The sequence below is a fragment of the Roseibium denhamense genome, assembly GCF_009711415.1.
GTDB lineage: Bacteria > Pseudomonadota > Alphaproteobacteria > Rhizobiales > Stappiaceae > Roseibium > Roseibium denhamense.
Map to the genome: position 1 here is coordinate 26445 of NZ_SMLZ01000106.1, position 57671 is coordinate 84115.

Annotated in this window: 51 protein-coding genes and 1 pseudogene; 20 read left to right on the forward strand and 32 right to left on the reverse strand. The window is 56.5% G+C overall.

Going from position 1 to position 57671, the window contains the following annotated elements; all coding sequences use genetic code 11:
- The 5 genes from E1180_RS22765 to E1180_RS09935 all read right to left on the reverse strand — a co-directional run.
- Positions 1-165, reverse strand: a 165-nt coding sequence (locus E1180_RS22765; protein WP_425280910.1) for a phage integrase central domain-containing protein, incomplete at its 3' end; no start/stop codon positions are given.
- Positions 166-186: 21 nt separating this feature from the next.
- Complete coding sequence (locus E1180_RS22440; protein ID WP_244314026.1) at positions 187-567, reverse strand: Arm DNA-binding domain-containing protein; 381 nt, start codon at positions 565-567, stop codon at positions 187-189.
- Positions 568-1151: 584 nt separating this feature from the next.
- Positions 1152-2522: an aspartate aminotransferase family protein gene (locus E1180_RS09925; RefSeq protein WP_155191027.1), complete on the reverse strand. Its 1371-nt coding sequence runs from the start codon at positions 2520-2522 to the stop codon at positions 1152-1154.
- 23 nt (positions 2523-2545) lie between these two features.
- Positions 2546-4027, reverse strand: coding sequence for an NAD-dependent succinate-semialdehyde dehydrogenase (locus E1180_RS09930; protein WP_208997053.1), 1482 nt, complete (start codon positions 4025-4027; stop codon positions 2546-2548).
- A gap of 90 nt (positions 4028-4117) precedes the next feature.
- Positions 4118-4681, reverse strand: a complete 564-nt coding sequence (locus tag E1180_RS09935; RefSeq protein ID WP_244314027.1) for an Lrp/AsnC family transcriptional regulator — start codon at positions 4679-4681, stop codon at positions 4118-4120.
- A gap of 21 nt (positions 4682-4702) precedes the next feature.
- Here E1180_RS09935 and ehuR point away from each other — a divergent pair, with 21 nt between their 5' ends.
- The 5 genes and pseudogenes from ehuR to doeB all read left to right on the forward strand — a co-directional run bounded on the left by ehuR (position 4703) and on the right by doeB (position 10431).
- Positions 4703-6088: a MocR-like ectoine utilization transcription factor EhuR gene (gene ehuR, locus E1180_RS09940; RefSeq protein WP_155191028.1), complete on the forward strand. Its 1386-nt coding sequence runs from the start codon at positions 4703-4705 to the stop codon at positions 6086-6088.
- A 150-nt stretch (positions 6089-6238) separates the two neighbouring features.
- A pseudogene (gene eutB / locus E1180_RS09945) lies at positions 6239-7239 on the forward strand (hydroxyectoine utilization dehydratase EutB).
- A 3-nt stretch (positions 7240-7242) separates the two neighbouring features.
- Positions 7243-8235 carry a cyclodeaminase gene (locus E1180_RS09950; protein WP_155191029.1) on the forward strand — a complete coding sequence of 331 codons (993 nt, stop codon included), beginning with the start codon at positions 7243-7245 and terminating at the stop codon, positions 8233-8235.
- A 16-nt stretch (positions 8236-8251) separates the two neighbouring features.
- Positions 8252-9439 carry an ectoine hydrolase DoeA gene (doeA, locus tag E1180_RS09955; RefSeq protein ID WP_155191030.1) on the forward strand — a complete coding sequence of 396 codons (1188 nt, stop codon included), beginning with the start codon at positions 8252-8254 and terminating at the stop codon, positions 9437-9439.
- A 2-nt stretch (positions 9440-9441) separates the two neighbouring features.
- The gene (gene doeB, locus E1180_RS09960) at positions 9442-10431 is read left to right on the forward strand and encodes a N(2)-acetyl-L-2,4-diaminobutanoate deacetylase DoeB (protein ID WP_155191031.1); all 990 of its coding nucleotides are present in this window, start codon (positions 9442-9444) and stop codon (positions 10429-10431) included.
- 140 nt (positions 10432-10571) lie between these two features.
- Here doeB and E1180_RS09965 read toward each other — a convergent pair whose 3' ends face one another.
- Both E1180_RS09965 and E1180_RS09970 read right to left on the reverse strand, forming a co-directional pair.
- Complete coding sequence (locus E1180_RS09965) at positions 10572-12827, reverse strand: hypothetical protein (RefSeq protein ID WP_155191032.1); 2256 nt, start codon at positions 12825-12827, stop codon at positions 10572-10574.
- Between the two features lie 354 nt (positions 12828-13181).
- The gene (locus tag E1180_RS09970; protein ID WP_244314028.1) at positions 13182-13592 is read right to left on the reverse strand and encodes a putative quinol monooxygenase; all 411 of its coding nucleotides are present in this window, start codon (positions 13590-13592) and stop codon (positions 13182-13184) included.
- Between E1180_RS09970 and E1180_RS09975 the strand changes: the two genes are divergently transcribed.
- Positions 13576-14463, forward strand: a complete 888-nt coding sequence (locus E1180_RS09975; protein WP_155191033.1) for a LysR family transcriptional regulator — start codon at positions 13576-13578, stop codon at positions 14461-14463. The genes E1180_RS09970 and E1180_RS09975 overlap by 17 nt on opposite strands.
- A gap of 590 nt (positions 14464-15053) precedes the next feature.
- Positions 15054-16616, forward strand: a complete 1563-nt coding sequence (locus E1180_RS09980) for a cation:proton antiporter domain-containing protein (RefSeq protein WP_155191034.1) — start codon at positions 15054-15056, stop codon at positions 16614-16616.
- Positions 16617-16725: 109 nt separating this feature from the next.
- On the opposite strand, the gene E1180_RS09985 is transcribed toward E1180_RS09980, so the two are convergent.
- The 8 genes from E1180_RS09985 to E1180_RS10020 all read right to left on the reverse strand — a co-directional run bounded on the left by E1180_RS09985 (position 16726) and on the right by E1180_RS10020 (position 23721).
- The gene (locus E1180_RS09985; protein ID WP_155191035.1) at positions 16726-17832 is read right to left on the reverse strand and encodes an isocitrate/isopropylmalate dehydrogenase family protein; all 1107 of its coding nucleotides are present in this window, start codon (positions 17830-17832) and stop codon (positions 16726-16728) included.
- Between the two features lie 12 nt (positions 17833-17844).
- On the reverse strand, positions 17845-18492 hold the full coding sequence (otnC, locus tag E1180_RS09990) for a 3-oxo-tetronate 4-phosphate decarboxylase (RefSeq protein ID WP_155191036.1): 648 nt from the start codon (positions 18490-18492) through the stop codon (positions 17845-17847).
- Positions 18489-19721: a 3-oxo-tetronate kinase gene (otnK, locus tag E1180_RS09995; protein WP_155191037.1), complete on the reverse strand. Its 1233-nt coding sequence runs from the start codon at positions 19719-19721 to the stop codon at positions 18489-18491. The genes otnC and otnK overlap by 4 nt, the downstream gene beginning before the upstream one ends.
- On the reverse strand, positions 19718-20515 hold the full coding sequence (locus tag E1180_RS10000) for an N-acyl homoserine lactonase family protein (RefSeq protein WP_155191038.1): 798 nt from the start codon (positions 20513-20515) through the stop codon (positions 19718-19720). The genes otnK and E1180_RS10000 overlap by 4 nt, the downstream gene beginning before the upstream one ends.
- A complete protein-coding gene (locus tag E1180_RS10005) occupies positions 20512-20802 on the reverse strand; it encodes a putative quinol monooxygenase (RefSeq protein ID WP_283404634.1) in 291 nt (96 codons plus the stop codon). The genes E1180_RS10000 and E1180_RS10005 overlap by 4 nt, the downstream gene beginning before the upstream one ends.
- Before the next feature lie 15 nt (positions 20803-20817).
- Positions 20818-22101 carry a TRAP transporter large permease gene (locus tag E1180_RS10010; protein ID WP_155191039.1) on the reverse strand — a complete coding sequence of 428 codons (1284 nt, stop codon included), beginning with the start codon at positions 22099-22101 and terminating at the stop codon, positions 20818-20820.
- Positions 22098-22628 (reverse strand): TRAP transporter small permease, encoded by a 531-nt coding sequence (locus E1180_RS10015; protein WP_155191040.1) that lies wholly within the window; start codon positions 22626-22628, stop codon positions 22098-22100. Before E1180_RS10015 ends, E1180_RS10010 begins: the two co-directional genes overlap by 4 nt.
- Positions 22629-22707: 79 nt before the next feature.
- Positions 22708-23721: a TRAP transporter substrate-binding protein gene (locus E1180_RS10020; RefSeq protein WP_155191041.1), complete on the reverse strand. Its 1014-nt coding sequence runs from the start codon at positions 23719-23721 to the stop codon at positions 22708-22710.
- 183 nt (positions 23722-23904) lie between these two features.
- Here E1180_RS10020 and E1180_RS10025 point away from each other — a divergent pair, with 183 nt between their 5' ends.
- The 3 genes from E1180_RS10025 to E1180_RS10035 all read left to right on the forward strand — a co-directional run bounded on the left by E1180_RS10025 (position 23905) and on the right by E1180_RS10035 (position 27256).
- On the forward strand, positions 23905-24942 hold the full coding sequence (locus E1180_RS10025) for a Gfo/Idh/MocA family protein (protein WP_155191042.1): 1038 nt from the start codon (positions 23905-23907) through the stop codon (positions 24940-24942).
- Positions 24935-25609: a GntR family transcriptional regulator gene (locus E1180_RS10030; protein WP_155191043.1), complete on the forward strand. Its 675-nt coding sequence runs from the start codon at positions 24935-24937 to the stop codon at positions 25607-25609. Before E1180_RS10025 ends, E1180_RS10030 begins: the two co-directional genes overlap by 8 nt.
- Before the next feature lie 309 nt (positions 25610-25918).
- Positions 25919-27256: a S8 family serine peptidase gene (locus E1180_RS10035; protein ID WP_155191044.1), complete on the forward strand. Its 1338-nt coding sequence runs from the start codon at positions 25919-25921 to the stop codon at positions 27254-27256.
- Positions 27257-27259: 3 nt separating this feature from the next.
- Here E1180_RS10035 and E1180_RS10040 read toward each other — a convergent pair whose 3' ends face one another.
- The 5 genes from E1180_RS10040 to E1180_RS10060 form a co-directional block, all read right to left on the reverse strand.
- On the reverse strand, positions 27260-29488 hold the full coding sequence (locus E1180_RS10040; protein ID WP_155191045.1) for a trypsin-like peptidase domain-containing protein: 2229 nt from the start codon (positions 29486-29488) through the stop codon (positions 27260-27262).
- Positions 29463-29876, reverse strand: coding sequence for a DUF1499 domain-containing protein (locus tag E1180_RS10045; RefSeq protein WP_155191046.1), 414 nt, complete (start codon positions 29874-29876; stop codon positions 29463-29465). The genes E1180_RS10040 and E1180_RS10045 overlap by 26 nt, the downstream gene beginning before the upstream one ends.
- A gap of 127 nt (positions 29877-30003) precedes the next feature.
- Entirely contained in the window at positions 30004-30363 is a 360-nt protein-coding gene (locus E1180_RS10050; RefSeq protein WP_155191047.1) for a DUF2237 family protein, read from the reverse strand.
- Positions 30364-30524: 161 nt separating this feature from the next.
- Positions 30525-31538 (reverse strand): AbrB family transcriptional regulator, encoded by a 1014-nt coding sequence (locus E1180_RS10055; protein ID WP_155191048.1) that lies wholly within the window; start codon positions 31536-31538, stop codon positions 30525-30527.
- 2 nt (positions 31539-31540) lie between these two features.
- Positions 31541-32041 (reverse strand): tripartite tricarboxylate transporter permease, encoded by a 501-nt coding sequence (locus E1180_RS10060; protein WP_208997054.1) that lies wholly within the window; start codon positions 32039-32041, stop codon positions 31541-31543.
- Positions 32042-33505: 1464 nt separating this feature from the next.
- Here E1180_RS10060 and E1180_RS10065 point away from each other — a divergent pair.
- Both E1180_RS10065 and E1180_RS10070 read left to right on the forward strand, forming a co-directional pair.
- The gene (locus E1180_RS10065) at positions 33506-34000 is read left to right on the forward strand and encodes a pseudoazurin (RefSeq protein ID WP_155191049.1); all 495 of its coding nucleotides are present in this window, start codon (positions 33506-33508) and stop codon (positions 33998-34000) included.
- 45 nt (positions 34001-34045) lie between these two features.
- On the forward strand, positions 34046-34702 hold the full coding sequence (locus tag E1180_RS10070) for a hypothetical protein (protein WP_155191050.1): 657 nt from the start codon (positions 34046-34048) through the stop codon (positions 34700-34702).
- A gap of 152 nt (positions 34703-34854) precedes the next feature.
- Here the strand turns inward: E1180_RS10070 and fumC are convergent, their stop codons facing one another.
- The gene (gene fumC / locus E1180_RS10075; RefSeq protein WP_155191051.1) at positions 34855-36252 is read right to left on the reverse strand and encodes a class II fumarate hydratase; all 1398 of its coding nucleotides are present in this window, start codon (positions 36250-36252) and stop codon (positions 34855-34857) included.
- 393 nt (positions 36253-36645) lie between these two features.
- Here fumC and E1180_RS10080 point away from each other — a divergent pair, with 393 nt between their 5' ends.
- The 7 genes from E1180_RS10080 (at position 36646) to E1180_RS10110 (ending at position 44212) form a co-directional block, all read left to right on the forward strand.
- Positions 36646-37677, forward strand: coding sequence for a LacI family DNA-binding transcriptional regulator (locus E1180_RS10080; protein ID WP_155191052.1), 1032 nt, complete (start codon positions 36646-36648; stop codon positions 37675-37677).
- An 89-nt stretch (positions 37678-37766) separates the two neighbouring features.
- Entirely contained in the window at positions 37767-39071 is a 1305-nt protein-coding gene (locus E1180_RS10085; protein ID WP_155191053.1) for an ABC transporter substrate-binding protein, read from the forward strand.
- A gap of 120 nt (positions 39072-39191) precedes the next feature.
- Positions 39192-40070 carry a carbohydrate ABC transporter permease gene (locus tag E1180_RS10090; protein WP_155191054.1) on the forward strand — a complete coding sequence of 293 codons (879 nt, stop codon included), beginning with the start codon at positions 39192-39194 and terminating at the stop codon, positions 40068-40070.
- An 11-nt stretch (positions 40071-40081) separates the two neighbouring features.
- Positions 40082-40912 carry a carbohydrate ABC transporter permease gene (locus tag E1180_RS10095; protein ID WP_155191055.1) on the forward strand — a complete coding sequence of 277 codons (831 nt, stop codon included), beginning with the start codon at positions 40082-40084 and terminating at the stop codon, positions 40910-40912.
- Positions 40913-40923: 11 nt separating this feature from the next.
- Complete coding sequence (locus E1180_RS10100) at positions 40924-41928, forward strand: ABC transporter ATP-binding protein (RefSeq protein WP_155191056.1); 1005 nt, start codon at positions 40924-40926, stop codon at positions 41926-41928.
- Positions 41925-42698, forward strand: a complete 774-nt coding sequence (locus E1180_RS10105; protein WP_155191057.1) for an L-iditol 2-dehydrogenase — start codon at positions 41925-41927, stop codon at positions 42696-42698. The genes E1180_RS10100 and E1180_RS10105 overlap by 4 nt, the downstream gene beginning before the upstream one ends.
- Complete coding sequence (locus tag E1180_RS10110; protein ID WP_155191058.1) at positions 42686-44212, forward strand: mannitol dehydrogenase family protein; 1527 nt, start codon at positions 42686-42688, stop codon at positions 44210-44212. The genes E1180_RS10105 and E1180_RS10110 overlap by 13 nt, the downstream gene beginning before the upstream one ends.
- A 274-nt stretch (positions 44213-44486) precedes the next feature.
- Here E1180_RS10110 and E1180_RS10115 read toward each other — a convergent pair whose 3' ends face one another.
- The 9 genes from E1180_RS10115 to E1180_RS10155 all read right to left on the reverse strand — a co-directional run bounded on the left by E1180_RS10115 (position 44487) and on the right by E1180_RS10155 (position 54004).
- Positions 44487-45545 carry a bifunctional transcriptional activator/DNA repair enzyme AdaA gene (locus tag E1180_RS10115; protein WP_155191059.1) on the reverse strand — a complete coding sequence of 353 codons (1059 nt, stop codon included), beginning with the start codon at positions 45543-45545 and terminating at the stop codon, positions 44487-44489.
- A gap of 97 nt (positions 45546-45642) precedes the next feature.
- Positions 45643-46398, reverse strand: a complete 756-nt coding sequence (locus E1180_RS10120) for a substrate-binding periplasmic protein (RefSeq protein WP_155191060.1) — start codon at positions 46396-46398, stop codon at positions 45643-45645.
- A 73-nt stretch (positions 46399-46471) separates the two neighbouring features.
- Positions 46472-47215: a substrate-binding periplasmic protein gene (locus E1180_RS10125; RefSeq protein WP_208997055.1), complete on the reverse strand. Its 744-nt coding sequence runs from the start codon at positions 47213-47215 to the stop codon at positions 46472-46474.
- Positions 47216-47439: 224 nt separating this feature from the next.
- Positions 47440-48249, reverse strand: a complete 810-nt coding sequence (panB, locus tag E1180_RS10130) for a 3-methyl-2-oxobutanoate hydroxymethyltransferase (RefSeq protein WP_155191061.1) — start codon at positions 48247-48249, stop codon at positions 47440-47442.
- Between the two features lie 30 nt (positions 48250-48279).
- Entirely contained in the window at positions 48280-49131 is an 852-nt protein-coding gene (gene panC, locus E1180_RS10135; protein WP_155191062.1) for a pantoate--beta-alanine ligase, read from the reverse strand.
- A 92-nt stretch (positions 49132-49223) separates the two neighbouring features.
- Positions 49224-50840 carry a thiamine pyrophosphate-binding protein gene (locus E1180_RS10140; RefSeq protein ID WP_155191063.1) on the reverse strand — a complete coding sequence of 539 codons (1617 nt, stop codon included), beginning with the start codon at positions 50838-50840 and terminating at the stop codon, positions 49224-49226.
- A 4-nt stretch (positions 50841-50844) separates the two neighbouring features.
- A complete protein-coding gene (locus E1180_RS10145) occupies positions 50845-52113 on the reverse strand; it encodes a CaiB/BaiF CoA transferase family protein (RefSeq protein WP_155191064.1) in 1269 nt (422 codons plus the stop codon).
- 120 nt (positions 52114-52233) lie between these two features.
- The gene (locus tag E1180_RS10150; protein ID WP_155191065.1) at positions 52234-53100 is read right to left on the reverse strand and encodes a CE1 family esterase; all 867 of its coding nucleotides are present in this window, start codon (positions 53098-53100) and stop codon (positions 52234-52236) included.
- Positions 53101-53200: 100 nt separating this feature from the next.
- Positions 53201-54004, reverse strand: coding sequence for an ion transporter (locus E1180_RS10155; RefSeq protein WP_244314029.1), 804 nt, complete (start codon positions 54002-54004; stop codon positions 53201-53203).
- Positions 54005-54359: 355 nt separating this feature from the next.
- Between E1180_RS10155 and E1180_RS10160 the strand changes: the two genes are divergently transcribed.
- Complete coding sequence (locus tag E1180_RS10160) at positions 54360-55121, forward strand: SDR family oxidoreductase (protein WP_155191066.1); 762 nt, start codon at positions 54360-54362, stop codon at positions 55119-55121.
- A 439-nt stretch (positions 55122-55560) separates the two neighbouring features.
- Here the strand turns inward: E1180_RS10160 and E1180_RS10165 are convergent, their stop codons facing one another.
- Both E1180_RS10165 and E1180_RS10170 read right to left on the reverse strand, forming a co-directional pair.
- Entirely contained in the window at positions 55561-56040 is a 480-nt protein-coding gene (locus tag E1180_RS10165) for a DUF302 domain-containing protein (protein WP_155191067.1), read from the reverse strand.
- 84 nt (positions 56041-56124) lie between these two features.
- Entirely contained in the window at positions 56125-57276 is a 1152-nt protein-coding gene (locus tag E1180_RS10170; protein ID WP_155191068.1) for a YeeE/YedE family protein, read from the reverse strand.
- Between the last annotated feature and the right edge of the window lie 395 nt (positions 57277-57671).

A 57671-nucleotide genomic window follows, 5' to 3' on the forward strand; every position in this document is an offset into this window, starting at 1 on the left:
TGCCATGATGTAACCATGCGCAGCACACCAGTTCATCACGGCATCGCACCGCTGTTTGACACGTGAGGCCGTTTCCGGCTTTTCCAGCCAGATCGGTTTCAGCGCGCCGGCGAAATCCGCAGGAGACAGGTTGGATACCTGAATACTGCCGATCGACGGAAACACGTATTGCTCCAGCGTGTTAATTCACTGGTTGGAGTGTTTTTCATTTCGAAATCCCGCCTTCAGGTCCTCGTGAACCTTGCGCGCTGCCTCTGCAAATGTCGGCAAAGACATCTTGCGCTGCTCGGTTTCCAAAAGCCTATCTCGTTCATTCAGTGGGTCCTTGCCGTTCTCCAACAACCGCCGCGCCTGAAGGCCTTTGTCTCGAGCTTCCTTCAGCAGGACGGCCGGATAGCTCCCAAGCCCCATGTCGCGACGCTTGCCGGTTTCAGGCGACACAAACCGGAATACCCACTTTGCCTTGCCGACTGACTTTCCGGGAAAGAGATAGAGCCCTTGAACAACCCCATCAGAGACCGGCTTGTCGCCAGGCTTGATCTTCCTGGCCTTGGCATCTGTCAGCAATCGCCTGTCTCCCAACGCGTCGTGGCCGAAACAATTTAGCCCATCATCCAGACCATCACACGGCGCGATATTTGCTGCCTCATGATGATAGAGATAGAAACGAAAAGGAAACGCGGAAGGTCAATTAGTTGTTGAATTATAATGCTATAACCATAGTGCGTGAAATCGATTGATCGAGATTGAGACTCAAATATAAGCGGACTTTCTCTCCGCCATATTTGCTAACTACGAATCTGCAGGATGTGGCGCTTCGCTTCTTGATCACTAGACCTTTCGGCCGGATCACACCGAGCAAGCCGCGTTTCCGGTTTAAAGCTGTGTTTTCAACACCAGGCAACGACCACTCAGACCCAAAACATCTCGCTGGCCGTGAAAGCGCTTTTTTCTCCAATCACAAACTGAGTTTCGTTGACATTCGAGCGCATACGCACGGCAATTACCCCGGGAAAGACTGTTTGAGCCTTCAGCACAGGCCGGCCTCTTGTCAACCGTTGCATATGGGAAGTGACAGCCTCTACTTGGAATGTGGGGTGCCGGTTGGCAGGCCGGGGCGGGAGCCGGAGGTCCAGCTCCCGCCAAAGGCCTTAGCCGAGCACGGTCGTGACCGCATTTTTGACGGCTGCGGCGATGATGTCGGCTTCTTCCTTGGTCAGGCAAAGCGGGGGTGCGAAGCCAAGAATGTCTCCCTGGGGCATGGCGCGAGCAATCACCCCGTTTTGAATGAGAGCTGTGGCAAGGGCCGGTCCGATCTTGCGGGACGGATCGAAGAAAGTTCTGGTCTCCCGGTCTTCAACAAACTCGGCCGCGATCAGCAGGCCTTCGCCGCGGATTTCACCGACACTCGGATGATCGCCAATTGCCTCAGTCAGTGCCTGCTTGAGGTATGCGCCGGTCTCTCCGGCATTCGACACCAGCCCCAGGCTGTCTACGAGCTTCAGATTGGCAATGGCGGCCGCCGCGCCAATCGGGTGCGCGGAGTAGGTCCAGCCATGGCCAATCGGGCCCGTTTCATCGGTTCCCTTCATTAGCACGTCCCAGACCCGGTTTGAAATGATCGATCCGGACAGCGGCGCGTACGCCGAGGTAAGCCCCTTGGCGATCGTGATGATATCGGCCTCGATCCCATAATGACCGGATCCGAACATGGATCCCAGGCGGCCAAAGCCTGTCACGACCTCGTCCGCGATCAGCAGAATATCGTGCTTTTTCAAGATGGGCTGGATGGCGTCCCAGTAACCGGCCGACGGCGGCACGAGACCACCGGTGCCCATAGCCGGCTCACCGATAAAGGCTGCAATCGTATCGGCGCCCTCTCGCGCGATCAGGGCTTCCAGTTCCGCAGCACAATGGGCAACGAAATCGGCTTCGCTCATGTTCACGTCCGGACGCCGGAAGTAATAGGGCGCTTCGGTGTGCAGCACATTGTCGAAGGGAAGGTCGAACTTCTTGTGAAACAGCTCCAGCCCGGTGAGCGAGCCGGTCATCAGGCCGGAGCCATGATAACCGCGCCAGCGGGAGATGATTTTCTTCTTCTGCGGACGGCCAAGAATGTTGTTGTAGTACCAGACCAGTTTGATGTTCGTTTCGTTCGCATCGGACCCGCCGAGACCGAAATAGACCTTGGACATGTTGTCCGGTGCGCGGTCGAGGATCATTTTCGACAGGGTGATCGAAGCTTCCGTGCCGTGGCCGACATAGGCGTGATAATAAGCGAGCTTCTTCGCCTGCTCGGCAATGGCGTCTGCGATCTCCTGCCGCCCATAGCCCACGTTGACGCAGTAAAGACCTGCGAACGCATCCAGCAGTTTGTTGCCATCCCGGTCCTCGATGTGAACACCGGACGCGGTCTCGATGATCCTGTTCGGGGCCTCGCCCCTCGCATGCTGGGCAAGATGTGTCGAGGGGTGAAAGAAGTTTTCGCGATCCCACTGATCAAGCTTGTCGTTTCGGAGCATATCCGGTCCTCTTTGTGTGTTTGTTATGCCCAATCCCGGCAGACATATTTGACGTCCATAAAATCGGACATTCCCATGCGGGCACCTTCCCGGCCGAGGCCGGATTGCTTCATGCCGCCAAAGGGAATGGGCGCGCCTGTGACCTTGGTCCTGTTCACGGCGACCATGCCGAAGCGCAAGGTGCGGCTGGCCCGGTAGATCCGGCGCGGATCGCTGGTATGCACATAGGCAACCAGTCCGTATTCGGTCTCATTGGCGCGGCTCAGGGCTTCATCTTCACTGTCGAACGGGGCGATGGCCGCCACCGGCCCGAAGGTTTCCTCCCGCATGATCCGGGCTGTGCCGGGAACATCGCTCAACACTGTCGGTTCATAGAAAAGCGGACCTGCATCATGCCCTTTCCCGCCGCTGAGCAGTTTTGCTCCGGCCTCAAGCGCATCAGCTACATGGTCGTCCTGCTTGCGGATGGCCCGGCTGTTCATCAGCGGGCCAATATCGGGGTCATCCAGCCCCGGTCCGACGGTCAGCTGCCGGGTACGGGCGGCGAAGCGGTCGCAAAAAGCCTCATAGACCGGCCGTTCCACCAAAAACCGGTTCGCGCCGAGGCAATCCTGGCCGGAGGTGGCGAATTTGGCCTTGATGGCCTCCTCCACGGCAAGGTCCAGATCGCAGTCGGCAAAAACGATAAACGGCGCATGCCCGCCCAGTTCCAGCACCATGCGTTTCACCGTATCCGCGCTCTGCCGGTAGAGCAGCTTGCCGATGTCGGTTGAGCCGGTGAAGGACAGGGCCCGAACGCGGACATCTTTCATCCAGGGGCCAACGACCGCCTCCGGCGCGCCTGTTACGACATTGAAAACGCCGGCGGGGACCCCTGCCCGTTCGGCGAGTTCCGCAAGCGCCAGGCACGAAAAAGGTGTTTCGGCGGAAGGATGGATGACGACCGTGCACCCGGCGGCAAGCGCCGCCGCAGCCTTGCGCGTGACCATGGCGCTTGGGAAGTTCCAGGGGGTTATCAGCGCGGCGACCCCGAGCGGTTCCAGCCAGACTTCCACTTCCGCATCGGGCAGATGGGACGTCACGCCTTCCACATTGGGGCGTTTGGCTTCTTCTGCATAAAACTCCACGAAGGACGCGCCGTAGTCGATTTCCCCGCGCGCTTCGGAAATCGGCTTGCCCTGTTCATGGGTCATGATCTGGGCCAGATCTTCGCGGTGTTCCGTGATCAATTCGAACCAGCGCCGGAGGATCGCGGCCCGCTTCTGCGGCAGTAATGCGGCCCAGTCCGCAAAGCTCTTGTCGGCTGCCTCAACAGCGCGCGTGCTCTCGCTTGCCGAAAGGCTTGCAACCTCCCCGATCACATCCCCGGTCGCCGGATCGGTCACGGCGATCGTGCCGCCGGCTGCATTCGCGATCCATTTCCCGTCGATATAGGCAAAGGGACGAAAAAGGCGTTTGTCGTCCAAGCGAAGTGTTGCCGCAGTTTGGCGAACAGGCATTTCCATCGATCCGGTCTCCCATTTCATGACCGGATCGTATGGGCGATGGTGCGGAGGAAACGACCAAACATCGCCCGCCGAGCAGACGATTATGTGCTAATCGCCGCTGCCGTCAGCAGGTCCGTCTGGTCTTGCTCCGTCAAGCAGGAATTCTAGTGGCGGCGCACCGCGCAGTTTGACCGGTTTTGTAACCACATAGGTATAATACCGGGCGAGGCCGACCTTTCCGTCGAGCAGCGTGTCGATCAGCCTCTGATAGCTGTCGATGTCCCGTGTGATGATCTGGAGCACGTAGTCAAAGCCGCCTCCAATCGCCCAGCACGCAACAATCTCGTCATGCCGGCCCATTGACTGTTCGAAGGCCTGGAAACTCTCGGCTCTGTGGTTTTCCAGTTCGAGGGTCACGAAAACCTCGATATGCGGCGCGACGCCTTTCAAGGAGATGTCTGCGCTGTACCCGCGGATCACTCCGGCTTTTTCAAGTCGCTTGAGCCGCTCCCAAAGCGGTGTCGGAGAAAGATTGACGCGCTTTGCAAGATCCGCCTTTGACAGCCTGCCCTCACGGGACAGAATGGACAGGATTTTCAAATCGCGGTCGTCGAGTTTAAGCCCAATCATGGCGGGACCATGGGCAACAACAGGCCCCTTGTCAATTGTCATGAAAGTACGGCATGATAAACCATGACAATTTGGAACTCCGCACCGGAGAAGTTTGACCGCCCGGCTTACCGGTCCTTGGCGGATTTCATGACGGCCGCCATTAAAAGAGAAGAGCTTGCCACCGGAGACAAGCTGCCGCCGCACAGGGATCTTGCGCATATGCTTGGCTTGAGCGTGCAAACGGTCAGCCGGGCGTATGACTTGCTGATCCAGCGGGGGATGGCGAGCGGCCATGTCGGGCGCGGCACCTATGTGAGTGCCAAGCGGCTCGAGACCCAGCCGCCCTATATCCAGGCCGCTCAGGGCGATCAGCTGATTGATTTTTCGAACCTGAAGCCGGTCGGTGGCCAAATCCATGTGGACCGCATGCGCGCAACGCTCTCGGCGTTGTCGCAAGACATGACACCGTCAGCCCTGTTTTCGTTCCGGCCGGCAAACGCTCTGCGGCCCTATCTTGCGCCTGCGATTTCCTGGCTTGAAACCTGCGGACTGTCCTGCTCTCAAGAGCAAATCGTGATGACCAATGGCAGCAGCTCGGCCATGACAACAGCGCTGCTGACCGTTGCCGGGGGCGGGTTGGTGGTTTCTGACCAGACGTGCCATCACCCGCTTCTGCGTCAGTCCCAGTATCTGGGTTTCAGGCTTATGGGTCTCAACACCGATCAGGAGGGTATAACACCGGATGGACTGGAGGCCGCTTGCCGGAAGACGCAGGTCAAGGCGTTGTTCGTGCTGCCGAACGGATTGAACCCAATGGCGTTGACTATGGGCCTGGAGCGGCGCAGCCAACTTGTTGAAATTGCCCGCCGCTACGATATCGCAATCATCGAGAATGATGCCTGGGGCCCGGTGCAGGAGCACCGACTCCCGCCAATTGCTTCCCTGGCGCCGGAGCGGACTGCCTATTTCACCAGCTTCACCAAATGCCTGCTTCCCGGATTGCGCCACGGGTATCTGGTCATGCCGGACACACAGGCACAGGCGGCGGCGAACCGTCATCTGGCAACGGACTGGACCGCAACACCATTGATGGCGGATATCGCTGCGCGCTGGATTGAGGACGGGACGGCGGCCGAACTGCTGTCCTGGCAGCAGAAGACACTTGACCGGCGCAACCAGCTCGTGCGGGAGATTTTGTCTCCCATTCCGTTCAACAGCAGTTCAAACGGCCTGCATATCTGGTTGCCCCTCCCCGGTGAATGGACTGAGGATGCGTTTATCGAAACAGCGCGCCAAAAGGGGATCGTTGTCGCGCCCGGTTCTGCCTTCGCGCTTCCCGAGGCGCAAACAAAGCCTGGCATCCGGGTGTGCCTTGGAACTGCGGATGAAGACCATCTTGTGTTTGGCCTGGAGCAGCTCGCGCTGATCTGGCACAGTCGGCCGGAGCCGGGTTTCCCCGTTTTTTGATCGTTGGGTGAAACGTTCAAATTGTCATGATTTAATATTCTGATTGACCTGTAATTGTGCTTTCTTCAGTGTCGGCGAAACACGTCAGCTGGAGCGCGGCATGCTGTTACTCTTCAAATTTGAAATTACCTTTGACTTCGGGCCGCAGTGATGCCGGGGCAACAGTTTCAGCTGACCCAGTTTTCAGCGGCCAGGGAACGGATTGGAAGCGCGGTTTTGCGGACCCCAATGGTCCCCTCGCCCAGTTTGTCTGAACGGACGGGTGTGCCTGTTTTTCTGAAGATGGAGCACCACCAAACGACAGGGAGCTTCAAGCTGCGCGGGGCAACCAACGCTCTTTTGCAGCTGGATGAGGACACCCGGCGGCGCGGCGTTGTCTGTGTGTCGACCGGAAATCATGGCCGTGCTCTGGCGTTTGCCTCCAAACGATTGGGCGTTGATTGCACGATTTGCATGTCAAAGCTCGTACCGCAGAACAAGGTTGAGGCGATCAGGGAGCTTGGGGCGCAGATCGTCATTACCGGTGCCTCCCAGGATGAGGCGCAATTGGAGGCAGACCGTCTGGTCGCCGAAAACGGACTGACGCTTGTCCCGCCATTCGATCATCACGATGTCATCTGCGGTCAGGGAACGCTTGGTCTTGAAATCATGGAAGACGTTCCGGATGCGCATACAATCCTGGTTCCCTTGTCCGGCGGGGGCCTGATCGCAGGCGTTGCTGCTGCGGCCAAAGAAACAAATCCGGCAGTCAAAATCATCGGTCTGTCCATGGAGCGGGGCGCGGCCATGGCCGCGTCGCTGAAGGCGGGCCGCCCGGTCCAGGTCACCGAAGAACCGAGCCTTGCGGACTCGCTCGGCGGCGGAATTGCCTCCAAAACCAATACACCTTTCAAATTGCTCGGGACCTTGTCGACCAGGTCATTCTGTTGCCGGAGACCGAGATCGCAGAGGGCATCCGCCATGCCTATTGGCAGGAGCGGCAGGTCATCGAAGGCGGCGCCGCTGTCGGCATCGCAGCACTTTTAAATGGTGACTTGAAACCGGAGGGACCGGTTGTGATGCTTCTGTCCGGGTGCAACATCGACATGAGCCTGCATCATCGGATCATCGGCGGGGAAAACGTGGATCTGGCCGAAGAAACAAAAGGATAACAGATGCCCGAGATATCCATTTTGACAGAGACCGAGCTGCGCAAGGCGGTCCCGCTGAACATTGAAGCGATTGAGCAGATCGAACGGGCGTTTGCGGCCCTGGCAAGCGGGCAGGTCGTCATGCCGCCGATTCTCTCCATGGAGATTGCGGACTTCAACGGCGAGGTGGATGCCAAGACAGCCTATGTGCCCGGGCTTGAGAGCTTTGCGTTCAAAGTATCTCCAGGCTTTTTCGACAACCCGAAGATCGGTCTGCCAAGCAATTCGGGTTTGATGATCCTTTTTTCTGCCAAGACCGGCTTCGTCGAAGCCGTGATGCTCGACAATGGCTACCTGACGGAGGTCCGGACAGCCGCCGCAGGGGCCGTTGCCGCCAAACACCTTGCAGTAAAAGAGGCATCGCGGGCTTGCATTGTCGGGGCCGGTCTCCAGGCAAGACTGCAATTGCAGGCCCTGTGCCTCGTTCGTCCGATCACGCATGCGCAGATTTGGGCGCGTGTTGGCGGAAAGGGAACTGCGGCCGCAGCAGAACTGTCCGCGCTTCTGGGGATAGAGGTCACAGCTGCGGACGATCTGTCACAGGCGGTCCGTGAAGCCGATGTCATCGTCACCACGACGCCAAGCACACAGCCCTTGATTTCAGCGGACTGGCTACGCCCCGGCCAGCATGTCACTGCCATGGGGTCGGACCAGCACACCAAAAACGAACTGGACCCTGAATGCCTCAAGCGGGCCGATCTTTATGTTCCCGACCGGCAATCGCAGACCGAATTGATGGGAGAGCTGCGGGCGGCTCTGGCGGCCGGCGCTGTCCCATCCGGGACGGTCTTTAGTGAACTCGGAGACATCGTTTCGGGCAAGGCCAAGGGCCGCACGTCGGATGCCGAGATTACGATCTGTGACCTGACCGGCACGGGTGTTCAGGACACAGCAATTGCGACCTTCGCGCGGGCGCAAGCGCTGAAGGTCAACGCCGGCACAAAAATCAACGCCTGACGAGAGGACGGCCAGCATGCATGACGTGACCCTTCGATTTTCAAGAGATGAATATGACCAGCGGGTCGCCAAAACGCGGAAGGCGATGGACGCGGCAGGCCTGGATCTGCTGATCGTTTCCGACCCTTCCAACATGAACTGGCTGACCGGCTATGACGGATGGTCGTTTTACGTGCACCAGGCGGTTCTTGTTGGGCTGGATGGAGACCCCATCTGGTTTGGCCGCGGACAGGATGCAAATGGCGCGCTGCGCACGTGTTTCATGCATCCGGACAATATTATCGGCTATCCCGATCACTATGTTCAGTCATTCGAACGACACCCCATGGAAGTCCTCTCCGCCCTGATCGAAGAAAGGGGTGTGGGTGCGGTACGCATCGGCGTGGAGATGGACAATTATTACTTCTCGGCGGCCGCTTTCGCGTGTTTGCAGAAGCATCTGCCCAATGCCCGTTTCCAGGATGCTACTGCGCTGGTGAACTGGCAGCGGGCCGTCAAGTCATCACGTGAGTTGGACTATATGCGCCTTGCCGGTCGCAAGGTGGAAAAAATCCACCAGCGGATCCTGGAAAAGGCCGAGCCGGGCCTGCGCAAAAGCGATCTTGTGTCTGAAATCTATGATGCCACTTTGAGGTATAATCCGGATATCGGCGCTGGCGGTGACTATCCCGCGATTGTCCCGCTGGTACCCTCCGGCAGCGATGCGGCTGCCCCGCACTTAACCTGGGACGACCAGCCTATGCGGGTTGACGAGGGAACGTTCTTCGAAGTCGCCGGTGTGCACAACCGGTATCACTGCCCGCTCTCTCGCACGCTGTATCTTGGCACGCCTCCGCAAAAGTTTCTGGATGCGGAACAGGCCGTGCTGGAAGGCCTGGAAGCCGGTCTGGAAGTCGCCAAGGCGGGGAACCTTTGCGAGGACATTGCCCATGCCTTTTTCAAGGTTTTGAAGCGCCATGGCATCACGAAAGACAACCGGACCGGATACCCAATCGGCCTGTCTTATCCGCCGGACTGGGGGGAGCGGACCATGTCCTTGCGCAGCGGTGATACGACCGTGCTTGAGGAGAACATGACCTTTCACTTCATGACCGGGCTCTGGATGGACGACTGGGGCTTTGAAATCACCGAAAGCATCGTGATCGGCCAGACCGGTCCGGAATGTCTTGCCAATGTTCCACGCAAACTTTTTGTGAAGGACTAGCAATGGCGGAGAACCCGATCAGCCCCACCGTTCCGTTTGACCGGGACGGGACGCATCATGGTTTCCTGCGCCTTCCCTATAGCCGGGATGATTCCGCCTGGGGCTCGGTGATGATCCCGATCACTGTCATCCGCAACGGGGACGGCCCGACCGCGCTATTGACCGGCGGTAACCACGGCGACGAATATGAAGGCCCGGTTGCCCTGCAGAACCTGGCGCTGACCCTAACGCCAGAAGACATCAGAGGGCGGGTCATCATCGTGCCCGCGTTCAACTATCCGGCTTTCGAAGCCGGGACGCGCACCTCACCGATCGACAAGGGAAACTTGAACCGGTCGTTTCCCGGGAGGCCGGACGGCACGGTCACGCAAAAGATCGCCCATTATTTCGACAGTGTTCTCATTCCGATGGCCGATATCGTTCTGGATTTTCATTCCGGCGGCAAAACCCTCGATTTCGTTCCTTTTGCCTCGGCCCATGTTCTGGAGAACAAGGCCCAGCAGGCGGCCTGCGTAGCCGCAGTTGAAGCGTTCAACGCACCCTATACGGCGATCATGCTCGAGATTGACAATGCCGGCATGTATGACACCGCCGTTGAAACCAAGGGCAAGGTATTCGTGACAACCGAACTTGGCGGCGGGGGCACGGCAACGGCCCGCTCAATCGCCATTGCCAAAAAGGGCGTCCACAATGTCCTGTGTCATGCCGGTATCTTGCAGGGTGAGTTGGAGCGCCATCCGACGGTCATGCTCGACATGCCGGACGAGCGCTGTTTCGTGTTCTGCGAAACCGGCGGCATGATCGAACCGGTCGTTGACCTTGGCGAAGACATCATCGAAGGCGACCTGCTCGCAAAGGTCTGGCCTATGGGGAGCACGGGCCGTAAGCCATCCGAATACCGGGCCAAGCGCCCCGGTATTTTGATGGCCCGGCATCTTCCAGGATTGATCAAACCGGGGGACTGCCTCGCCGTAGTTGCAACCGTTGTTTAGCCGTCTTAATAGATAGAAATCTAAATGGCCTACTGGTTTTGTAAACGGCGCCTCGGACTACCATTCTAACCAGACGGGCGTGCCGTGCGGGTTCGAGCGCTGACAGGGTTTGTTCCACCCCGTCAGCGCCACGCTCCGCATCAAAAAATGAACGGGTCTTCAGCTACGAACTGTTCGGATGTTTCGATAGTGTCATCGACATTCACCAGGAACGCGTCCTTGGTTTCCTTCACTCTCACGGACACGTAGGTGTCTCCATCAAAGTCATGAACCTTGATTTTCAGCTGGCTCATGCTGTCAATACCGAGAGAAGACCCGAATTTAATTGTATCAACGCCAAGCTGAAAGTCTTCGATCACATCGAGGGCTCTGACATCCCACCCGACATCCCGCAGGTTGATCAGGTCCGGCCCATAGAAGACGAACTGATCCTTGCCCCAGCCGCCGTAGAGCGTGTCAGCGCCAGGTCCCCCGACAAGGGTGTCTGCCCCCTGATCGCCGTAGAGCGTGTCATCCCCAATATGTCCGCGCAAGATGTCCTTTCCGCGCCCGCCGGTCAGCACATCCGCGCCGTTCCAGCCGGACAGATCGTCATTGCCGTCCAGACCGTTCATGATGTCGGGATCATCGGTCCCATAGAGCTTATCGTCGTTCTCTGTCCCATCGATGATGTAGGTCGACGGGTCGAACTCGCCCTCATTCAGGTGAATGCGGTCAATGCCGGCCTGCCGCGACCGGCCCGAGAGTTCAAGGATATAGGTTTCGCCTGCGACCAGATCGTCGAACCGGGCCGGGGCAAAGCTGTGGTTGGATTCGAACGTCGTGCCCCAAAGGAACTGCTCTGAGTTGCCGGAGAAGAAAACCTTGGTGTGATCCTGCAGGACCTCGCCGTCCGCGGTTTTTAAACGGAAGAAGAAGTCGTTGTTCCGGTCATGGTTTTCGCCGGTGTCTGGCTTCCAGCCCCGGTAGGACATGTAATAGTCGCCGTCCACATCAACGGTGAACTTGAACGAAACGGTATCCTGCGGCTGATTGAAGGAATCTGTCGGGCTGTCCCAGATCAACAGTCCGTCCCCTGTGGATCCGTCCACGTCACTGAGCGCCCAATTGCCCGTCAGCTCGGCCGTTTCCGCCTCGATCACGACGTTCCCGTTCTTGCCGATGCTGACGCCATCGAGGATGGGCGATGCGATTTCGTCATTGGGCGTGTAGGCAGCGGGATCTGACAGGTACTCCTCAACATCGGCCGGTGTGCCGTCATCTTCGCCGGTGAGTGCATAAAACAGCATGCCCGCGTCCGAAGGGTCGTTCGGCTTTCCGGCATCCACCCCTTCATCGGCCAGATACATGATGGCACGGGCATCCTGGTAGAGTGGTTCGCCGGTCTCATCGAGCCAGGACCAGCTTTGATTGTAAAAACCGCGGAAGTTGTTGTTACCGCCATTCTGGTCGGCAATCTCAATGAAGTTCACTTCCGGAAATTCAATGCGGATGTCCGCCCAGGAATGGGTTTCCGTCAGACCCGGATAGCTGGGATTGTCGATATCAGTGGCGTCCTGGTTCCAGGTGGAATGGGACAGCAGCGTGACATTGGCAAGGTTCGCCGGATCCGCTTGCTCCAGCGCCCGGTAGGTGGCGTCCATCGGCCCGCCTTCAAGGATCAGGACGGACTGGCCGGAATTGATCATTGAAACGAGGCGTGCCGTCGTTCCGTCGATGTCCTCCTGATAGTTGTAGGAGCTGATGCCGAGGGAGCGTGCGAAAGCGCCGCCGGCGTCAAGAGCCTCAAGACGGCCGTCTTCATTCGCCTGGCTCAGGTTGTTGCCGTAAAAAAAGCTGGTCTTGTCCTCGATACCGGCGGCATCCGCGAGCAGGGCCGCAATTGGCAGCGCTGCGATGTCGTCCGGATCGTTGTTGTTGCCGTCGAAGTGGAAGACGATTTGATCAAACTGGCTGGCCAAAACGTCGGCGGCGAGCGGCGGTGCTGGCTGCTCCGGGTCCTGCCGGATCGCGAGTTCAACGTGGAATGTGTCGAGAACGGCGCCGGTCTTGTTCCGGCCCTCGTAAATCGTCACGCTCATATCCTGAAGCGCGGCGGACAGGTCCAGGACCCCTTCGCCATAATCGCCCAGCATGTTGTCGCCGAAGAGCATGAAAGGCGGATAGTTTTCCACGCGGGTGGTGTCCCCAAGCGTGAGCTCGACACTGCCGACCGACCCTTCAGGATCTGTCAGTTGGGCGCCGATCGTGATGCTGCGTCCGGCGAGATCTGCGTGCGGGATGACATCACCCGGTCCGAAATAGGTGATGATCTCATCAGTTTGAGCGTCAGCGATGAAAAACGTCAGCAGGCCAAGACCTGGTTTGGTGACGGTGGAGGCGGTCAGGAAATCCATGGCGGTCTTGCCTTTTGACGGAGTAAGTACCCCGCTATTTCACCGGGTTCCCGCTTGTGTGGGCCTGACCTATGTGACCGCCTGTGGATGACCGCAAGCGCGCCGGTATGATGTCAAGCGTGCAAAATCTGCCATCTTTGCATCGCTGGCTGCAGAAAACGGTCGCTGTAGCTTCTCAGGCTCGCCGATCTCGCACAGTTCGAACCCACGCGAGCAGGACCTGCGCGTTGATTAAGCGCACCGAATTCGTCAGCACAAACCCGGTTTCCTGATCACGTGAGGGTCAGTCATTGGCACCGCCATGGCTGCCCCCTGGGAGAAAACGTGTGCTGTCCTGCGCGCTAGATCTACGTGTTATTCGATCTCCGTCATCTCGTTTAGGGTGAACTGCGCAACCGCCCCATCGGTTGCCAACATGTAGGCCGAAAGATGCGGAGCGTTCATGTGGTCTTGCCACAATGCGCGGCTCTCCCAGTTTTCGTAGAACATGAAATGCGCCGGGTTTTCGTTGTCTTGGTGAAGATCATAATTGATACAGCCTTTTTCCGCGCGCGTGATAGAGAGCAATTTCAGCAGTTCAGCTTTGACAAGGTCGATCTTGTCCTCTTTAGCGTGGATATTGGCGACAATGGTTAGCTTGGTCATGGTGGCATCTTTCGGTGTTTGAAGTTGATGAGTGAGAACTAACCACTTGCTGTGACCGGATAAACGGCGCATCATCGAAAATATAATCCGGAAAAAACGTTTAATGCTGATCGATAACATTCGGCTTTTCCAGACCATCGCCCAGAAAGGCAGTCTTGTTGCCGCTGCGCGAGAAGTTGGGCTTTCGGCCACGACCGTGTCGGAACGGCTTGCAGCTTTGGAAGCGTATTATGGAGTCGTCCTCCTTAATCGTACGACACGAACACTCAGCCTGACGGATGAGGGACGGACCTTGCTCGACGGAGCAAAGTCGGTTCTGGCCGAGATCGAAGACCTCGATACACGCATCCGGCATGGTGCTGGTATGCTAACAGGGCCTATCCGCATCAGCGCTCCCATGGACCTCGGACGCGGCCTCGTCTCTGACATTATTGAACGCTTCGGCCAAGATCATCCAGAAATTTCGGTCGAACTGGCCTTGTCGGACGCCTATGTCGATATCGTCGGCCTTGGATTTGATCTTGCCCTTAGGTTCGGTGAGATCACCGATAGCTCCCTTCGCACGCGAACGGTCGGCCGCTATCGACGAATCGTTTGTGCGGCTCCCTCCTACTTGAACGAACACGGGACGCCGCGCGTGCCGGAAGATCTGGCAAACCACAACTGTCTGATCATGCGGTTCGGGTCGAGCCTTGACAATGTCTGGCTTTTTGGAACCGGGGCATCCACGCAAAAGATCACGGTGCGCGGCGATAGAGTGGTCAACGATGGCCACCTTGTGCGGCGCTGGGCCCTGGCGGGGCACGGCATTACGCAAAAATCCGAAATTGATGTTGGTCCAGACTTGCGGGCAGGCCGGCTGGTGGCCGTGCTCGAAGACTATTCTGCACCACCGACCCCATTGCAGATCATGTTCCCACCCGGTCGTGCGCAGCCCCGCCGAGTTGGCGCCTTTGCAAATGCTCTTCGGGCTGGATTCAGGAGTTCTTAAAATCAGGATACTTACTAAAAAGCGTAGAGGCGGCTGGCCCAGGATAACATCAAGTGTTGCCCTAACACTCTCCCCCTATGGTGCTGCGCGCCTTCCGCAAATGGAACACCATTGGGAAACATCCGACCTTAGTCCCGTCCGCCACTCCATTTTCTGACGTCTACATCGCGGCATACATTGGCCCAATGGTGTGATTGAATACTGACGGTTTCGCTCATTGCCCTTCCAGGTATAAATTGAAGCCAATGCTCCCATGGCTTCAATTTTTTCGAGTTCCGGGATGACTGTGTTTCCCGTGATCCCAAACATAGATGACTATAAATCTCATTTGAAATTCACCTAATACGGTGCTCAGAAATGTGAACCTCTATCGAGATGAGAATTCCTCAAGATGTCTGGCAACCTTGGCCGGCTACGAGGTACACGCCAACGAGCCGCCTCCGCCGCAGCACATCCCATCACGTTATTCAAAATTTGGTTTTGAACACACCGGCGGTGTGCAGATAAAGTTTTAGGAAAATTCAAGCATACCAAGAGACAACTCTGGGACAGCAGCCCGCCCGGGCGGGAAAACAGCATGTGAGACAAAAATGCATTTTGAAGTCTTCGCAATCGGAACTGCCTTCTTGTTCGGACTTGCAGTACGGCAGGTCGGTCTGCCGCCTCTGGTGGGTTTCCTGGCTGCGGGATTTTTCATCAACATAATCGGCCCAAGATTCGGATTGCCCGCCGAGACAGGCCCGATCCTGGAATACATTGCAAATCTCGGTGTCCTGATGTTGTTGTTCACCATCGGGCTCAAGCTGAAGCTTCGGCAAATTGCCGAACCGCAGGTCATCGGCGGCGCTTTGATCCATTTTGGCGTATCGATTGTGTTGTTCACGCCGATTATCAGGCTGCTCTTTACGTCCGACTGGATGAGCGCCTTGCTGGTCGGGATCGCCCTCGGGTTTTCTTCAACGGTCTTGTCGGCAAAAATTCTGGAAGCCAAACGCGAACTCGGCACGTTCCATGGCCGGACGGCCATCGGCATTCTCATTGTGCAGGATATCATTGCCCTTGTTGTCCTGGCGATTTTTGCCGGCAAACTGCCCGGCCCGTGGGCCCTTTTGATCTTTGCAACACCTTTGCTCAGACCTGTTCTTTTCAAGCTGCTCGATCTGGCCGGTCACGACGAAGTTTTGCTGTTAACCGGTATGATGCTGAGCCTGGTCATTGGCGGTGTCGGGTTTGAGATCATCGGCTTGAAAGGTGAAATTGGCGCCCTGGTGATGGGCCTACTGCTGTCGAGCCACCCACGTGCAGGCGAGTTGTCGAACTCCCTATGGGCGCTCAAGGAAGTGTTCCTGATCGGCTTTTTTCTCTCAATCGGCATGTCGGGACTGCCCGACTGGAATTCGATCGGCTTCGCGCTGGTTCTCGGCGTCCTGTTGCCGCTCAAAGGCGTATTGTTTTTCTTCATCCTGCTTGCGTTCAAGCTCCGCGCGCGTACGTCGTTTGTCACCGCGTTGTCGCTCACCGCGTATAGCGAGTTCGGCTTGATCGTTGCCGCGGGCATTCCCGCAGCACAGGACTATCTCGTGCCTCTGGCAATTGCGGTGTCTGTTTCGTTTCTCATTGCAGCACCGCTTAACAGGTTCGCTCATCCGATTTTCGAACGGTACGAAAAACAACTGCAGCGGTTCGAACTGTCGACCCGTCATCCGGACGAGCAACCAACAGACCTTGGCGATGCCAATGTCCTGGTGTTTGGGATGGGCCGGACCGGAACAGCCGCCTATAAAGCTTTGGTGCAAAGGGGTCGCCGGCCTATTGGCCTGGACGCTGATGTCTACAAGGTCGAGGCACACACCAAGGCCGGGCGGAACGTGATCTTCGCCGATGCGGAGGACAGCAACTTTTGGAACAGCGTGGATTTGACGGGCATTTCGGCCGCGGTTCTTGCCATGGACGATCTCGAAGCCAAGCTGATTGCTGCGCGAAGACTAAGGGGCGGTGGCTTTTCGGGTACGATTGTCAGCCATGCGCTGCACGCCAATCACGTCGAGCAAATAACTGAAGCCGGCGCTGATCAAACCTACCTGACCATGCAGGAAGCCGGTCAGAGCCTTGCCATCCATGCAATTGAATCCACACACTTTGAGAAAGCATGACTCTCAAGCCTTACCGATCATGACGCGCTGGCGATGGCCGGTTTCACGGCCTATCAGTTGAGGGTGTACAGGCACCTTCGAAACTAACAGCCCTGTATAGACCGGCGGGCTATTGCGCCGCGACCTGGCTGCGCTGGGCGACTCTTTCGGCAACGGTCCGGGCAATCGCTTTTGTTCCCATATCTCCGCCAAACTCAAACGGCCGCAAGAGATTTTCCTGAAAACCGGTTTCAACGGATTGGTTGATCAGATCGGCGGCATCGGAAAGCGCAGGCTGCCCGAGTTTGCTGGCAAGATAATCCAGCATCAAGGCCCCACTCAGGATCGCTGCCAGCGGATTTGCCTTGTCTTGCCCCATGATATCCGGGGCGCTGCCGTGCGCCGGTTGGAACAGGCCGGTGTCATCTCCAATCTCGGCGCAGGCCGCCATGCCCATACCGCCCACAAGACCGCCTGCCAGGTCGGACAAGATGTCCCCGAACATGTTTTCAGTCACCAGGACATCAAACTCCCAGGGTTTGCGCACGAGATCGAGCGCCTGAGCGTCCACATAGTTGTAGCTGACAGGTACATCAGTGTTGTCTGCCCTGACCTCATCGAAAATCTGACGGAAGAAGGCTAGCGAGGTGAACACATTGGCCTTGTCAACGCATGTCAATTTGCCCGATGTGCCCTTGTTCCGGCGCTTGCGGGCCAGATCAAACGCGAACTGGTGGAGTTTGGTGGTGGTCTTTCGGGTAATGCGGAGTATGTCCTGCACCTCGTCGTCGTTGACGACCAGCGAGCGTTTATGGGCAGCAGCCGAGTAAAAAAGCCCTTCCGTGGACTCCCGCAAGATAATGAGGTCGATCCCAGCCGCTCTTGGATCGGCCAGCCGCTGGGGCGCATTGGGATAGGCTTTGACCGGGCGAACCCCGGCGTATAGACCAAAGCGGTCCCGCAATCTTAAGTGCGGGGAGATTTCCGTTCCGTCTTCATGGCGTATCGAGGGCAGACCGATTGCGCCCAGGAATATCGCATCGGCGGTTTCAGCGCGCTCCTCACCACCTGGCTCGATATCGCGTCCCGTCTCGTGAAAATAACCGGCACCTGCTTGGATCTCATCATAATGAGGCATCGATTGCCCCGTTTTATGAAGCGCCGCCTCAATCACCTTGAGAGCTGCGTCTGCGACATCAACGCCAATACCGTCCCCTTTGATGAGCGCAATTTTCATGAGTGCAGTTCCTTAGGTCCAATCAACATCAAATCTCGTGACAATTTGGGCTATCTGATCCGTGTTCAGAGCGTTCGCAGCCACGCCGCGCAGCAGGAGCGCGAGCCGGGCGGTTGCCTCCAGCTCTTCCATTGCATATACGGCCGCTTCAAGATCCTTTCCCGCAACGACCGGCCCATGATTGGCGAGCAGCACCGCAGACCGTTTGCCCGCCAGACCACGGACAGCGTTGCCCATCGCCGGATCGCCGGGCACGAAGAACGGCAGCAGCTGAACCTTGCCGAGTTGCATGATCCCGTAAGCCGTCAACGGCGGCAAAACATTGTCAGGATCAATGTCAGGGAACAGCGACAAGGCGACTGAATGACATGCATGCAAGTGAACAACCGCCCCTGTCGCTGCGCGGGTCTCGTAGAATGCAGCATGCAAAGGCATTTCCTTGGTCGGGTTGTCACCGGACAGCAGCTCGCCCGTCCCCGACAAATGACTGATCCGGCCCGGATCCAGAAACCCCATGGAAGACCCGGTCGGCGTCACCAAGAGAGTTCCGTCATCCAGCCGCATGGAGATGTTTCCGGTCGATCCATGCGTGAGACCGCGATCAAAGATCGATTTGGCCATCATGGCTATCTGTTCACGGGCCTTGGAAACGTTCGTCATGCGCCAGTCTCCAAAACCGACAGCGCTTTTTCGAAGAAGTCGGGACCACCGAAATTTCCTGACTTGAGTGCCAGGGCAAGCGGCCGGCCACCGACCTTCAATGCCGGAACGCCGGCTGCGATGCGAGGTCCAACTTCCAAGGTCGTTGCCGCGACGCCGGAGACAACGGCTCCAGACGTCTCCCCGCCGGCAACTACAATACGTTCAACACCGGTATTGGAAAGAGCCGCCGCCAGGTTGGCAAAAAGTGTTTCAATCGCCTCCGAACTCACCTCTTTGCCAAATGCCTCTTGAGAGGCTTTGACGGAGCTCGGATCAGCCGATGAGTAGATGAGAGGCGCCACGTCCTGTTTGACAGTCCATTCCACCAGCTCTTGCAGCGACAATCTTTTTTCAACAACGTCTTCGATCTTGATTTCCCGGCTTGGCGCAACCTGCCTATAGCGTTCCACTTGCCCACGCGTTGCAACAGAACAGGACCCTGAAAGCACAACGGCTTTCCCTCCGGCACCGGCCCATTCCTGGCTCTGCGGTGTGAACCCGAAATTCTGAGGCAGCCCAAGCGCTATTCCAGATCCGCCGGTCACGAGACGCCGCCCCTTTGCGGCCGCTCCAATGGCGATGAGATCGCCGTAGTCAATCGCGTCGATCACAACCATACGGTCAGACGCAGTTTCGATATGACTGGCAATGGCGGCGGCGCCCCTTGATACGGTTTGGTGGGGCACATGCGCGATTTGCCAGGATGTTTGCCGTGCCAGCACGCGCCGGATATCCGGATCCTTCATGGGCGTGAGCGGGTGGTTTTGCATACCGCTTTCGTTCAAAAGCCGGTCGCCGACGAAAAGATGTCCCTGAAACACCATCCGCCCGTTTTCGGGGAAGGCAGGGCAGACAATGACCGAACGCTCGCCAAGCCGCTTGGCCAGTGCAGCCGTGACCGGCCCGATGTTTCCGTCATCAGTGGAATCGAATGTCGAACAAATCTTGAAGACAATCTGCGAGCAGCCTTGGGCCAACAGCCAGTCGCAGGCTGCCAAGGACTGCTGCACTGCGTCGTCAACTGCCACCGTTCGTGTCTTCAGGCTGACAACACCGGCTTCGCTTCTATCCGCAATAGTGGTTTCGGGAACGCCAACAAATTGCTTGGTCGGCATGCCCGCTTCCGACAAAGTCAGTGCGATGTCTGAGGCACCGGTAAAGTCGTCTGCAACGACACCGAGCTTCATGTGCCGATCTCCTGCAAAGGCCCGTGATCCAGGCGGACAACATGGTCCGGGCCGGAGACCGGAAAATAGGTCCGGACCAGCGGGTCATGACCCGGCACGACCAGATTGTCAGAGCTTGCCAGCCAACGGATCCGCTGGAAACCGTCGAGCATATCCTCCAGATCAACAACAATCGGAAAGGGTTTTGCGCGGAGAAAATTCTCGTAGTAATGCGACGCGTCGGAGGCAAGGCATAACCAGCCCGCGCTCGTGAGCACCCGCACGGCTTGCAGTCCTTTACTATGCCCGCCGATCCGGTGAACAGTCACACCCTCTGCAACTTGGCCATCTCCGTTGTGAAACACGACGCGGCCGGAATAGAGCCGCTGAACAGCTTCGCAGATATGATCTCCCGTGAACGGGGCCTGCAGAACCGGATGGCACATGCAAGGGCCGGTTGCATAGGCCATTTCAGCGGCCTGCAAGTGGATCGTTGCGGCGGGAAAATGCTTTAGCCCACCGGCATGGTCATAGTGAAGATGCGTGACGATAATCGTCGATATGCCGTCAGGCGAAATCCCGAGCGGCGCCAATGCGTCCCGCGGATCCTGGAGAACGGGCCGTCCACGTCTTTGCCCTTCATCATGATCGTAACCGGTGTCGACAAGAATGGTCTCGCTTCCGCGGCGAAGGACCCACACGAAGTAGTCCATGTGATGCGGCTGGTCGTGATTGTCGTCGAACAGGAAGCTGTCCCGGCGTGTCCGGGTGTTTCGCTCCGCGTATTTGATCGCAAAGACTTCCCACGGCGTCATTGAGCGACCTTCCTGTATGTTTTCACGGACTTGTCTGCGACCATGCCTGCAATCTTGCGATCAAAGGCTAGAAAATGCTCCGTCTCCAGATGCACCTGGAACGCGGCTGCATCGTCATAGATCTCATAAAGGAACACCTCCTCCGGCCGGTCCGGGTCGGTGCAGACATCAAACTGCCTGCAACCTGGCTCTTCCCTGAGCGAAGCCTCGGCGTTTTCGGTCATCAGAGGCAAAAACACCTTTTTCTGTCCCGGCTTTAACTGGAACGTGACAGTCACCACAAACACAACACCCTCCCCAACCTACCTGAACAGCCCGACCATACCCATCGTGAAGATCGGGAAGTAGGTCACGAGCATGAGCGCGAATAGAGCTGCAATATATAGATGCAACATTCGGCGGGCGATCGAAAGGACGCCAACTCCGGAGATACGGGAAGCGACGTAGAGCGTTGCTCCAACCGGAGGTGTGAACAAGCCCACCGCAACATTGCAGGTCATGATCACGCCAAGATGGACTGGGTCGACACCAAAAATCTTGGCGGTCGGCAAGAACAACGGAGCGGTCAGGAGGATCGCAGGTACCGGATCCAGGACCAGACCGAGGACAAGCAAGACAATATTGACCAGGAGCAGGAACATCCACGGTCCGGTTGAAAACTCCTGCACGAACCCAACCAGGATTTGTGGCATCTGTTCGAGTGTAATCAGCCAGCCAAGAACCGTCGTTGCCCCGATCACCACCATCACGACAGAGCTGGTCACGAAGGAATCAATGAGAAGGCGCGGCAGGTCCCGGATATGGAAATCGCGATAGACAAGTGTCGTGACCAGAAGACCGTAAATTACCGCCAGCGCCGCAGATTCCGTGGGTGTGACCCAGCCCGTAAAAATGCCTCCAAGGATCAGGATCGGCATCAACAAGGCGGGCGCCGTGCCGATAAACGAGGATGTCAGCTCCTTGAATGTTGTCGTTCTACCGCCCGGGTCGCAATTGGTGGTCTTGCCCACATAGTAGCAAACACCCATGAAAAACGCGCCAAACAGGATACCTGGTACCATGCCGCCAATAAACAGGTCGGCCACGGAGACGTTGCCAACAAAGCCGTAAATCAGCATGGGAATAGAAGGGGGAATGATAATCCCGATCGTACCGGCTGCTGCGACCAGTCCGGCGGCAAAGGCCTTGTTGTAGCCTTCACGGGACATGTTCTTGATCATGACGGAACCGATGGCCGCAGAATCTGCAATCGCAGATCCTGAAATTCCTCCGAAGATCATCGATGCTCCGACAACAACCATGCCCAGACCGCCAGCCATGAAGCCGAAGGCGGCCCTTGCAAAACCTATGATCCGGAGGCCGACGCCGCCCCGGCTCATCATTTCGCCCGCGACGATGAACAGCGGGATCGCAAGAAAGTGGTTTGGCTCGACGCCCCCGATGAAGTTCAGGAACAAGGCTTGAAGCGGGTATCCGAGATCAAACACAAAAATCGGAAGGACTGCTGTGATCAGAATCGCCCAGACGAGCGGAATTCCCAAGAAGACGGTCGTGAGGAAAACCGCGACAACAAAAAGCAAGATCATAGGAGCGCCTCACCACCGTCGGAGTGAGTAGACTTCGGAATGACCGGGTTCCGGATATCGAACACCATGTTGAACAGGTGGAAAATCAGGCTCAGGGTCATGCCGACCGGCATGGAGGCGTAAAGGAGCCCCACAGGCCAGTACAGAACGGTCGTCTTTTGCGCCCAGGTATGGAGCGAGATGTTGAAGCCCGTGTAGATGAGGCTGATCAGCAGCGCCGCGATGATGGCGTCAATGATAATCGACAGGCCGCGTTGCACCAGGCGCGGCAGCAGGCTTTCGACGATTTCCGTCACCCGCATATGCGCCCCGCGGGCAATCGCCGCCGCGCAACCGATAAATGTGCTCCACAACAAGAGGAAACTGGTCACTTCAAGCGACCAGGCGAGGTCAAATCCTGCAAAGCCACGCAGGAATGCATTGCAAAAGACAAGCGAAACGATTGCCAGACCGGCAAGAGCAAGACACACGTCAACGAGATGGCTGAGCAACCGCAGTGCCGCCGGATAATGATCACGGTAATCCAAGGCTTTAACTTTCGAAAAAGTGCCGGAACCTCCACCGGTGAGATGTCAGGCTCCGGCTCAGTAACGCCCAAATGCTCGATCAGTTTTGGGCTGGGAGGGCCTCGCGGATCGCCGCCGCGTCGGCGAGGATCTTGTCGACGGCTTCGTCGCCGTAAACATCTTTGGCCTTGGCATAGACGGACTGGACAGCCTCACGGAACGGGCCGATCTTCGGAACACTGACAACAGCGCCTTCTTCCTGCATTTCCAACAACTGGCTGTCGACGGAACTTTGAACCAGGTTACGGCTGAAAGCCGCGGATTCGGCGGCTGCTTTCAAAACGGCAGCCTGATCTTCTTCCGAAAAGGATTGCCAGGTCTTTTCCGCGATCGTCAGCGGAAGCGGGCTGTAAACATGACGCGTCAACGTGATGTTGGGCGCGACTTCGTAGAAACGAAGGGATCTGATGGTGTCGACCGGATTTTCTTGCCCGTTGACGATGCCTTGCTGGATCGCAAGGTAAACATCCGTGATTGGCATGACGACGGTTTGGAAACCGATTGCTTCCATGGACCACCGGATCATGTCGTTCGGGAAAACCCGCATTTTCATTGATTTTGCATCCTCAGGGGATCTCAGCGGTTCGTTGGTTGTGAAACTGCGGAAACCGGCTTCCCAGGTCGACAACACCCGGAAACCTTTTTCCGGCAGTTCTTCGAATTCGCCTTGGAGCCATTCCGAATTGTCATAGAGTTCCCAGCCCTGCTCATACGTGTCTACGAGGAAGGGCATGGCGGTGAGGTTCAATGACGGAAGGTGCGTTGCATAGCTTCCAGTGGCCGACACCGTAAAATCGATCCCCCCCAATTGCAGAAGCTCAATCGCCTTAGGGTCATTCGCCAACTGACCTGATGGGAATACCTGCACTTCGTAGCGGCCATCAGTGTATTCGGCGACCTTTTCGGCAAACAGTTCAGCCGCCGCCTGGCGGGATCCCCCCGGGTTGTCTGTGTGGCTGAAACGGAGCGTTTCCGCGGCAAACGCCCCGCTTACTCCAACTGCAAGAAAAGCAACGCCCGCAAAGAGGCGTCCTAGAAGTTTTTTGTCCAGCATTTCGGTTTCCTCCCACGGCCCCTCCACAGGCCGTATTGGTTTGCACATTGATTTGCGTATACGCTATTCAATCCCTTGTCAACGCTGCTCGTGTGCACTATCAAAAATCCATGCAATCGGATCGGGATGCGGCCATTGCGGGAAACCAATCCGATGCTGGCGTCAGATCGCGAGGGAGATAGAATGAAAAACGGAGCGCAGACCTTGCGGGTTGCTTGCCTGGGCGCAGGCTATTTTGCGCAGTTTCACTATGATGCCTGGCGCCGGAATGACCGTATTAAGCTGGTGGGCGCCTGTGATCGGGATCAGGAAAAAGCAAAGGCAACGGGGCTTGCAGCATTTTCCTCATTGGACACCATGTTGAAAATGGCTCGTCCGGATCTTCTGGATGTGATTACACCGCCACATACGCATCTTGAAGCGATCACACTGGCCATTGCCAATGGTGTCCGCATCATCATCTGTCAGAAACCGTTTTGCGGCTCACTCGCCGAGGCCAAAGAAGCGGTGAAAAGGACCGACGAGGCTGGCGCTACACTTGTCATCCATGAAAATTTCCGGTTCCAGCCATGGTACCGAACATTCAAGCAAGCGATTGACAGCGGACTGTTGGGCAATGTCCTGCAACTCACGTTCCGTCTTCGGACGGGAGACGGTCAAGGCCCGGACGCATATTTGGACCGTCAGCCCTACTTCCAGACAATGCCCAAATTGCTCATTCACGAAACTGGAGTTCACTGGATTGACACCTTCCGGTACCTGCTGGGTGACCCCGAAGCCGTCTATGCTGACCTTCGCCGCCTCAATCCGGTGATAGAAGGTGAAGATGCGGGCTATTTCGTATTTGATTACAAAAACGGTGTCAGGGCTCTCTTTGACGGGAACAGGTTGCTCGATCACGCCGCAGACAACTGCCGGACAACCCTTGGCGAAGCAATCGTTGAAGGCACCGAGGGGACATTGACACTCTGCGGGGACGGAAGCGTACGGCTACGCAATTTCGGCAGCCTGAAGGAGAGCACTCTTTTGGAAGCAAAGACCTGGCAAGGGTTTGGCGGCGATTGCGTGAAAGCGCTGATAGATCACGTCGTGGACGGGGTCCTTGATGGCAAACCCTTGGAAAACCGGGCTAGGGACTACCTGCGGGTGATTGCGATCGAGCGCGCGATTTACGAATCTGATCGGGTGGGGCGGAAAATTTGGGAATTTGCCGATGCTTGACCCGTCAAAACCGAAGACAATCACAACGCAGGCCATGGAAAAAATCCGGCAACTGATTTTTGACGGCGAGCTTGCAGCCGGATCGGATCATCTGGAAAGCGAATTGGCAGGCCTCCTCGGCATGTCACGGACCCCTGTGCGGGAGGCCACGCTGCTGCTGGCCCAGCAGGGCCTTCTGGAAGTGCGGCCACGCAAAGGCGTCCGCATTGCCTCGCTTTCCTTAACGGATATGGAGGAAATCTATGCGGTTCTGACCGAACTTGAGAGCCTGGCCGCAGAAGAAGCCGCCCGGAAGGGATACTCCGAAAAGGATCTTGCCGCGCTAAAGTCTTCAATTGAGGCGATGGACACGGCACTGGAGCGTGAGGACAGGGACGCCTGGGCGAAGGCAGATGATGCATTCCACACCGAGCTTGTTCGCCTTGGTGGGAACTCGAGAATTCAAAACATCGTCGCCATGATGGCGAACCAGGTCCGCCGGGCCAGGGCCATGACCCTTTACATCCGTCCGCTGCCAATCAAGTCGAACCAGGACCATAGAGTGGTTTACGAAGCAATCCGGACCGGCGACTGCACCCATGCGCGCGAGCAGCACCGCACGCACAGGCAACATGCCCGCGAGGTTCTGATTGAGCTTTTGAAGAAACATCGCCTCTTTCAGCTCTAGGGAATTTGTGGGGCTCTAAATATTGACCTGATGACCTGGGCACCTAAGCTTTAGAAGCAGTGAAAATTGGAAGTCCCTAACTCTGCTGGCCGGGATCAAGGCATGTTCGGACTATCAATACCTGAGATCGCACATCTGCTTTTGGCGGCGCTTTTTGTAGCGTTTGCCTTTGCCGCATGGCGAAGCGTCAGCAAGAAGTGATTGCGCAGACCGCGCCAGGAACCGGACCGTACGAGCTTGCCTGACAGATCAAGGTTTCTTTTCTGCTTATGGCCGCTTTCATTTGATAGGGTTTTGGATCAGCGAGGATTGAGTTTGCGAACCCATGTGACGACCTTGACCGCCAAGAGCATTCTGCATCGCAGTACCAAGGTTCTGGTCGCTGCGCTCGCAAGTGTTTTGTCCGTTCTAGTGTTGAACGCCGCTTCTGCCCAATCTGCATCCGAGAAAAAAGACAGTTTGGCGGCCGCCATTGCTGCCGTATGCGCGCGCAGAACCATCAACGGACTTTCAATCCAGAACGCAGTACCGGGAAGCTGGCTATTGGAAGATACCGTTTCGACGTCGGACGGGGCACCGCTCCGCCAGGACATTCGTTTGGCACTGCCTGAGGGCAGCGAGCTGACGCTCGAAATCCGTTTTGCGGGCGGTGCTCCGCGCCAAGTCAGAGCCTCTTATTTTACCCTAACCGATCAGCAGCTGGTTCCGGATCTGCTCGCAATTGCAGACGGCGGCTGCACAATACGTTCCGCGCGCTCAATCCGGCGAGGTCAGACCCCATGGGTGTATCTGGATCAGCTTGACGGCGACATGGAAACACTCCGCTGGACAGAAATCCTGCAAGCGCCCTGGCCGCCCGGCGTCGTCACTCAGGGCGTACCGGTCGCACTGGTGGACTCCGGTCTTGCGTATGACCTGCCTCTGTTCCGCGACCGTCTGGCCCGTGATGCCGAAGGCGAACCGATTGGTTATGATTTCTGGGACATGGACCCCTGGCCCTATGACGGCGACACATCCAGAGGGGCGTTTCTACCAGTCCGGCATGGGACCGCGGTCGCGTCCATCTTGGCCCGGGAAGCACCCAATGCGGTTCTTGCCCCCATGCGTTACCCGCGCCCGGACATGAACCGGATGGCCGACATTGTCGCCCAGTCTATCGAGCATGGTGTCAAAATCCTTGCCATGCCGCTGGGAAGCAACGCTCCGGACGATTGGACAGCCTTTGCCGATGCAATAAAGGATCAAGATATTCTGGCCATCGTTTCTGCAGGCAACAATGGCCGGGATATCGACCGGGAGCCGGTGTATCCAGCCAGTCTCACACTTGAGAACATCCTGACCGTGACCTCGGCCGATGGCTTCGGCCGTTTGGCACCCGGATCAAACTGGGGCCAAGAGTCCGTCGACCTGATGGTGCCAGCAGAGAACATCGCTGTCACCGATTTCCGCGGGGCCGCCGGTGTCACCTCGGGGTCAAGCTATGCGGTGCCCCGTGTTGCAGCGCTCGCGGCCCGGATCCTCGAAAATCAGCCTCACCTGTCCGCACGCGAGCTGAAAACACAAATCCTTGCTCGTGCTGCGCCCTCGCCGTTCGAAAAGGAACGCCTTGTCGCGGCAGGCTGGATCCCCGATCCTGACAAGGATTGACCGTCAACGCCTTGGAGGGGCAGGGGGAGCTGCATCAATAAACCTGCGTGCTGCCTGAGCTTGTCTGGGGTCAGCCTTGAGAAGAGCTGCATAGCCCTCCTCAGCGAGCGCGGCGTCGCCGCCCCACACACCCGATTGGATCGAAAACCGGAGTGCTTGCGGGTCCCCCTGCGCAAGCTCCATCAGCTGCCGGGCATGGCTGGTCATTTCGGGAAACCGTCCACCCAGCTGAAGGGAAACCAGAAGGGACATTCGGGCGTTTATGGAGTTCGGCACCTGCTGAACAGCCACTCCATGAAGGCTGATCGCCTCTTCGAAGTGTCCGGCTTTGGCCAGCATACGCCCCGCTTTGAGCAATTGTCCGTGATTTTCCGCCGAACGGCAGACCTCGCTGAGACCAGCCGCCTCGGTATCAGAAATTCCGGCCGTTTCGGAAGATTCGAGGGTTTCAGCGCAGGCTTCAAATCCAGCGCCAAGACGTTCCGTGATAGCTACAGCATCCGCGTGGGAACGCAGGTCGAGAAGCGCCTTTATGTCTTTGATCGGGATGGCTTCGAACCGGCCATCCCCTCCGCCAACTGCAATTCCGGTCAATTGGCCGGCCCCGTCAATAAGCCCGCCCCCGCTGACACCCGGCTGCATATGCGCACCGACATGCAGCCGTCCAAACTCGGCTGTCTCCGCTGGCAGGGCAATGAGCGGTCCTGGGTCAAACACCCGGATTTCCTTGCGCGCTACATCGGCACCAACAGTGTAGAAAACGCTTTGATCCCCGGACACGATTTCCATATCCGCGATCCGGCCACCGTCCGGCAGACCGTCCACCTGCAAGAGAATGAGGTCACCACGATAAGCGGAAGGAATGACCCTGGCCTCCCTCGGGCCGCCGGGTGCGTGCACGGTCGCAGTTCCGGTGTTTCCAACCACATGGCGATTGGTTACTAGCAGATCTCCGCCAATCCGCGTTGCACTTCCAACCGGATCAAAACTGGAAATCGGGAAAACCGCCTGGCGCATGTCACATACCACAGCTGGGTGCGGGCAATCCGGATCGGCCAGACCGTCTGTCACGGCTGTTTCATTGGCCGCCGTCAATGCGAAGGAGAGGTTTACCGATTGACTGGTGCCATTTCGGCGAATGCTGACATCTGTTTTCTCAGTATCGCCAGGCAGAAGCGCGATTGCGGTGTTCGCCGACCTGGGATCTTTTACGCGCCGCCCACCAATGGCGACAATCCGGTCCCCGGCCTGAATGCCCGCCCGTTCAGCAGGACCGCCGCTGTCAACCGTTTTAACAACAGGCGCGGCGATCTCAGCCAACTGGCTTCGGTCTGCCCTTTCAAGCTGCCATCCGGGCTGCAGGTAACGTACCTCGCCCTCACCGATCAACGCATCGGCCACCCGGACCAAAAGATCGGTCGAGACGGCGAAATTGATCCCGATATTGGTGTCGCCACTTGAGGCGAAGATAGCGGAAATCATTCCCACCAACCGGCCCTCACCGTCAACCAGCGCACCGCCAGACGACCCGGGATTGGCAGCTGCATCCGTTTGGATGAAATCCTCGATGTCGTTGAAACCTGCGTCCGTAACACTGGTGGCCGACACGATCCCACACGTCACTGAAAGATCGAGGCCAAAAGCGTTTCCAATCGCACAAACCCGTTGGGCGAGTTCGACATCCGGCGCGATGGCAATCGGTGCCACGTCTGCATCGACCGAAAGCAGGGCGATGTCTGTTGCGGCATCCCCGGCCAGCAAACGTGCTGGTAGAACGCGGCCATCGGACAACCGCACATCAATGCGGTTTGCCGGTTCAATGACATGCCACGCGGTCACAATTACCCCATTGCGAAGAAAAATTCCGCTTCCTTCCGGAGCCTGCCCCGGCGTACCTCCGGAACCTCCTTGCTGGTGGCCGGGCCACATGGGAAGCACCGACACAACATGTTCAAGGGCCTTTGCGGGTGATGCATTTGCGGCGGACGCTATTGAGAAAACCGCCACGACGCACACGAAGACACTCCAGCTCAAGCGGCCTGCCATATCCCCCTCCAGAACCTCAGGGCACGAAACCCGTTTTTTCAACGAAGCGCTCGAAATTGCGTTCCCAAGACTAGTTGCCTTCAAAACAACAGCAAATGATGCAGGCAAACCAACAATCGCGAAACGCATCGCCTGGCCACGGTCGAGCCCACAGGCAAAGTCACCGGCCTTGCAACCAACCTTCAACGCGCCTCCGGTTTACGCCGAGGTCAGATCCACCGAATACGAGATGCGAATAGATGTGCACCAAATCATTTTCGACCCAGACCTGTGACACGTCCGGAAACCCCCATATGCGTGACCGGTGAACAAAGACCATTGGAAGTTTGTCTGAAGACCCCGCCACCCGGCGGGTGCGGGGTGTCGCAGCAATCAGCTGTTCAAGTTCGTCTAGGCGAAGCGTATCTGCCGGACGGGCGGCATAGAAGCCACCGGGCAGCGCTTCGTCACCTGGTTCAGACTGCGCATTTTTTTCGGGAACGCTGGCACTGCCAACCGGCACAAGACGAAAGAAAGCTGCGGCTCCAACAACGCATAAAAGCAAGGCGATCGCGCCGAGCATAACCCATTTCATGACGTATTCCCTCTGCGGCCAAGTCAGCCGAATTTCTATTCCAACAGGGGTCCGCGCCCTTCAGTTCCAAACCATTTCGCGTCAAAAGGCTACTAGTCAAGGCAGGTGCGGGCATCGCCGCTCCCCGTTAATCGATCCTGTAAGACAAGAGATCGTCCTTCGAGACAATAGACAGGGCACGCTCGTGGGTGGACCGCGCCTTGATTTTCGGCGCAACGCCAGCCTCAAAAGCCTCCTTCCAGCGCAAGGCGCATAAACACCAGCCATCGCCATCCTTGAGCCCGGGAAATGCGTAGGCCGGAATGGGCGTGCTGAGGTCATTGCCACGCGACCGGGTGAAAGCCAAAAAAGCGTCTGTCACAACGGCGCAGATAACATGTGGTCCGCGGTCCTGATCATGCGTCCTACAAAAGCCGTCCCGCAGGAAACCCGTCATGGGATCAGTGCAGCACGCCTCCAGCGGACCACCAAGGATGTTCTTCGCCATTGAGCAACTGACCTCAAACTGGAAACGGATTAATCGGATTATTCTTCAAACTAGAGCTGGGGCGGTTTCAAGACCAGAGCAGTCTTCTTCATCTTGAGGCTGGGAATGTAGGGATCCCCTGACTGAACTGCGCAGGGCATTCAGCATGCAAAATTCATAATCTAGAACCTGAGAACGGCCGGTACGATGAGGATTAATGCGAAGATGCGGGCGAAGTGATGAACCGCGACATAAGCAGGATCGTGACCGAGCGCGAGGCCAATCGCCGCCATGGCTTCCACCCCGCCCGGCGCATAAGCGATCCAGATTTGCCCGAATGGAAGCCCTGTTACTGACTGCGCAATCACCGCAAAGGCGAGAGACACCACGATTGCCGTTCCGACTGTCGCAAGACCTGCAACAGCATATTTTCGGACCTGTTTTAGGGTAATGCGGCTCATTCTGGCGCCTAGAACGGACCCGGTTGCCGCAAACGCCACAAAAATCAACCAGCCTGGCGAAGCACCTTGAACAATGCCGATCGCATGACCGCCGGCGCTCAGCACCATTCCGGCCAGCAGACTTGCAGCGGGCAATCCGAGCCTTGTTCCGGCCATGCCCGCCACTACGGCAAGAACAACAAGGGCAGCAAGAACCGGAAGGCTAATAACATCGGCGGCCTGTCCCGCACCGATCACCGGACTGTCCAAGGTAATCGCCAAAGGGGGAACCAGGACCACAAGGGCCAACAACCGCATGACTTGCAAAAACATGACGGCGGTTGCGTCGCCCCGCCCCTCACTTGCAATCGCAATGGCATTCGACATGGTTCCGGGCGCACTGGCAAGCGTCGCGGTCTCCGCGTCCAGACCAAAGACCCGCATGAGGAAAAAGCGGCCGGTCACGACGGTCACCACCAAGGACACCACAAGAATTGTCAGGCTGATCCCCCAGGCGCCGAGCTGTTCAAATAACCGCTCGTCTATGCCCGACCCAAGCGATATGCCGATTGTGGCAAACGCAAAATCACGCAGCCTTGTCGGCAATCCGGTTTGGACCCCAGTTGTCGCGAGCACCGCGACCCCCAGTGTGCTGCCGATCAAGGCTCCAGCCGGAACGCCGAAAAGGGCGGCAATAGCCGCCCCCAACAGGCCTGCCGCAAGCGTGATTGCGGTCGTTTGCAGAGGTTTGTTCATCGCTAGCCGTTTGTCGTGACACGATCACTTTCCATGCGCCGCGCCCGGCGGGCCAGCCAGATTGGCGCAAGCACCACCACCACGGAAAGGACATAGAGCACAATGCTTTTGTAGTCCGCGACCAGAATCGACCAGTCGCCACCCGAGATCGACAGGGCGCGCCGAAGGTTGTTTTCGAACAAACTGCCCAGCACGAAGCCCAAAATAACCGGAGCCAGCGAGAAATCCAGTTTGCGGAGAAACCAGCCGAAGACGCCCAGCGCCGTGATCAGCAACAGATCAAACGGATTACCGACGATCGTATAAATCCCGATAAAGGCAAGGATCGCGATCGACGGTGTCAGGTAATGCTGCGGGATGGTCAACATGCGTGCGAACAAGCCAACCATCGGAAGGTTGATCAATAAAAGCGCGACATTGCCAATATACATCGAGGCGATCAGGTCCCAGGCGACCTCGGGCTTTTGCGAAAACAGCGTGGGACCCGGCTGGATATTGAACATCAACTTTTTTGGGGCCTCATATACGCTGTCCCCGCGCATCACAACAACGCCCAAACCAGCTCCAGTGGAGGTCGTCCAGCGGACGTCCTTTTCGGAAAGCTCGACCTACTTCTCCGTTACAATGTTCAAAAACGACCCTGTCGAGAAGGCAACAATCGCAGTGCCATCATCGGCCCGGCTCACGTTAACCAGATTGCAGGCAATCTCTCGGATTCCCCCCAACAGATGCGTCTGGATCAATCAGATGTTTTTTAACACGGAGTAATGTTCCGTTTTCTCCTATCGGATGAGGGGCAGCGCATCAGCGCGGAAGAAACGCCGCTGCTCCCACTCGTTCCAACCCAAGAGCCAGCGTCTGACATAGAGAGGATGATCCGGGACCAAAGGGGCTCGTTCCTGCCAATCCGATTGACGCTTGGGCTCCTGACATTCCTGGATGTTTTGAAAAAACAACAGTTTTGTCCACTTGGGACACTTCCCTTGGCCGCACTCCCCGGCCCGAGAGGTAAGCGGGCCCGCTTAGTTGCAGGGAACAGGCAGGTTCCGGCAACACAGATTGGCACAGTCAATCGCCTGTCCGGGGCGGGCGGAAAACAGTTTACCCGGACGCAGCCGCGCCTGCCTGGGTCTCTGAAGATGCTAGAGTGCCTAGCTCCTCTGGCAAGTGATCTATTTCCGCAAGAAACACGGAAGTTGGGCCGCAATTCTTGCAATCGCCATTGCAGGCCTTTTTGCTCTGGCTGGACGGCACAGATTTCCCGGTATCGCTGCAGGCCATGACGGATCCTCTAAGTTCGATAAAAACTTTTCCCCTCGCTATGCCTGAATGAAAGCAGCTCTAGTTTTTCAAAACAATACTGAACAATACTTACGTTTACGCGCTTACATTTTAATTGTTCTAATTAAAAACTTGGGCGCACCGCTTAGCTGTCTACACATAGGCCGGCGGTTTCTTTTCAAAATCAACCCCAGCCAGCGCCAGTGCCCACACGCCAAAATGGTGCGCGGAAACGGTCGCCGGGAGAGCCGTTGAGCCAGGATGGTAAGCCGGGTCTGCAAACGATGTCTAAAGGCAAGTGGGGCTCAAGTGTCTGGGATCGAAGCCCCATAGACGTCAACAAAGGCGCATGTTTTCCAGGGCCCATACCGCAGACACGCCCTACCGTCCGATGTTCATCTCAGAATGAACGATCTGCAAATGTAATATTCCTGTAAGGCAGACGGCATTTTTTTGTCTAAATTATAAGGTCCACTTGGCAGCATCGGTCGTAACAACAGGTAACGGTAGCACCGTTGAAATTGGATCACGAGAAACAAACACCCGCGTGCTCAGACCCGGGTGCGTCGTCTCGTTGTCGCGACACGCGGCTTGGAATAAACACTTAGGGCCGTATATTATGTGGAATACGGTAAGCTTGATTTTGAGAGTCAAGTTTACCTAAGACTTCTAACGGAGGAAAATGCATGCCTTTGATTATTGATCGCCGCACCATTCTTGCGAGCATGGCAGCAATTGCCGCAACCGGCGTTGCCGGACCTGCTTTTGCAGAAGGTGCGACCCACACCGTTCAGATGCTGAACAAGGATCCGGATGACCGCAAAAAGCGGAATGTGTTTCTGCCATTGATCCAGGTAGCGGAACCTGGGGACACAGTCGTTTTCACATCGGTCGACAAAGGCCACAATTCAGAAATCATCAAAGGGATGATCCCGGACGGCGCAGAAGCCTGGAAAGGCCGGATCAGCAAAGATCTTTCCGTGACCCTTACCCAACCTGGGGTCTATGGGTACCGCTGCACCCCGCACGCTGCGCTCGGCATGGTTGGACTGATTATCGTCAAGGGCGATGGCATGATGGATAATGTCGAAGAGGCCAAAGCGGTAAAGCATCGCGGCAAAGCAAAGGCTGTCTTCGAGGAGATCTGGGCGCAGGTCGACAGCGGAAACCTTCTAGCCTAATCCAAGGCTTTCAAGGATATCTATACAGCAACTTGGGTAAGATCCTTGTTTTATGAAAAATTGTCGCAGCGTGCGCGCCTCGGCGCGACCGCATCTGTTGCACTGGTTCTGTGCTTGGGGGCATTCGTTCTCCAGGCGCGGCCAGCTGCACCCGACGTGACAATTATTGTCTCAAGTGACCGCGGCTTTGTGGAGTTTTTCGTGCAGGGCCCGGCGGAATTACTGGTTGACGTCCTTGGCAAGGAGTTCTCCGACTTGGCGGGCTCGAACGAAACCATTGATTTCGCCAGCTTCCAGGACGGCACTTGGGAAACCGGCGACCGGCTTTTCGACAGAGTGTCCGCAACGCTCGACAGCCAGCCGGCCGAGTTCGAAGCCATGTCGTTGATGCTGCATCCCGTTGGTGAACATGTGCCTTTCAGCCACCCTGTTGACGGGCAACTGGCCATCAGCGTTTGCAATGCGCTCTCCCGCGAGCCGGTGGCGGATCTCAGTGCCCTGAACCTTTTTGCAGGTTTCATCAAGACGGACGCAGCGCCAGATGCGAATTTGACGCTTTTCTTTCCCGAAGTGGGCCGGCAGGCAGTCACCCTTCGATTGATAACCTTCAACGATGGCCGGCAAGTGGCATCGGAGATTGTGAATCTCAAAGATGGCGGCAAATTCAGCGTACCGGTCAGCACCCTGGCCAAAGACATCTAACGCTACCGCCGTGCGCCCGTTCCACGATGGTGTCATCGCACAGCAAGCGCAGAAGCGAGGGGCGGGCCTCAGCCACCTCTCGACCGTGATTTGCAGGCTGGTATGTGATCAGCTTTCAGCGCTTTAACCCTTTTGAATTTTTGCCTGCGGATTCAATCGCTTGGACCAATCATCTGTTCGGGGCGCACAAGTGCATCAAACTCTTCTGCACTCGCATAGCCGAGGTTGAGCGTCTCTTCCCGCAAGGACGTACCATTCTTGTGCGCGGTTTTCGCTATCTCGGTTGCCTTGTCATAACCGATTGCCGGTGCCAATGCGGTGACCAGCATCAGGGACCGTTCCATCAGCGCCGTGATGTTCGCATCATTGGCCTTGATGCCGGCCACACATCTATCGGCGAAGCTGACCGATGCATCGGCGAGCAACTGGATGGATTGAAGCATGGCATAAGCCATGACCGGCTTGAAGACGTTGAGCTCAAAGTGTCCTTGGCTGCCTGCGAAGGAAATCGTGGCCTGGTTGCCGTGTACCTGCGCGCAGACCATCGTGAGCGCTTCACACTGCGTCGGATTGACCTTGCCGGGCATGATCGAGGATCCGGGTTCGTTTTCCGGAAGCGACAGTTCGCCCAGGCCTGAACGCGGGCCGGACCCCAGAAAACGGATATCATTTGCGATTTTAAAGAGAGAAACGGCGACGGTGTTCAGTGCGCCATGCGCATAGACATAGGCATCATGGGCGGCAAGCGCCTCGAATTTGTTCGGGGCCGTCCGGAATGGCAAACCGGTGATCTTTGCCACCTCAGCTGCGAAATCCTCTGCAAACCCCTTTTTCGTGTTCAGACCGGTTCCAACAGCGGTACCGCCCTGTGCGAGTTCCAAAAGACCGTCCATCGCCTCGGTAACCCGGCGGATCCCCATTTCCAGCTGAGCGGCATACCCGCCAAACTCCTGTCCTAAAGTCAGCGGTGTTGCGTCCTGTGTGTGTGTCCGGCCGATTTTGACGATGTCTTGCCATTCGTCCGATTTGGTGCGGAGTGCCGATTTGAGGTGCTCTAAAGCCGGGAGCAGATGACCGTTGATTTCCCGGGCGGCAGAGATGTGCATGGCCGTCGGGAACGTGTCATTGGACGACTGGCTCATGTTGCAGTGATCGTTTGGATGGACCGGCGACTTGGACCCGACCTCTCCACCAAGGATTTCAATTGCACGATTGGCAATGACCTCGTTGGAATTCATGTTCGACTGGGTGCCGGAACCAGTCTGCCAGACGGCAAGCGGAAAGTTGTCGTCAAACTTGCCCGATGCAACTTCGTCAGCAGCCTGCTCGATCGCCCTTGCCAACTCAGGCCGCAGTTTTCCCTGGGCCAGATTAACCCGGGCAGCAGCCTGTTTGACCACGCCCAAAGCATGGACCAATGGACGGGGCATGGTCTCGTTTCCAATCGGGAAGTTTATCAAGGAGCGCGCGGTCTGCGCGCCATAATACTTTCCATTTGGAATCTCGAGCGCGCCGAAAGAGTCCGTTTCTGTGCGTGTGTTGTTCGACATGTGTCCTCACTGGTCCGTGTCCAACTGCATGGCTCGTTCCGAGACACTAACCGTTTGTTAGGCCGGCGCCAGATAGACAGGAGTCGCTTCCGCGGCAAATCTCACGGTGGTGGGATCTTGATGGCCCAGCTGTCTTTAGGTGTCTACCGCATCCTCGAAGTCAACGTAGACCCAACGCTTTTGGCCAGTCGATAAATACCTCCCAACACGGCACAAAAACACTGCGGTGTTGGTGGATAAATCGCCAGACCCTGGGTCAAAAAATGAGGACCCGGCACAACGACAAAAACGGGTCTTGATAAAAAATACTTTTCCGCGCGGCAAGATTCGGTAAATTTGTCCGGAATTCTATTAGTCGGCGAACCGGCAAGATCAGCACGTGTGGTTACCGGAATGACTGAGACAAAAATCAGAAACATGGAAGAGTTTGCAGCCTTGAGCGGCATCTCAAGGCCAACGCTCTCAAAGTACTTCCATGACCCGGAAAGCGTGCGCGCTTCGACGCGGGCCAGAATTGAACAAGCCCTTGAGGTCTATGATTACCGGCCAAACATCTTCGCTATGAATCAGAACCGCAAGCTGACCAAGAATGTCGGCATTGTGGTGCCTTACCTTGCAGATCCGTTTTTTGCCGAAATCGCCAGAAACATGGAACAACGATGCTTTGACGCCGGGTTCCGGCCAACCCTTTATAGCTCACATGGCCAGCAGCATCTTGAAAACGACATCCTTGACAGTCTGCGTTCGCTGAAGCCCGCGGGCGTCCTGCTCGCCCCCTTAGGCCGGGCGTCGGACAAAAATGTCATCGAAAAATTCTGTGCCGACGTTCCCACCGTTCTGTTTGACAGTAATATAGAGGACATTGGCGAAGCCTTTGTTGGATCTGATAATTTCAGTTTCGTATCGCAGACAGTCGAGTATTTGACCCGCAGCGGCGAACCACCGTGCTTTTTCGAGATGCGCACACCGGCCAACCCGAATGCGAATAAACGCCGGATTGCCTATTTGGCCATGATGGAGAAACTGGGGTTTGAACCGCACGTCCTTAAGATTGATGGTGAAGGCTGGGGATTTGAGGAAATCGGCCGGCAGGGCGCCCTGCGGATTTTGGAAACAAACGGCTTTCCCACCAACACGGTACTTTGCAGCAATGACCGGCTGGCGATCGGCCTCCTATCGGCGTGTTATGAAAAGGGTTTGCGTGTTGGCCGCAGCGAAGGCAGCGCTCTTAGGGTTGCGTCTCATGACGATCATCCGTTTGCGCGCTTTACCTGCCCGTCCTTGACCACCGCGGCACATGATTACAATTCCGTATCAAACTGCGCCTTCAGCACATTGAGCAAGCTGATGGAAGCAGGCGGGCGATTCAGCTCACGCGTGGAGACATTATTCGCTGCACGCCTTGTCCTAAGGGCTTCTGCGTAAATCTATTTTTACGCGCGAAAAATTTTTATTGACGCCAGATAATTTACAGACCTATCCTTAGGACAACATCTAATCAGGGAGGATACCGGATGTCTATTAAGAACGCACTTTGTGCGGCGACTGCGCTTACCTTGCTTTCAGCGGCAAGCGTTCATGCCGAAACCATCACAATCGCTACCGTGAACAACGGCGACATGATCCGTATGCAGGGTTACACTGATGACTTCACGGCCAAGACTGGCCATACCGTCGAGTGGGTCACGTTGGAAGAGAACGTGCTGCGTCAGCGCGTGACAACTGACATTTCAACGAAAGGCGGCGCTTTCGACATCATGACCATTGGCATGTACGAAACGCCAATCTGGGGCGCCAACGGCTGGCTCGTTCCGCTTAACGATCTCTCCGAAGAATATGATGCCGCAGACATCCTGCCCGCCATGGCTGGTGGTCTAAGCCACGACGGGACGCTTTATGCCGCTCCGTTCTACGGCGAAAGCTCGATGGTTATGTACCGTACAGACCTGATGGCCAAAGCCGGTCTGGAAATGCCGGACGCGCCAACTTGGGAGTTCATCAGAGAAGCGGCTGCGGCGATGACCGACCGTGACAACGAAATCAACGGCATCTGCCTTCGCGGCAAGGCTGGTTGGGGTGAAGGCGGCGCATTCATCACAGCGATGTCGAACTCGTTTGGTGCACGTTGGTTTGACATGGACTGGAACGCTCAGTTCGATACCGAAGAGTGGGCTAACACGCTGAACTTTTACAAAGACATGATGGATGCCTCCGGTCCTCCAGGCTATGCGACCAACGGCTTTAATGAAAACCTGTCGCTCTTCCAGCAGGGCAAATGCGGCATGTGGATTGATGCCACGGTGGCAGCATCCTTTGTAACAAATCCGAACGACTCGACCGTGGCTGACTCTGTAGGCTTTGCTTTGGCCCCTGATACAGGGCTTGGCAAACGTTCGAACTGGCTGTGGGCCTGGGCGCTGGCAATTCCTGCCGGCACTCAAAAGGAAGCAGCTGCAAAAGAGTTCATCGAATGGGCTACGTCCAAATCCTACATTGAACTCGTAGCTGCCAAAGAAGGTTGGGCCAACGTTCCTCCAGGTGCGCGGACGTCTCTGTACGAGACCCCAGAGTATCAGGCCGTACCGTTCGCCAAGATGACCTTGGACTCAATCCTGTCAGCTGATCCGAACAACTCGACCGTCGAACCGAGCCCATACGTTGGTATCCAGTTCGCTGCCATCCCGGAGTTTGCCGGTATCGCAACTGAAGTGAGCCAGGAGTTCTCGGCTGCCTATGCAGGTCAACAGACCGTCGAAGAGGCATTGGCCAAAGCTCAGGCCCTGACCAACGATGCAATGGAAGCCGCCGGCTACCGATAAGCTCGCGCTAACTTCCAGTTCCGGAGGGCGGGTTCGCCCGTCCTTCGGCCTCCTTCTGTCATTTCATTTTAAAGATATATTTCGAGATGGACCCGCGTCCGTCAACAGAGGAGATGTGTCATGGCCACTCAGCAATCACGTTCTGCCGCCCGGATAATGATGGCGCCAGCAGTCTTTCTGCTGTTGGGTTGGATGCTGATCCCGTTATGCATGACACTGTTCTTTTCCTTCAAGAAATACCTGCCACTACGCGGCGACTCCATGGCCAACGGATTGGAATGGGTCGGATTTGCCAACTATGTCAGGTTCGTAAGTTCAAGCTCGTTTTGGCCCAGCATTCAGACCACGCTAATCATTGTCGGGGGCGTTCTGGTCATCACCATCGTCTTGGGAATTGCACTGGCTATTCTGCTGGATCAGCCAATGTGGGGTCAGGGAGTCGTCCGAATTCTGGTCATCGCGCCTTTCTTCGTGATGCCCACCGTGTCCGCGCTTGTTTGGAAAAACATGTTCATGGATCCAGTCAACGGCATCCTGGCGCATCTCTGGAAGTTTTTTGGAGCCGAGCCTATACAATGGTTGAGCCAGGCGTCATTGCCATCGCTAGTCATGATCGTCTCCTGGCAGTGGCTGCCGTTCGCGACGCTCATTCTTTTGACAGCCATTCAGTCTTTGGACAGTGAGCAGTTAGAAGCTGCTGAAATGGACGGCGCCCCTGTTCACAAGCGTTTCTTTTTCATCGTTCTTCCACATCTGGCGCGGGCAATCACCATCGTCACCTTGATCCAGACCATCTTTTTGCTGGCGATTTTCGCGGAAATCTTCGTCACCACCGGCGGTGCCTTTGGCACCAAGACATTGTCTTACCTGATCTTTCAGCGGGTGCTGGAAAGCCAGAACGTTGGTCTCGGCTCTGCAGGTGGTGTCTACGCCATTATCCTCGCCAATATCGTTGCGATCTTCCTGATGCGCATCGTCGGCAAAAACCTTGACGCGTGAGGAGTAATCAAATGGCCCGCGCAGTTACAACAAACCGGAAAATGATCAACACAGCCGTCGCCTGGTTGATAGGTTTGCTAATTTTCTTTCCCATCCTCTGGACGATACTCACCAGCTTCAAAACCGAAGCCCAGGCAATCGCCGATCCGCCGATATTTTTGTTCTTTGATTGGACCCTAGAGAACTATTCGGTGGTGCAGGAGCGGTCGGACTACATGCGCTTCCTATGGAACTCCATATTCCTGGCTGGTGGCTCCACGATTTTGGGACTTATCATCGCAGTTCCGGCCGCTTGGTCGATGGCCTTCGTCCCTTCAAAACGCACTAAGGACATCCTGCTGTGGATGCTGTCCACAAAGATGTTGCCCGCAGTTGGCGTGCTTTACCCGATCTACCTGCTCTTCATCCAGTTGGGCCTTCTTGACAGCCGCATCGGACTGACAATCGTCCTCATGTTGATCAACCTGCCGATCATAGTCTGGATGCTCTACACTTACTTTAAGGAAATCCCGGGCGAGATCCTGGAGGCCGCCCGGATGGATGGCGCAGGACTGAAGGAAGAGCTCCTCTACATTCTCACCCCGATGGCCATACCGGGCATCGCTTCGACCATGCTGCTGAACTTCATCCTGGCTTGGAACGAAGCCTTCTGGACGCTGAACCTGACCGCCGTCAATGCAGCGCCGTTGACTGCTTTCATCGCGAGCTATTCTAGTCCTGAGGGCCTGTTCTTCGCCAAACTCAGCGCGGCTTCGACCATGGCGATTGCACCCATCCTGATCCTTGGCTGGTTTAGCCAGAAACAACTCGTTCGCGGCCTGACATTCGGCGCGGTTAAGTAGGGAACGCTCTCATGGGACAAATCACACTCAAACAGGTGACCAAGAGCTTCGGCAACGTCGAAGTCATTCCCTCGCTCGATCTCGAAATCGGGGACGGAGAATTTACGGTCTTTGTCGGCCCATCCGGATGCGGTAAGTCCACATTGCTGCGGTTGATTGCCGGTCTGGAAGACATTAGCTCCGGACAAATCCTGATCGACGGGCAGGATGCGACCAGCGTCCCGCCGGCCAAACGGGGGCTGGCGATGGTTTTCCAGTCCTATGCGCTCTATCCGCATATGTCGGTGCGCAAGAACATCGCGTTTCCCCTGCGCATGGCAAAGCTCCACAAGGCCGAACAAGACCGCAGGGTCGAACAGGCCGCCGCTGTCCTGAACCTCACCGACTATCTCGACCGACGCCCCGGACAACTCTCCGGCGGTCAGCGCCAGCGCGTGGCAATCGGCCGTGCAATTGTCCGCGAGCCATCCGCATTCCTATTTGACGAACCACTGTCAAACCTGGATGCAGCCCTGCGGGTTGGTATGCGGCTTGAAATATCAGAGCTTCACGAACGCCTTAAGACTACGATGATCTACGTGACCCATGATCAGGTTGAAGCGATGACCATGGCGGACAAAATTGTTGTCTTGCGCGCCGGGAACATCGAGCAGGTCGGATCTCCGCTTGAGCTTTACAAAAACCCGCGCAATCAGTTTGTTGCAGGGTTCATCGGTTCTCCGAAAATGAATTTCATTCAAGGGGAAGAGGCGGCCAAATACGGCGCGCATACGATCGGCATTCGCCCTGAACACATCGCCGTTTCCGAGACGGATGGCACTTGGTCCGGCATTGTCAGTGTCTCGGAGCATTTGGGGTCCGATACGTTCTTTCACATCCATGACACCGGGCTTGCCGACACGATTACTGTGCGTGCCGGAGGCGAGATCGGCTTTCGACACGGGGATAGGATCCACATGACGCCGCGCGAAGACGTCATTCACAAGTTCAACGAAAACGGTTTGAGATTTACATGAATCGGCTCAACGGAAAAACAGCGCTGATCACCGGAGCGGCACGCGGTATCGGCTTGGCTTTTGCCAAAGCTTACATCGCGGAGGGCGCCAGCGTTGCGATTGCCGATATCGACTTGGCGAAAGCCCGTGAAGCTGCCCGGGAGCTCGGTCCCAAAGCAGTTGCAATCAAAATCGATGTGAGCAGCCAGACCAGTATCGAAAACGCTGTTGAGGCAACCATCGCATCTCTTGGCCGGATAGATATCTTGATCAACAACGCTGCAGTTTTCACTGCAGCGCCGATTGTTGAAATTTCGCGCGAAGACTATCAGCGCACCTTTGATATCAACGTCGCAGGCACTTTGTTCACCTTGCAGGCCGTCGCAAAGCATATGATTGCGCGTGGCGACGGCGGCAAAATCATCAATATGGCGAGCCAAGCCGGACGGCGCGGCGAGCCTCTTGTCGGCGTTTACTGCGCGACAAAGGCCGCCATTATTAGCCTCACCCAATCGGCAGGCCTCAATCTCATTGAGCACGGTATCAACGTAAATGCCATCGCGCCGGGTGTCGTGGACGGTGAGCATTGGGATGGCGTCGACGCCTTCTTTGCCAAGTATGAAAACAAGCCGCGGGGGCAAAAGAAAAAGGAAGTGGGAGAAAGCGTGCCGTTCGGCCGGATGGGTACAGCGGACGATTTGACGGGCATGGCTGTATTCCTGGCCACAAACGACGCGGACTACATCGTCTCGCAGTGTTACAACGTGGACGGCGGCCAATGGATGAGCTGATCCCGCTGTCGAACACAAATTTGGGCCGCCTCCCATCAACGGTCCGAGCGCCTCAATATGACAGAACAAAACTAACGCCCGGGATCATCCACATTGGTCTTGGGAACTTTCATCGCGCACATCAAGCTTGGTATTTGCACCGGCTGTTCGATGCTGGCCTCAATCACGACTGGGCTATTCTTGGTGCTGGCGTGCGGTCTTACGACAAGGACCAGCGCGACAAGCTGCTTGCCCAAGACTGCTTGACAACCCTTATCGAGTTGGCTCCAGCGAGATCGTCAGCCGAGATAATCGGCTCAATGATCGACTACATTCCAATTGAGAACGGCAACACAGCACTCATTGAAAGAATGGCGGATCCGGCAATCCGGATTGTGTCGCTCACGGTGACCGAAGGCGGTTACTATATCGATCCGGTTACAAAAGCCTTTGACCAGACCCATCCGGACATTGAGCATGATGCGAAAAATCCAGATCGCCCGCTGACCGTCTTTGGCGCTCTTGTAGCCGCGTTAGCCCGGCGCAAAGCCTCCGGATCCGGACCATTCACCGGACTGAGCTGTGACAACCTACAGGGGAACGGACATATATTGCAGCAGGCCGTTGTCTCGCTCGCGTCCATGTCAAACCCGGCACTGGCGCGGTGGATCGAGGAAGAATGCAGCTTCCCCAATTCCATGGTGGACTGCATCGTTCCTGCGACTGGAATGAAAGAAATCGACCTTGCACGTTCCTTCGGGGTCGACGACGCGGCTCCCGTCACACATGAACCCTTCCGGCAGTGGGTGATTGAGGACGATTTTTGTGCCGGCAGACCGGATTGGGAGAAGTGCGGAGCGACGTTTACTGGCAACGTGCAAACCCATGAGACGATGAAGATCCGCGTTTTGAACGCAGGGCATCAGTTGCTTGCCAATGCCGGAGAAATCCTCTCTATCGAGACCATTTCCGAAGCGATGGCGCATCCACTCATTGGCGCGTTTTTCCGCAAAACGGCCATCCAGGAAATCGCGCCTCATGTTGCGCCCGTACCAGAGATGACGGCAGAGGCTTACATCGACTTAATCGCGGCGCGCTTTGCAAATCCTGCGATTATCGACACCACCAGGCGGGTGGCCTTTGATGGGTCCTCACGTCACACTGGCTTCCTGCTGCCAACGTTGCGCGAGGCATTGGCCGCAGATACGCCGGTTGACGGACTTGCCCTTGCCGAAGCCATTTGGGCGCGCATGTGTTACGGCATACGCGAAGACGGCTCTGTCATTTCCCCAAACGATCCGAACTGGGACGCCCTGAAAAACGCTGCGATTCAGGCCAAGAGCGACCCGGCCGTCTGGCTTGCGCAACACAACATCTACGGCCGCCTTGCCAATGACCTTCGCTTCAAGACCGTCTTTGAAAGACGGCTGCGCCAGATCTGGCGCGAAGGATTGGAGGCGGCACTCAAAGACTATCTGGTATCGGAAGCCACTGCGTATCGAGCGTCGCACGGGATGGACGCCCGCCTGTCCTGATTAGCGCGTGTCGCGTTAAATCGAATTCATCATGTGTCGTCTTTTGCGTTGAAATTATTGATTTCAGACAGTGAAAGACGACACCGATTAGACTGCGACGCGCTCTAAAACTCTCGATGGTCAAAAAATGTTCCCCGAGTTTTCCGTCCTTAGAGCATCGGGCGTTTAGTTCGAACGGCCTAAAGATGCTCTACCACTCTAATGTCGATCAGCTTTGGGCGATAAATCGGATCCAATTATCGCCCAAAGCTGATCTAGCACACGCATGGTGACGTCATGAAGCCGCTTTGTAGGCGACTTCCAGTTCGATTAGTTTTTGCTTGCGCCATAACCCGCCTCCGTAACCCGTCAGTCCGCCATCTGCGCCAATAACCCTATGGCAGGGAATGACCAGCGCGATCTGATTGGCACCGTTGGCACGGGCGATCGCGCGCACGGCACTCGGGCGTCCCAGTTCTTTTGCAAGATCGGAATAGGTTTTGGTCGTCCCAGCCGGGATCTTCTGCAAGCTGCGCCAGACATCCCGCGTGAACTCGGAACCGTGCAAGGCAACCGGCGTTTCGAACTGGCCGCATTGGCCAGCAAAGTAACGATCAAGTTCGCGCTGGATCTGGTCGGTAATCGTGGTGCGGCCGAACCCGATCTGCCCTTTTGCGACCTTGTTGAGGTTTTTGAACTCGGCAGGCAAGGCCTTGCGATCCATAAACTCGAGAAGATGCAGGTGGCGGTTGTCCGCGACGGCCAGCATAGGTCCGAGTTGTGTGGGAATCCAGTCGGTAAAAAGGAGTGGCGCCGATGAAAATGTACCGGGCGCTTGCCCCAGAACTTTCGAGGCCGCATCCCGAAACGCACTTGCAGATGCAAAGCCTGCCGTCAGTTGAGCATCGATCACCTTTCCGCCGTCTGCCAAAGCCGTAAAGCCCTCCTGCAAACGCCGCTGGCGCGCCATCTCCAAAAAAGTCATACCAAAATGCCGCTTGAACGCCCGCCGGACCGTTGAAGGATCGAATCCCATGCGAACAATGTCCGGCTCGCCCCACCTGTACCCGGGATGCTTTTCCAGGGCCTCGACCATGGATTTGACTACGGGATCGGAGCTTGCCTGCGGTGTTGTGGGGCGGCAGCGCTTACAAGGCCGGAACCCTGCCTCCATGCACTCGTAGACAGTTTCGTAAAAGGTGCAGTTCTCGCGCTTGGGCTTGCGTGCAGGGCACGTCAGGCGGCAGAAGATGCCTGTGGACGCCACACAAACAAACGCGCGGCCATCATAACCAGGGTCGCGCGCCAACAGAGCGTCATAAAGCGTGTCGAAATCAGGTTGGATCATCAGCATGACCTCAACCTACTGCCGATCCCGGCTGCGTGCAGCCGGAAATCGGGCGTCTATTTTGAATTTCCAGGCACTCAAACCGGAGCGGGTTTGTCAGCCGTTACTCCTGGAAATATGCGTCGATGATTGACTGATATTCACCCGAGGCGATCATTTCCTGAAGCACACCGTCCAGTTGATCGCGCAAATCCGCTAATCCATTCGCCTTGGAGAAGGCGATGTAGGAGGGAACGGAGGAGATTTCCGGCTCGATTTCCGCAACCTGATCCAGGCCGTTCTGGTTTTTCAGGTGATGCATCGCCCCATACTTATTCATGATGACCGCATCAATCCGGCCACCCAACAGCTTCTTGATGTTGTTGGAGCTCTCAGGCGCATAATCGAGCGACTTGAGTGTTCCTGCTGCAACTGCATCATCAACGGCCGTTCCGTAGCTAATACCATCCACCAGGCCGATTGATACGTTGCTCAAGCTTTCGATGGAGCCATCGAACCCGATGTCAGAACCCTTCTTTGCCCAAACAGATAGGACCTGTGGCATCAAGACGGTTTCAGAATAATCGAGGAAAGTCTCGCGTTCCGGTGTTTTGTACGCCGTGAAGATCGCATCAGCTTCACCGGTCTGGGTCATGTTGAGGGCGCGTTTCCATGGCAGTACGGAAATTTCGATGTCCTTGCCCATTTTTTGAAAGGCTTCCTGCAGGATGCGAACAACGATGCCATCTGCACCGGTTTCCGTTTCATACTCGTAAGGCGGATACTCAAGTGTCACGAGTTTGATTGCTTCGGCGCGCGCCGGAACTGAGAGGATCGCCAAAAGGCAAAATGCACTTACGAACCGCATAAGATACTTCATCGTTTATCTCCGTTCTTTAAGGGGTGCCGGATTTTGAGACCGGCAAGACCCGGAAAAGTAGGAAAAATGCTCATTAGAAATCCGTTTTTCCCGATTTTTCCGAGTAATACTGAGCGATGATCCGTTCATATTCGCCGCTATCGATCATCTTCTGAAACACCCGGTCGAACTCATCGCGAAGTCCGGCCAGCTGCCGCTTTTTCGAGAAGCCGAGATAAGATGGAACGGAAGACAAGACAGGTGTGAGCTCTTGCACCCGGTCGTACCCATTCTGCAAATGAAGGTGATACAGCGCGCCATAGCGGTTCATGATGACAACGTCGGTCCTGCCGGCGAGCAGCTTTTTAATATTCTGTGCGCTGTCGAATGCATAATCCAGCCGGTCCAGGAGGCCGGACCTGAGCGCGTCGTCCGTTTTTTGACCGTAGCTGACGCCGAGAACAAGCCCGATTGACATGTCCTTCAAGCTCTCCATCGTCCCGTCAAAAGGCACGTCTGTATCCTCAAGAGCCCAGACAGAGACCTCCTGCGGCATCACAACCACAGAGGAATAGTCGAGATAGGTGAGACGTTCTTCAGTCTTGAAGACTGTGAAAATGCCATCAACGGTGCCCTGCTTCGCCATAAGCTGTGCCCGCTTCCACGGAAGCACCTGGATATCGATCTCCTGGCCCAACTCGTCAAAAGCCCGGCGCAGCAAACGAACAACTATTCCGTCAACCGCATCGCCATCCTGATATTCGTAAGGCGGGTATTCGAGTGTCACCAGCGTGATCGGTTCGGCACGTGGCACCGACACCATGGCCAGAAAAGCCATGAGCACTGCTGCCATACGCCAAAAAAATGGTGAGATCACCGTCCCCATTCACGCAACTCTCCGGTAGGGTAAACGCAGTATTTTCCGCGCCCACACCAGTCATCTACAAAAGACGACTTAAGTCACCACTTGAACCACGAATGAGTATTTCTAAGACTTTACTAATATTCTCCTTATTCCGGATCAGCAAAATCGTTAAAGCGTAGAATTTTTTATTCGCAATTTTACCGATACACTTCTTTCTCTGTGGGGAATGACCGGGTTTTCACTTCGTCAGAGTACGCTTTGACTGCCGCCTCGATTTGCCCGCCAAGACTGCCGTAAACCTTTACAAATTTTGGCGGCACCGGGTTTAGACCCAGCATGTCCTCAAGCACCAGAATCTGCCCGTCGCACTCCGCCGAAGCACCAATACCAATTGTCGGAATTGAGATCTGTTTCGTGATCTTTGCAGCGAGCGGTTCAACCATGCCTTCCAGAACAATGGCAAACGCGCCAGCCTCGGTAACGGCCTTCGCATCGTCCTCATGCATGGCCCAGGTCGCTTCGTCACGGCCTTGGGTCTTGAACCCCCCCATAATGTTGACCGACTGAGGCGTAAGACCGATATGCGCCATGACCGGAACCCCGCGCTCTGTCAGAAACCGGATGGTTTCGGCCATGCGCCGTCCACCTTCCAGTTTGACCGCGCCGCACTGCGTTTCCTTCATAACCCGTGCAGCATTCCGGAAGGCTTCGGACGGGCTCTCCTCATATGTCCCGAATGGCATATCGACAACGACCAGCGCCCGTTGAGTTCCCCGGACGACGGCCTTGCCGTGCATGATCATCAAATCGAGCGAAACGCCAACGGTGGATTCCATCCCATGCATGACCATACCAAGGCTGTCACCAACGAGGATGAAATCCGCATATTTGTCGACAATCGCAGCGGTATGAGCATGGTAGGATGTCAAGGAGACGATCGGTTCCGCGCCCTTGCGATTGGCAATTTGAGGGGCTGTTATGCGGCGGACCGGTTTTTGCGTACTCATAATGTATCCTTTCAATGGACCTTTGGCCGATCAGGAGGCTGGGGCAACCACGCGCTGGTCGATGAGGAGAACCGTGCCGAAGCGGACCGCAAGAAGCACTACAACTGCGCGGGTGGAGTGACCGTCAAGCTCAGCAAGCGTTTCAGCATCGCGGATATCGATGCTTTTGATCTCGGCCGCGGGTGCTGTTTCCAAGACCGCTTTTATGCCTGCTTGTAGCTCGGCGACCGTGCTTCCCGCCTTGGCAAGCGTTTCCGCTTTGTCGAGAGACTGGTTCAAGACGATTGCCTGCTCGCGATGCTCTGCGGTCAAGCGGACGTTCCGGGAGGACATTGCCAGTCCGTCTGGCTCCCGCACCGTCGGATGGCCTATAATTTCCAGCGGCATATCCAGATCCCGGACCATTTGCCGGATGAGCGCCAACTGCTGAAAATCCTTTTCACCGAAAACCGCATAATCCGGCGTCACGATGTTAAAGAGCTTGGTGACGATTGTTGCCACTCCGCGGAAATGGCCGGGCCTCAAGGCCCCTTGAAGCATGCCGGAGAGTTGGGGAACATCGACGAAGGTGTCCCCGCCGGATCCATACATCTCCTCGACGCTCGGGATAAAAACAGCATCTGATCCCTGCCGCGCAAGCAGGCCCAGATCCCGCGCTTCGTCTCTTGGGTAGGTCGACAGGTCCTCGTTGGGCCCAAATTGTGTCGGGTTGACAAAGATGGTCGTCACAACGCGATCAGCGGCCGCGCGCGCCCTGGCTACGAGTGCCAGATGTCCGTCATGAAGAAAACCCATGGTTGGAACGACGCAAACACTTTCGCCTGCGCTTTTCCAGCCACGCACGGCCGCTCTGATGTCCGCCTTTGTCCGGCAGATCTTCATTCGTGTCCTCCCCGGCCCGTTCCCGCGAGCGCTGCTTATTCGCAGGTGCAACATAAGCAGGCACCGGGAGACAGTCCAGCAAGAACCGTGGGTTAGAAGGTTCCGTCGTAGGCCCGGCTCGAAATCCGGCATGCCAGGAGAGTAAATGTATCCCTTTCCAACGCCGCTTCTGCTTCGGAGACAAGGGTGTCCCTATCCTCAATCCAGACACCATGGCCGCCATAGGCCTTTGCAACCGCCGGGAAATCGGTCTCACCGAAATCAACGCCAACATTCGGCCGCTGACTCCCGCGTTGTTTCAGCTCAATCAGGGCAAGGCTGGTGTCTACCAGAACACATATGATCACCGGGATCTTGAGATCGCGCAGTGTGGAAAGCTCCCCAAGGCACATTTCAAGGCCTGCATCGCCGACAAAAGCAATGACCGGTATATCCGGGTCGACCAGGCGATGGCCCATGGCAAGCGGAACGGCACAGCCCATTGTGCAAAGGGCCGAGGACTGCAACATCTGGTCCGGTTCCGTGCACTTCCAAATCTGGCTCACCAGAATCCGGTGAGCGCCACTGTCGGCCGTAGCCACCGTGCTGTCTGGCATCACCTCCCGCAGAGCATGGAAGACTGTGCCTGGGCCCCAGCCGCTTGTCTCTGGCGCAAACGCTTTTTCCAGCGTTTCGCGGGTGGCGGCAGGTTCCCCGTCCGGCCAGCTCGGCGTTTCCATGTCGCGTGCTGAACTCAGCAGTTCCAGGCTCGCCTTGACCGAACTGCGCAAGGATATCGTGACTGAATGCATGCCATGTGTCCGCAGGACCGGCGCAATATCAATAACGATGGCATCATCTGACCAGGGGTTGCGCCAATTAATGCGCATTTCGATCGGATCGTAACCAAGAAGCAGAATACAATCGCTCTGGTTTATCAGCGGCAGCAAATGGCTGTCCGCCTTCGGCGACAAGCCTGCCCCTCCCAATGCCAGGGGATGGTTTTCATCAAGCAGCCCCTTCCCCTTGTAACTGGTTATGACCGGCACCTGAAACCACTCGCAAAAAGCAGTGATTTCATCTGAAGCGCCTTCGACCATGGCGTCGACACCGGCAAGGATGATGGGGCGTTCAGCGCGCGCAAAAAGCTTCTTAGCGCTTGTCAAATCAGGGCCAGGCGCTGGCGCCGGCATAACCGGAATTGCAAAACTCCGGCCGGACCATGCTTCGGAAGTCTCCGTTTCTGCCACCTTGATCGGAACATCGATATGAACCGGTCCCGGCTGACCGTCGAGCGCAATTGCAAGCGCCTTATCCATCATCACATCCAGGGCGCCCAGCCGGGCGGAAAAGCTCGCTTTGACGATTGGACGCAACAATTGCTGATGATCAAAAACCTGGTGCGTGTAGCTTTCGGCCTCGGCATGGTCCACACAGCCCGTCAGGAATATCAATGGGACCCGGTCCTGCCACGCATTGGCAACCACGTTGATCGCATTGGCAACGCCTGGGCCGAGGGTCGCCAGAAGAACGCCCGGCGCCCCGTTTGCGTGCCAGCCGCCCTCGGCCATGAAACCGCCCGCGTTTTCATGCTTGACCAACACGAACTCCAGGCCGGCTTCATCGAGTGCTTGCATGAGCGCCAGAACTTCCCCGCCCGGAATTCCGAAAGCGTGTCGGCAGCCAGCGGCGTGAAGCTTTCGCGCGATGATATCCGCACCGTTTGTCATTGGGTCAGCTGTCCTTGTGGCTGGTAGGGGCGCCTGTGTCCAGAACGCCTTTTTGAACGAGATCGGAGATCTGGCCGGCACTTAAGTTCAAGTGACGGGACAAGACATCTGCCGTGTCCGCACCCAAGACCGGAGGAGCATTGCGGTAGGAAACCGGGGTTTTCTCCAGTTTTATCGGGGAGCCGATCAGTCCAACCGAACCGCTAACCGGATGTGGCAGGTCTATTTTCATGCCGCGATGGAGGATTTGCGGATCTGTAAAAACCTGCTGCAGATCGTTCACGGGGCCGCACGGCACTCCGACGTCCTCTAACACCCGTATCCAATCCGCCGCGCTTTTCTTGATAGTTAGCTGGCGAAGCAACGGGATGAGTTTTTTCCGGTTCCGGACCCTGTCTGAGTTCTTGGCAAAGAGTGGATCATCGGCCAGTTCCGCGGCACCGGCCACGGTGCAGAACTTGCGGAACTGGCTGTCATTACCAACCGCAAGCGTAAAGGCCTGATCGGCACCGGGAAATGTCTCATAAGGGACAATTGTCGGGTGCCCGTTGCCAAGGCGGCCTGGGACAATACCGGAGATCAGATGCGCGACACCTTGGTTGATCAACCAGGACACCTGCGCGTCCAGAAGCGAGATATCTATATGCTGTCCCTCACCGGATACGTGCCGGTGGTTCAGCGCGGCAAGGATGGAAACGGTTGCGTACATGCCGCACATGACGTCGGCAATGCCGGTCCCGCATTTGGTCTCCGTGCCGCCCTCTTCATCGGGAAATCCCGTCAGGGACATGATGCCGCCCATACCCTGGATCAGAAAATCATATCCTGCCCTGTGAGCATAAGGACCGGTCTGCCCGAACCCGGAAATGGAACAGTAGATTAAACGCGGGTTGCGCAGCTTCAAGGTTTCATAATCAAGACCGCGGCGCTTCAGGTCTCCAACCTTGAAGTTTTCGACAAAAATATCGGCCTTTTCGGCAAGTCCGGCAATCAGGGCCTGGCCTTCGTCACTTGCAAGATCAATGGCAACCGATGACTTGTTCCGGTTTGACGACAGGTAATAGGCGCTTTCTGCGGTCTCATTGCCCTCTGTGTCTTTCAGGAACGGTGGTCCCCAACCGCGCGTATCGTCGCCGCGCCCAGGCCGTTCGATCTTGATCACTTCCGCACCAAGGTCACCAAGGATCTGTGTGCAGGTTGGGCCAGCCAGAATGCGGGACAAGTCGAGGACAACAAGCCCCGATAGGGCACCTTGTTCGGGAGGGGTCTGCAAGTTTTTGCACCTTGTTTGATTTTTTGGCACAGGACACCAAGCAAACCGCCCCGTCAATAACGCGGTTCAGCAAATAGGACGTGCTCATCTCACAATCCGGTAAGCGGGCAGTGATCGTGACTAGCCTTTATTGTCCCACCCCTTCAGACCGGACAACGTCTTCCAGGCCCGCTTCATCCAGCCGGCCTCGACGCTGTGGCCACCATCGTGAAGGCAAAGTTCCAGCAAACCAGTCTCCGGCTGCCAGCGCTGGCACGATAATTTTCCATCTTGATACGCAATCGCCGACTCTTCCGACAGGTTGTTTTGCTGCCGCCAAATGGCAAAGCTCTCAAACACGTCACCCTGTTTCCACTGGCCGCCGCCCAGCCAGCGTCCTTCTAGCGGAACAACCGTGTCGCTGGTTCCATGAACGTGAAAGAGGTAGGGGGCATCTGTCGGGCAGCTCTGCGGCAACGGCTCCCAAAAAGCACCGGCAATCGGCGCGTAACCGCTAAACCTTTTTGAATCGGCACAAGCCAAGTACCAGGTCATGAAACCGCCGGATGAAAACCCGGACAACAGAGTTCGGTCCACATCAACGTCAAAGCGGTGTTCGAGATCAGAAAGGACACCGTCGAAGAAAGCCGGTTCATCTCGCAAGTTGCGAGGTGCTGTTGGAAACGACCAGGTTCCATTCACGCCTTGTACGGCAACAAAAGCAACACCGAGGTCGTCCGCCAGCTGTTGGAAGTTCTTGTTGCGGATCGCGTTGACAGCCTTGCCGCGATGTCCGTGCAAGTAAAAGATGGCGCCCAAGCTACTCCCAGCGGTCTTCCCGCTCGGCATATGGATGTAGTACTCGCCGCCGTCTATCTTGCATGCAACTTCACCGCCGCATTCCGAAGCCGCTGCACCAACTCCCGGCACACCTGCAAGGCCGCCAAAAAACGCCAAACCAAAAAGCCATGTCTTGTGGCGTATTCCCATCAAACGTCTGAAAGTCATAGCCCCGTCCACTCCTGCCCGGTTCACCTGCTGGACGGATTGGAGGATGGCGCGTGGCCGCCTATTGTCCAGATGTCCTTAATCACATCTGAGCGAGCCGCTAATCCCAGGTACCGTCCGTCGGTATGTTGAGCGTTCTTCCGCAATGCTTGCAGTGAACGGCATCCGGATCGTGCCGGTTCAAGCCGCAATCAGGGCAAGCAAACTGAACTTTTGCAGGACGGAAGATTGTTTGAACCAGGCGCAGGAAAAGTCCAACGCCAAAAATCATGATCAGCACGGTCAACAGCCGCCCGAGACTATCCGTCATCGTGATGTCGCCGAAGCCGGTCGTTGTGAGCGTGGTCACCGTGAAATAAAGCGCATCAAGGTAGTTGTTGATGGCATCGTTCCGGTCATGTTCCAGCACGAAGACAACCGCAGTTATCACGAATATGAACACCGCAAGATTGACTGCCGATTGGAGAATTTCCTCGTTTCTGCGGAACCACTTGGACGCGTCGCGCAGCTCTTTCAACAGGTGATAAGACCGCAAAAGACGCAACATGCGGACAACGCGCAAAAACGCGAAATTCTCGAAAAAGGCCGGTACAATGAGGGAAATGATCACAACGACATCGGCAAGCGAGGTGAAGCTAAAAACGTATCGTTGCGGAGTGGGCGATGCGATCAAACGGGCAATGTAATCCGCCGTCAAAAAGACCGCGATGCCGTAATCAAGCGCATGATGGTGCCGGTCGGGATCAATCATCGCCGAGACGATGAAGTACGCGATCGTGATGAGATCGATCAGCAGCAGACCATAACGGAAAGCCCGCGCCCGCGTCGTGTGACCAAAATAGAGTTGCCGCAGAAAGGTTTGAATCGCGGGCGTGTCCGCTGCCATAAAGGCGTCCTTTGTCATTTTGCCGCGCCTTGTTCAACCGACAGGAGAACACGCTGAAAGTCAATCAGCATCTTATGTTGGGGTCGTGTACGGGCGCTGGTCCAAATTCCGTCTGTTCCGTTTGGCTCTCACCAGCTTTTTAGCCGCTAACCAGCTCGCTCTGGAACAGTTCCCACTCGGACAGATAAAGTCCAAATTTTATGGGAGTGGGAAAAATTGATTTGGATTTGAACGCTTCGGAGCCTCTTTTGCCCGTCTGATTGATCGCAAAACGATTCAATCAGACCGGGTTATGCTCTAGGATACGCCGCAAATTCATTGTCAAAATCGTCCGTTTACCAAAACAGGACGCACAAAAAACAAGGGGCCTTTGATGTTTGATTTGTCTGGTAAAGTCGCGCTTGTCACTGGAGCCAGCAGGGGGATTGGCGAAGCTGCGGCGCGCGCTTTTGCGCGAAGCGGGGCCAAGACTGTTCTTGCAGCGCGCTCATCCGAGGACATTGAGCGGATCGCGCAGGAAATCAATTCATCCGGAGGCGAAGCCTTGGCGGTGGCCTGCGACGTCTCGGACTACGGAAGCATGCAGGCCGCCGTCACCAAAGCCATCGAAGCCTTCGGCGGGCTGGACATCCTTGTCAACAATGCCGGCATTATCGAACCGATTTCACGCATTGAAGACAGCGATCCGGATGCATGGGGCAAGGTGATCGATATCAATGTGAAGGGCGTTTACAACGGCATCCGGGCGGTCGTGCCGCATATGCTGAAGAGCGGCTCCGGGACCATTGTCAACATCAGTTCCGGAGCGGCGACCGGTGCCCTGGAAGGTTGGAGCCACTATTGTTCATCGAAGGCCGCCGCCCTGTCTTTGACACGGTGTGCAGACAAAGAGTTTGGCGACAAGGGACTGCGGATCGTCGGACTGAGCCCGGGCACAGTTGCCACGCAAATGCAGGTGGATATCAAGGCATCCGGGATCAATCCGGTAAGCCAGCTTGATCCCGCAGTTCATATCCCTGCCGATTGGGTCGGGCAGGCCATATGCTGGCTCTGTACTCCGGCAGGCGATGCTTACAGGGGAACCGATTGCTCTTTGCGGGATGAGGACGTGCGTAAAGCCGTTGGGCTGGTCTAGTTCTGCGGGCAATAAATCGGCGCCGACTTAAGTCCCAATGCTGATCGATTGGGGAGTGGTTAAGGCTATTTGGGCATTTGGAGGAAAACGCCCGATTCTCTGACTTAAATCCCCATGTGAAGCATCAGTTTCACAGCGCTTTTCTTGACCGGTACCCGGTTTGCCTCACCGCAACAAAAGAGGGCCGCAATGCGGCCCTCCCATGAGATCGTTTTGACCTAAAATCCGGATCAGATCCCAGCGGAACTTTTCAATACCAGAGGCTGCTCCAGCACCGTTCCATTCCGCCCAGACTTTTGGGCCAAGATCCGATACTCACTAGACATGGGCACACCTCCTTTCTGCTGTTAAAGACCAAAGAAAGGTGGGGCCAGCATAAAAATTTCTCAAGCCTAAAAACTGGACTTTCCTGCCGCACATTCGTGCAACCGTGCAGCTGTCACTCAGATGCAACAGCGCGTTCGGCAATCGACAGGAAGACCAGATCCAGCTCAAAGGCAAGATCTTCCAGCGGCTGACCGCCCTCCTCAAAGTACGGCGAGAAAACAGCACCCGGTGTTTTCCAGGAAAGCGTTGCGGTTCCATCCGTGTTTTCTGTGACGTAGAAGCGGATCGGCGCCTCAATGCCTGCCGCCACGGATGCCTCCAGCATCCGCAAGGCATAATCATTCCGGAAAACACCCATTACGCGGTTGCCGGGAATATCGATTCCACGGCCTTTTGCGCCGGCCGAAGCGCTTGCCTGCGTTACCAGCAGCATTCCTTCCGCCTTGACCGCCGTCTCCACCCTCTGCACGAGATCGGCAAAACTGTGAGGTGTCGGCACGACCTGCCAGCCTTTCCTATCATCTAGAGCCTGTGCATGACCTGCAACCGGCAGGGAAAGGATTAGTGCCGCGAGAATTAAAATTGGTCGCATGTCGTCAGTCTCCTTAGCGCGTCAGCGCGATCCTATCCGCTACACGCATGATCTCAGCTCACAAGTTGGTGTCGCCCCCGTGTCTCATGACATTCCAAGGCGCACGCGGAGCTTGGTTCCTGCCATGCTGCCGGCGAACCCAAACAGCAGCCATAACCAGCCGTGCAAGGACCCGGACACAAGCCCGCCGAGATATGCGCCGATATTACAGCCATAAGCGAGGCGCGCGCCGTATCCCATAAGCAGCCCGCCAGCGATGGCGGTGACAAGATCCCGTCCCGACAGGCTCCAAACCGGCGCAAACCTTCCTGCCAATCCGGCTGCGGCCATGGCACCCAGGATCACGCCGAAATCCATGACGGATGTTGTGTCCCGAAAGACGGAGCTTTCAAGTGCACCTCCCTGCCATGTCCAGTACGGCCATGTTTCGACCGGGATCCCAAGTGCCGCAAAACCCTTTGCGCCCCAAAGCGCAAATGCGGACGTAATTCCCCAGGGCCGGCCAACCACGATAAATGTCGCAATGCTGACGAAGGCAAGCATGACAGCTCCGAACATTGGCGACCAAGGGCCTCTTAAGATGCTTCCAGTTTTCGGAGAAGGCGACAACGCTCCATGTGCCGACCGCTCCACCAGAACGGTCGCGATGGCCAGAACGCCCAGGACGGATGCAGTCAGACCAAAAGCGGCATGCGGGCCAAGTTCGCGGATCAGGGACAGCGCTGGAAGACGGGGAAGCTGCGCCCAAACATGGAGGTGGGCTGTCGCGGCAACCGATCCCAGAATGAACGCGGCGAGCGTGATCATCATCCGGGTTGAGCCGCCGCCTGCCGTGAACAATGTGCCCGACCCGCACCCTCCGCCCAACTGCATGCCAACACCGAACATAAAGGCGCCCACCGCAGCCGCGATGCCGAAAGGGAACACAAATCCGCCTGCCGGCCAGCCAAGATCACTGCCCCAGGCAATCAGAGGAAACGAAACCGCACTGGTCAGCAGGATAAGAACGAATTGGGCGCGCAAGCCGGCCCCTCGGCGTTCGGTTATGATCTTCCGCCACGCAGCTGTGAAGCCAAAACTCGCGTGATAAAGTGCAATACCGGCAACGCTGCCAATCAACACAGCCATGGCCTGCCGTGCGCCGGCTTCGCCATATGCCAACAGCATGACGAGGACGATCAGCAGGCCAGCGCAGAAGGCAATGGAGCGTTGCGGGGCTAGTGTTTTTGGTGCCATAACCCATCCGTTCCCGTTGATGGAATGCCGAAAGTTTAGGCATCGAAACTGCCCCTAAAGCCATATTTTCGCAATGATCCGCACTTTAGCTGTCATACACACTGCCAACACCTTTTTGTGTTTTGCAGTTCATGAGCAAGCTGCGGATTTTGGGGCCTAATCCGCTAGATTAACGGCAAAGCGTCACCAAGCTTCGGCGAACTTATGAAAGCACAGCATGCGTCTCAGCGATCAATTTGGATATGACCTGACCCTGTCCAGCCAGCCAGCCGTCACAGCCTGGAATTCAGCGGTCCAAGCTTTTTTGGCACATGGGAAGACCACGCCGCAGCATTTGGAAACTTGCTTGGACCTCGCCCCGCAGTTTGCTCTGGGGCATGCGGTCAAAGGTCTCT

Bases quoted from the DNA above. Each gene is read 5' to 3' on its own strand.
- E1180_RS09925 (WP_155191027.1), bottom strand. From the start codon at position 2,522: ATGCTCCGAAACGACAAGCTTGATCAGTGGGATCGCGAAAACTTCTTT.
- E1180_RS09930 (WP_208997053.1), bottom strand. From the start codon at position 4,027: ATGGAAATGCCTGTTCGCCAAACTGCGGCAACACTTCGCTTGGACGAC.
- E1180_RS09935 (WP_244314027.1), bottom strand. From the start codon at position 4,681: ATGACAATTGACAAGGGGCCTGTTGTTGCCCATGGTCCCGCCATGATT.
- ehuR (WP_155191028.1), top strand. From the start codon at position 4,703: ATGACAATTTGGAACTCCGCACCGGAGAAGTTTGACCGCCCGGCTTAC.
- E1180_RS09950 (WP_155191029.1), top strand. From the start codon at position 7,243: ATGCCCGAGATATCCATTTTGACAGAGACCGAGCTGCGCAAGGCGGTC.
- doeA (WP_155191030.1), top strand. From the start codon at position 8,252: ATGCATGACGTGACCCTTCGATTTTCAAGAGATGAATATGACCAGCGG.
- doeB (WP_155191031.1), top strand. From the start codon at position 9,442: ATGGCGGAGAACCCGATCAGCCCCACCGTTCCGTTTGACCGGGACGGG.
- E1180_RS09965 (WP_155191032.1), bottom strand. From the start codon at position 12,827: ATGGATTTCCTGACCGCCTCCACCGTCACCAAACCAGGTCTTGGCCTG.
- E1180_RS09975 (WP_155191033.1), top strand. From the start codon at position 13,576: ATGCTGATCGATAACATTCGGCTTTTCCAGACCATCGCCCAGAAAGGC.
- E1180_RS09970 (WP_244314028.1), bottom strand. From the start codon at position 13,592: ATGTTATCGATCAGCATTAAACGTTTTTTCCGGATTATATTTTCGATG.
- E1180_RS09980 (WP_155191034.1), top strand. From the start codon at position 15,054: ATGCATTTTGAAGTCTTCGCAATCGGAACTGCCTTCTTGTTCGGACTT.
- E1180_RS09985 (WP_155191035.1), bottom strand. From the start codon at position 17,832: ATGAAAATTGCGCTCATCAAAGGGGACGGTATTGGCGTTGATGTCGCA.
- otnC (WP_155191036.1), bottom strand. From the start codon at position 18,492: ATGACGAACGTTTCCAAGGCCCGTGAACAGATAGCCATGATGGCCAAA.
- otnK (WP_155191037.1), bottom strand. From the start codon at position 19,721: ATGAAGCTCGGTGTCGTTGCAGACGACTTTACCGGTGCCTCAGACATC.
- E1180_RS10000 (WP_155191038.1), bottom strand. From the start codon at position 20,515: ATGACGCCGTGGGAAGTCTTTGCGATCAAATACGCGGAGCGAAACACC.
- E1180_RS10010 (WP_155191039.1), bottom strand. From the start codon at position 22,101: ATGATCTTGCTTTTTGTTGTCGCGGTTTTCCTCACGACCGTCTTCTTG.
- E1180_RS10020 (WP_155191041.1), bottom strand. From the start codon at position 23,721: ATGCTGGACAAAAAACTTCTAGGACGCCTCTTTGCGGGCGTTGCTTTT.
- E1180_RS10025 (WP_155191042.1), top strand. From the start codon at position 23,905: ATGAAAAACGGAGCGCAGACCTTGCGGGTTGCTTGCCTGGGCGCAGGC.
- E1180_RS10030 (WP_155191043.1), top strand. From the start codon at position 24,935: ATGCTTGACCCGTCAAAACCGAAGACAATCACAACGCAGGCCATGGAA.
- E1180_RS10045 (WP_155191046.1), bottom strand. From the start codon at position 29,876: ATGAAATGGGTTATGCTCGGCGCGATCGCCTTGCTTTTATGCGTTGTT.
- E1180_RS10050 (WP_155191047.1), bottom strand. From the start codon at position 30,363: ATGGCGAAGAACATCCTTGGTGGTCCGCTGGAGGCGTGCTGCACTGAT.
- E1180_RS10055 (WP_155191048.1), bottom strand. From the start codon at position 31,538: ATGAACAAACCTCTGCAAACGACCGCAATCACGCTTGCGGCAGGCCTG.
- E1180_RS10060 (WP_208997054.1), bottom strand. From the start codon at position 32,041: ATGTTCAATATCCAGCCGGGTCCCACGCTGTTTTCGCAAAAGCCCGAG.
- E1180_RS10065 (WP_155191049.1), top strand. From the start codon at position 33,506: ATGCCTTTGATTATTGATCGCCGCACCATTCTTGCGAGCATGGCAGCA.
- fumC (WP_155191051.1), bottom strand. From the start codon at position 36,252: ATGTCGAACAACACACGCACAGAAACGGACTCTTTCGGCGCGCTCGAG.
- E1180_RS10080 (WP_155191052.1), top strand. From the start codon at position 36,646: ATGACTGAGACAAAAATCAGAAACATGGAAGAGTTTGCAGCCTTGAGC.
- E1180_RS10085 (WP_155191053.1), top strand. From the start codon at position 37,767: ATGTCTATTAAGAACGCACTTTGTGCGGCGACTGCGCTTACCTTGCTT.
- E1180_RS10090 (WP_155191054.1), top strand. From the start codon at position 39,192: ATGGCCACTCAGCAATCACGTTCTGCCGCCCGGATAATGATGGCGCCA.
- E1180_RS10095 (WP_155191055.1), top strand. From the start codon at position 40,082: ATGGCCCGCGCAGTTACAACAAACCGGAAAATGATCAACACAGCCGTC.
- E1180_RS10100 (WP_155191056.1), top strand. From the start codon at position 40,924: ATGGGACAAATCACACTCAAACAGGTGACCAAGAGCTTCGGCAACGTC.
- E1180_RS10105 (WP_155191057.1), top strand. From the start codon at position 41,925: ATGAATCGGCTCAACGGAAAAACAGCGCTGATCACCGGAGCGGCACGC.
- E1180_RS10110 (WP_155191058.1), top strand. From the start codon at position 42,686: ATGGATGAGCTGATCCCGCTGTCGAACACAAATTTGGGCCGCCTCCCA.
- E1180_RS10115 (WP_155191059.1), bottom strand. From the start codon at position 45,545: ATGCTGATGATCCAACCTGATTTCGACACGCTTTATGACGCTCTGTTG.
- E1180_RS10120 (WP_155191060.1), bottom strand. From the start codon at position 46,398: ATGAAGTATCTTATGCGGTTCGTAAGTGCATTTTGCCTTTTGGCGATC.
- E1180_RS10125 (WP_208997055.1), bottom strand. From the start codon at position 47,215: ATGGCTTTTCTGGCCATGGTGTCGGTGCCACGTGCCGAACCGATCACG.
- panB (WP_155191061.1), bottom strand. From the start codon at position 48,249: ATGAGTACGCAAAAACCGGTCCGCCGCATAACAGCCCCTCAAATTGCC.
- panC (WP_155191062.1), bottom strand. From the start codon at position 49,131: ATGAAGATCTGCCGGACAAAGGCGGACATCAGAGCGGCCGTGCGTGGC.
- E1180_RS10140 (WP_155191063.1), bottom strand. From the start codon at position 50,840: ATGACAAACGGTGCGGATATCATCGCGCGAAAGCTTCACGCCGCTGGC.
- E1180_RS10150 (WP_155191065.1), bottom strand. From the start codon at position 53,100: ATGACTTTCAGACGTTTGATGGGAATACGCCACAAGACATGGCTTTTT.
- E1180_RS10155 (WP_244314029.1), bottom strand. From the start codon at position 54,004: ATGACAAAGGACGCCTTTATGGCAGCGGACACGCCCGCGATTCAAACC.
- E1180_RS10160 (WP_155191066.1), top strand. From the start codon at position 54,360: ATGTTTGATTTGTCTGGTAAAGTCGCGCTTGTCACTGGAGCCAGCAGG.
- E1180_RS10165 (WP_155191067.1), bottom strand. From the start codon at position 56,040: ATGCGACCAATTTTAATTCTCGCGGCACTAATCCTTTCCCTGCCGGTT.
- E1180_RS10170 (WP_155191068.1), bottom strand. From the start codon at position 57,276: ATGGCACCAAAAACACTAGCCCCGCAACGCTCCATTGCCTTCTGCGCT.